At 57.5% G+C, this 57,671-nt stretch carries 45 protein-coding genes and 1 tRNA gene (2 of these 46 cut by a window edge); 21 read left to right on the top strand and 25 right to left on the bottom strand.

The annotated features are described in order from the left end of the window. The 4 genes from WCA10_RS11325 to WCA10_RS11310 form a co-directional block, all read left to right on the top strand. Positions 1–2,018, top strand: partial view of a sensor histidine kinase gene (locus WCA10_RS11325; protein ID WP_472822629.1) — the 3' portion only. Its footprint begins 946 nt before the window's first position; only the last 2,018 of its 2,964 coding nucleotides appear in the window; its start codon lies beyond the left edge, outside the window; it ends in the stop codon at positions 2,016–2,018. Then, positions 2,018–2,671, top strand: a complete 654-nt coding sequence (locus tag WCA10_RS11320; RefSeq protein ID WP_472822628.1) for a response regulator — start codon at positions 2,018–2,020, stop codon at positions 2,669–2,671. Before WCA10_RS11325 ends, WCA10_RS11320 begins: the two co-directional genes overlap by 1 nt. A 107-nt stretch (positions 2,672–2,778) precedes the next feature. Continuing rightward, complete coding sequence (locus WCA10_RS11315) at positions 2,779–3,195, top strand: hypothetical protein (protein WP_472822627.1); 417 nt, start codon at positions 2,779–2,781, stop codon at positions 3,193–3,195. A gap of 44 nt (positions 3,196–3,239) precedes the next feature. Next, the gene (locus tag WCA10_RS11310; protein WP_472822626.1) at positions 3,240–3,638 is read left to right on the top strand and encodes a DUF805 domain-containing protein; all 399 of its coding nucleotides are present in this window, start codon (positions 3,240–3,242) and stop codon (positions 3,636–3,638) included. A 97-nt stretch (positions 3,639–3,735) separates the two neighbouring features. Here WCA10_RS11310 and WCA10_RS11305 read toward each other — a convergent pair whose 3' ends face one another. From WCA10_RS11305 to WCA10_RS11285, 5 genes are all read right to left on the bottom strand, one after another. Further along, positions 3,736–5,142, bottom strand: a complete 1,407-nt coding sequence (locus WCA10_RS11305; protein ID WP_472822625.1) for a cytochrome ubiquinol oxidase subunit I — start codon at positions 5,140–5,142, stop codon at positions 3,736–3,738. Positions 5,143–5,201: 59 nt separating this feature from the next. Next, positions 5,202–5,579: a four helix bundle protein gene (locus WCA10_RS11300; RefSeq protein WP_472822624.1), complete on the bottom strand. Its 378-nt coding sequence runs from the start codon at positions 5,577–5,579 to the stop codon at positions 5,202–5,204. 95 nt (positions 5,580–5,674) lie between these two features. Continuing rightward, on the bottom strand, positions 5,675–6,763 hold the full coding sequence (locus tag WCA10_RS11295; RefSeq protein WP_472822623.1) for a cytochrome b: 1,089 nt from the start codon (positions 6,761–6,763) through the stop codon (positions 5,675–5,677). Positions 6,764–6,781: 18 nt separating this feature from the next. After that, a complete protein-coding gene (locus WCA10_RS11290; protein ID WP_472822622.1) occupies positions 6,782–7,273 on the bottom strand; it encodes a QcrA and Rieske domain-containing protein in 492 nt (163 codons plus the stop codon). Next, a complete protein-coding gene (locus tag WCA10_RS11285) occupies positions 7,270–8,385 on the bottom strand; it encodes a hypothetical protein (protein ID WP_472822621.1) in 1,116 nt (371 codons plus the stop codon). The genes WCA10_RS11290 and WCA10_RS11285 overlap by 4 nt, the downstream gene beginning before the upstream one ends. A 327-nt stretch (positions 8,386–8,712) precedes the next feature. Between WCA10_RS11285 and WCA10_RS11280 the strand changes: the two genes are divergently transcribed. The 13 genes from WCA10_RS11280 (at position 8,713) to WCA10_RS11220 (ending at position 23,461) form a co-directional block, all read left to right on the top strand. Then, the gene (locus tag WCA10_RS11280) at positions 8,713–9,177 is read left to right on the top strand and encodes an RrF2 family transcriptional regulator (protein WP_472822620.1); all 465 of its coding nucleotides are present in this window, start codon (positions 8,713–8,715) and stop codon (positions 9,175–9,177) included. A gap of 105 nt (positions 9,178–9,282) precedes the next feature. Next, positions 9,283–9,885 carry a hypothetical protein gene (locus tag WCA10_RS11275; RefSeq protein WP_472822619.1) on the top strand — a complete coding sequence of 201 codons (603 nt, stop codon included), beginning with the start codon at positions 9,283–9,285 and terminating at the stop codon, positions 9,883–9,885. A gap of 131 nt (positions 9,886–10,016) precedes the next feature. Then, positions 10,017–11,900 (top strand): CRTAC1 family protein, encoded by a 1,884-nt coding sequence (locus tag WCA10_RS11270; protein ID WP_472822618.1) that lies wholly within the window; start codon positions 10,017–10,019, stop codon positions 11,898–11,900. Positions 11,901–12,080: 180 nt separating this feature from the next. Next, positions 12,081–12,725: a L,D-transpeptidase gene (locus WCA10_RS11265; protein WP_472822617.1), complete on the top strand. Its 645-nt coding sequence runs from the start codon at positions 12,081–12,083 to the stop codon at positions 12,723–12,725. Positions 12,726–12,737: 12 nt separating this feature from the next. Continuing rightward, positions 12,738–12,950: a hypothetical protein gene (locus WCA10_RS11260; RefSeq protein ID WP_472822616.1), complete on the top strand. Its 213-nt coding sequence runs from the start codon at positions 12,738–12,740 to the stop codon at positions 12,948–12,950. Further along, positions 12,947–14,290 (top strand): prohibitin family protein, encoded by a 1,344-nt coding sequence (locus tag WCA10_RS11255; RefSeq protein ID WP_472822615.1) that lies wholly within the window; start codon positions 12,947–12,949, stop codon positions 14,288–14,290. Before WCA10_RS11260 ends, WCA10_RS11255 begins: the two co-directional genes overlap by 4 nt. A gap of 88 nt (positions 14,291–14,378) precedes the next feature. Continuing rightward, positions 14,379–15,419, top strand: a complete 1,041-nt coding sequence (locus tag WCA10_RS11250; protein ID WP_472822614.1) for a hypothetical protein — start codon at positions 14,379–14,381, stop codon at positions 15,417–15,419. An 82-nt stretch (positions 15,420–15,501) separates the two neighbouring features. Further along, on the top strand, positions 15,502–16,767 hold the full coding sequence (locus WCA10_RS11245; RefSeq protein WP_472822613.1) for a hypothetical protein: 1,266 nt from the start codon (positions 15,502–15,504) through the stop codon (positions 16,765–16,767). A gap of 31 nt (positions 16,768–16,798) precedes the next feature. Further along, a complete protein-coding gene (locus tag WCA10_RS11240) occupies positions 16,799–18,088 on the top strand; it encodes an ABC transporter substrate-binding protein (protein ID WP_472822612.1) in 1,290 nt (429 codons plus the stop codon). After that, complete coding sequence (locus WCA10_RS11235; RefSeq protein WP_472822611.1) at positions 18,085–19,893, top strand: sensor histidine kinase; 1,809 nt, start codon at positions 18,085–18,087, stop codon at positions 19,891–19,893. Before WCA10_RS11240 ends, WCA10_RS11235 begins: the two co-directional genes overlap by 4 nt. Then, positions 19,890–21,266 carry a sigma-54-dependent transcriptional regulator gene (locus WCA10_RS11230; protein ID WP_472822610.1) on the top strand — a complete coding sequence of 459 codons (1,377 nt, stop codon included), beginning with the start codon at positions 19,890–19,892 and terminating at the stop codon, positions 21,264–21,266. The genes WCA10_RS11235 and WCA10_RS11230 overlap by 4 nt, the downstream gene beginning before the upstream one ends. Positions 21,267–21,404: 138 nt before the next feature. Further along, entirely contained in the window at positions 21,405–22,712 is a 1,308-nt protein-coding gene (locus WCA10_RS11225) for a phospholipase D-like domain-containing protein (RefSeq protein WP_472822609.1), read from the top strand. Beyond that, on the top strand, positions 22,709–23,461 hold the full coding sequence (locus WCA10_RS11220) for an endonuclease/exonuclease/phosphatase family protein (protein ID WP_472822608.1): 753 nt from the start codon (positions 22,709–22,711) through the stop codon (positions 23,459–23,461). Before WCA10_RS11225 ends, WCA10_RS11220 begins: the two co-directional genes overlap by 4 nt. 198 nt (positions 23,462–23,659) lie before the next feature. Here the strand turns inward: WCA10_RS11220 and WCA10_RS11215 are convergent, their stop codons facing one another. The 6 genes from WCA10_RS11215 to WCA10_RS11190 form a co-directional block, all read right to left on the bottom strand. Beyond that, positions 23,660–26,545: a hypothetical protein gene (locus WCA10_RS11215; protein WP_472822607.1), complete on the bottom strand. Its 2,886-nt coding sequence runs from the start codon at positions 26,543–26,545 to the stop codon at positions 23,660–23,662. 207 nt (positions 26,546–26,752) lie between these two features. Further along, positions 26,753–27,811 carry a DUF2235 domain-containing protein gene (locus WCA10_RS11210; RefSeq protein ID WP_472822606.1) on the bottom strand — a complete coding sequence of 353 codons (1,059 nt, stop codon included), beginning with the start codon at positions 27,809–27,811 and terminating at the stop codon, positions 26,753–26,755. 40 nt (positions 27,812–27,851) lie between these two features. Beyond that, positions 27,852–28,934: a tetratricopeptide repeat protein gene (locus WCA10_RS11205; protein ID WP_472822605.1), complete on the bottom strand. Its 1,083-nt coding sequence runs from the start codon at positions 28,932–28,934 to the stop codon at positions 27,852–27,854. A 221-nt stretch (positions 28,935–29,155) separates the two neighbouring features. Then, the gene (locus WCA10_RS11200; RefSeq protein ID WP_472822604.1) at positions 29,156–30,523 is read right to left on the bottom strand and encodes a hypothetical protein; all 1,368 of its coding nucleotides are present in this window, start codon (positions 30,521–30,523) and stop codon (positions 29,156–29,158) included. Positions 30,524–30,741: 218 nt separating this feature from the next. Beyond that, entirely contained in the window at positions 30,742–31,569 is an 828-nt protein-coding gene (locus tag WCA10_RS11195; protein ID WP_472822603.1) for a hypothetical protein, read from the bottom strand. Positions 31,570–31,591: 22 nt separating this feature from the next. Then, complete coding sequence (locus tag WCA10_RS11190; protein ID WP_472822602.1) at positions 31,592–32,944, bottom strand: FAD-binding oxidoreductase; 1,353 nt, start codon at positions 32,942–32,944, stop codon at positions 31,592–31,594. 612 nt (positions 32,945–33,556) lie between these two features. On the opposite strand from WCA10_RS11190, the gene WCA10_RS11185 reads away from it, so the two are divergent. Beyond that, positions 33,557–36,424, top strand: coding sequence for a peroxidase family protein (locus tag WCA10_RS11185; protein WP_472822601.1), 2,868 nt, complete (start codon positions 33,557–33,559; stop codon positions 36,422–36,424). A gap of 26 nt (positions 36,425–36,450) precedes the next feature. Further along, positions 36,451–37,425 (top strand): hypothetical protein, encoded by a 975-nt coding sequence (locus WCA10_RS11180; RefSeq protein WP_472822600.1) that lies wholly within the window; start codon positions 36,451–36,453, stop codon positions 37,423–37,425. A 194-nt stretch (positions 37,426–37,619) separates the two neighbouring features. Here the strand turns inward: WCA10_RS11180 and WCA10_RS11175 are convergent, their stop codons facing one another. The 6 genes from WCA10_RS11175 to WCA10_RS11150 all read right to left on the bottom strand — a co-directional run bounded on the left by WCA10_RS11175 (position 37,620) and on the right by WCA10_RS11150 (position 47,770). Next, positions 37,620–39,053 (bottom strand): DUF1501 domain-containing protein, encoded by a 1,434-nt coding sequence (locus WCA10_RS11175; RefSeq protein WP_472822599.1) that lies wholly within the window; start codon positions 39,051–39,053, stop codon positions 37,620–37,622. A 12-nt stretch (positions 39,054–39,065) separates the two neighbouring features. Next, complete coding sequence (locus WCA10_RS11170; RefSeq protein ID WP_472822598.1) at positions 39,066–41,912, bottom strand: DUF1800 family protein; 2,847 nt, start codon at positions 41,910–41,912, stop codon at positions 39,066–39,068. Between the two features lie 646 nt (positions 41,913–42,558). Beyond that, positions 42,559–43,416, bottom strand: a complete 858-nt coding sequence (locus WCA10_RS11165) for a hypothetical protein (protein ID WP_472822597.1) — start codon at positions 43,414–43,416, stop codon at positions 42,559–42,561. 774 nt (positions 43,417–44,190) lie between these two features. Then, positions 44,191–46,863: an ADOP family duplicated permease gene (locus tag WCA10_RS11160; RefSeq protein ID WP_472822596.1), complete on the bottom strand. Its 2,673-nt coding sequence runs from the start codon at positions 46,861–46,863 to the stop codon at positions 44,191–44,193. Between the two features lie 3 nt (positions 46,864–46,866). Further along, positions 46,867–47,202, bottom strand: a complete 336-nt coding sequence (locus WCA10_RS11155) for a PadR family transcriptional regulator (protein WP_472822595.1) — start codon at positions 47,200–47,202, stop codon at positions 46,867–46,869. Positions 47,203–47,683: 481 nt separating this feature from the next. Next, positions 47,684–47,770: transfer RNA gene (locus tag WCA10_RS11150), tRNA-Leu, on the bottom strand. 158 nt (positions 47,771–47,928) lie between these two features. Between WCA10_RS11150 and WCA10_RS11145 the strand changes: the two genes are divergently transcribed. Further along, a complete protein-coding gene (locus WCA10_RS11145; RefSeq protein ID WP_472822594.1) occupies positions 47,929–48,666 on the top strand; it encodes a hypothetical protein in 738 nt (245 codons plus the stop codon). A gap of 61 nt (positions 48,667–48,727) precedes the next feature. Here WCA10_RS11145 and WCA10_RS11140 read toward each other — a convergent pair whose 3' ends face one another. From WCA10_RS11140 to WCA10_RS11110, 7 genes are all read right to left on the bottom strand, one after another. Further along, entirely contained in the window at positions 48,728–49,072 is a 345-nt protein-coding gene (locus tag WCA10_RS11140; protein ID WP_472822593.1) for a hypothetical protein, read from the bottom strand. A gap of 173 nt (positions 49,073–49,245) precedes the next feature. Next, positions 49,246–51,993, bottom strand: a complete 2,748-nt coding sequence (mobF, locus tag WCA10_RS11135; RefSeq protein WP_472822592.1) for a MobF family relaxase — start codon at positions 51,991–51,993, stop codon at positions 49,246–49,248. Further along, entirely contained in the window at positions 51,990–52,196 is a 207-nt protein-coding gene (locus tag WCA10_RS11130; protein ID WP_472822591.1) for a hypothetical protein, read from the bottom strand. Before WCA10_RS11130 ends, mobF begins: the two co-directional genes overlap by 4 nt. A gap of 91 nt (positions 52,197–52,287) precedes the next feature. Beyond that, on the bottom strand, positions 52,288–54,279 hold the full coding sequence (locus WCA10_RS11125; protein WP_472822590.1) for a type IV secretion system DNA-binding domain-containing protein: 1,992 nt from the start codon (positions 54,277–54,279) through the stop codon (positions 52,288–52,290). A gap of 2 nt (positions 54,280–54,281) precedes the next feature. Next, entirely contained in the window at positions 54,282–54,716 is a 435-nt protein-coding gene (locus WCA10_RS11120; protein ID WP_472822589.1) for a plasmid mobilization protein, read from the bottom strand. Between the two features lie 320 nt (positions 54,717–55,036). Further along, positions 55,037–55,564, bottom strand: coding sequence for a DUF6650 family protein (locus WCA10_RS11115; protein WP_472822588.1), 528 nt, complete (start codon positions 55,562–55,564; stop codon positions 55,037–55,039). A gap of 165 nt (positions 55,565–55,729) precedes the next feature. Beyond that, the gene (locus tag WCA10_RS11110; RefSeq protein WP_472822587.1) at positions 55,730–56,662 is read right to left on the bottom strand and encodes a hypothetical protein; all 933 of its coding nucleotides are present in this window, start codon (positions 56,660–56,662) and stop codon (positions 55,730–55,732) included. 77 nt (positions 56,663–56,739) lie between these two features. Between WCA10_RS11110 and WCA10_RS11105 the strand changes: the two genes are divergently transcribed. Beyond that, complete coding sequence (locus tag WCA10_RS11105) at positions 56,740–57,513, top strand: hypothetical protein (RefSeq protein ID WP_472822586.1); 774 nt, start codon at positions 56,740–56,742, stop codon at positions 57,511–57,513. Positions 57,514–57,538: 25 nt separating this feature from the next. Here the strand turns inward: WCA10_RS11105 and WCA10_RS11100 are convergent, their stop codons facing one another. Further along, positions 57,539–57,671, bottom strand: the 3' portion of a protein-coding gene (locus WCA10_RS11100) for a helix-turn-helix domain-containing protein (protein ID WP_472822585.1). 86 nt of this gene lie beyond the right edge of the window; the window shows 133 of its 219 coding nt (coding positions 87–219); the start codon falls outside the window, past its right edge; it ends in the stop codon at positions 57,539–57,541.

The raw sequence follows: 57,671 nt of genomic DNA, 5'->3' as shown, positions 1-57,671 counted from the left end.
TCGGGACGCGCGACGGGCTCTCCTCTGACGCCACCACGACCGTCGTTGAGGGCAATGCCGGAACGCTTTGGGTGGGAACGAGCGGAAATGGACTGGACGCGGTCTCCCGCAATGGAGCTTTCATCACGAAAGTGAAAACACTGGAAGTGAAGGACGGACTATCGAGCGATGTGATTCTTTCTCTCGCAGCGGCGCCGAATGGAGATCTTTGGGTGGGGACCCCCGACGGGCTGAATCGCATTCGCAAGGAAACCATCACCACCTATACGAGCGCCGATGGATTGCCTGACGACTTCGTGCGTTCCCTGCTGGTAGATGCGGATGGCTCGCTGTGGATCGGCACACGGCGTGGCCTCGCACACTGGATGGCAAATGGCGCGCACATTGACACCTTCACCCACGCGACCGGTCTGGGCAGTGATCTTGTTGGAGCCATGGCGCGCGATATCCATGGCAACCTGTGGGTGTCGACGCTCGCAGGCCTTTCGCGGTTCCAGGGTGGTTCCCAACCCAGCATCTCAAATTTCACATCGGCGAACGGCCTCTCAAGCAACGTGATCACCGCACTGTTGCCGCGCAGCGACGGGACACTGCTGATCGGCACGCAAGGCCACGGATGGAATATCTGGGACGGCCATGGCTTTTCGCCCGTTCAAAAGTCCGGATTGAATCGCACGACCATTCACGCAATTCTGGATGATGAACGCGGCCACCTATGGTTCGCCACCGAAAATGGCATCGCGCGCTGCGACTGCGACATGGCCGGCGGCTCGCATTGGATGGAGTTTGGCCCTGCCGATGGCTTGCGCGGACGCGAGATGGCAACGAACAGCCACCCTTCCGCCTGGCGCTCACACGATGGCTGGCTCTGGTTTGCGACGCCGAAAGGCCTGGTTGCCGCCGATCCTGCACATTTCCCTGTAAATGCGGTGCCGCCCCCGGTGGCCCTGGTGCGTTTTGCCGTTGACGACGTGGACCAGCCGTTGCATGGAGCAGATCCTTTGAAGGTCCAGGCAGGACATAATCACTTCCAGCTCGATTATGCCGGCCTCAGTTTTACCGCTCCGCAAAAAGTGCGCTATCGGTACATGCTGGAGGGATTCGATCATGAGTGGACAGAAGCCGGCGCGCGGCGCTCTGCCTACTACACCAACATTCCGCCCGGCAATTACACCTTTCGCGTGCAGGCGTCGAATAACGACGGCGTCTGGAATACGCAGGGCGCTGCGTTCCCATTTACGCTGCGGCCGCATTTCTACCAGACCATCTGGTTCTACATTCTGCTGACGGCGCTGGCTGCGGGAGTCGTCCTGCTGTTATTGCGTCTCCGGTTGCTGCGCGCCGAGCGGGAATTCCGCGCAGTCCTTGCCGAACGCAACCGCATTGCCCGCGAGGTTCACGACACGCTGGCGCAGGGTTATGTCGGTGTATCGGTTCAGCTCGAGGTGCTTTCGGAGCTGCTTCGCACAAACAACACTGAAAACGCCATCAAGCAGCTTGACGGCACCCGCCAACACGTCCGTGAAGGGCTTGCCGAAGCACGGCAGTCCATCTGGGCCCTGCGTTCGCAAGACAGCGGTGAAAATACGCTCCCGGTAAAGCTTCGCCGCGCCACGGAACTGGCCAACGGTCACGGTGTGGAGGCGACGTTCAGCCTGTTTGGCGCCTTCCGGCCCATGCCGCCGGGAATGGAGAGGGAATTCCTGCGTGTGGGCCAGGAAGCCATCCATAATGTGAAGAAGCACGCCGGCGCGACCCATCTCTCTGTCCAGCTCGAATACGGACCGGCCGAAGTTGCACTCGTGGTGCGCGACGATGGCCGGGGATTTGAAATGAGTGACGGTTTTCAGCCTCCGCCAGGCCACTTCGGGCTGACTGGCATGCGGGAGCGCGCAGATGCCATCGGGGGCATGCTGGAAGTGACAAGTGAACCGGGCATCGGTACAACGGTGCGCCTGCAGGTAATGACGCCGAAAGAGGCACGGGCCAAAGAAATGAGAGAAGAATCGGGGGAGTGATGGCGACGCAGGAAACCATACGCGTTCTCGTGGTGGAAGACCATCACGTGGTGAGGCAGGGTCTGGTGGCCCTTCTGAATGTGGTGAACGGAATCGAAGTGGTAGGCGAGGCGGCCGACGGCGTCGAGGCTATCGCACAATTCAGAAAATGCCAGCCCAATGTCACCCTGATCGACCTGCGCATGCCACGACTCTCGGGCGTCGAGGTCATCCAGCGCATCCGCATGGAGACGCCGCAGGCCCGCTTCATTGTGCTCACCACCTACGATGGCGACGAAGACATCTTCCGTGCGCTGCAGGCGGGCGCCCGCGCTTATCTGCTGAAGGGGATGACTACCGACGACTTAGTCTCGACCATTCGTACCGTGCATGCGGGCCGCTCACACATTCCACCCGCGATTGCGCAGAGGCTGGCCGAACGCGTCGGCACGGAAGAGTTGACTCCCCGCGAATTCGATGTCCTGGAGCAAATCGTGCACGGTCGAAGCAACAAGGAGATCGCCACGGAACTCCAGATTTCCGAAGCCACGGTGAAGACCCACATCAACAGCCTGCTGGGCAAACTGGGGGTGACCGATCGAACCCAGGCCGCGACTGCCGCAATCCAGCGCGGCATCGTTCCGCTGGAGTCTCTGCGAAAGCCAAAACCATGAACAGGGTGACCATGAAACGAACTCTTCTTCTTGCATTTTTTGTCGCGTCCGCTTTTAACTTTGCACACGCACAGAAATCCGCATGGCGACAGGCTACGGATTCGGAATTGGCAACACTACTGCCAGCGCGCGCTCCTGTCATCAAAGAGCACATTGAAACCGAGATGCGCACTGCCAGTGGCATCGTGGATGGCCGCGGACGCTATATTGCGGGAGTGGTATTGATTACCGCGGGCTACAGCGCCGAGGGCAAGTACTCGCACTTCCTCGTGGTGCAATCACCCATCCGGCTCGGCGGCGTGGATCTGAAGCCCGGCGAGTACGTGTTTGGCTACACGCACGAGGGCGAGGTTCTGAGAGTGCATTTCAACGAGGCTGCAACCGGGGCGCTGGTCGGAACGACCGATGCCCACCTGGCGCCAACGATTAGGGGAGTGACTGAGATTCATATATGGCCGCCAGCAACCAGGGCCATCGTCCAGATCGGCCGCTTCGGTATTCCCTATGAGCTAGGCGAAAAGTAACGCGGAATCAGGAACCCTGCTGTACGGCTCCAATGGAGGAAGACATGGCGTGGTATCTTCTGGCGTGGCAAAGGGCAACCGATTTCAGCGGCAGATCGCGGCGCACGGAATACTGGATGTTTCAGTTGTTCAATTTTTTGGTGGGGGTCTTCCTCGGGCTCGTAGCTCTTGCAACCGGCGCACTTTTTGGCGAGCAGGACGGTTACAACACGTTTGCCATATGCATAGGTGTCTTCGGCTTTGTGAGCTTTATTCCGGGATTATCGGTTACAGTGCGCCGGCTGCATGACATTGGGAAAAGCGGCTGGTGGTACTTCATTGCCTTTATTCCTTTAATCGGCGGACTGATTCTGTTTGTGTTTACGCTGCTCGACAGCGATCCCGATCGAAATGAATACGGGCCGAATCCCAAGGTGCCCGGCCATGCCAACGTTGTAATCTGATCGGCTCGGGAACACGAAGAAGTCGCAAGTGGTCAATAAGTCCAACAACAAAGGCCCGCGCTATGCGGGCCTTAGCTGTCAGCGGAGAGGGAAGCAATTATTTTCGCGCCGTAAGTACTGGCTTAAGCGCTGTGGGCACTTGTGGGTTCACCTGCGCGTTCAGAAAGTCGGCAAGGTCATTTACATCCTGATCGGTTCCAACCATGGGTGGCATGAATTTGCGATAGGGTGAGTCGTGCCTGGGGTCAGTATCGTGCAGCATCACGATGAAGTTGCGGATGTTGGCGCGATCTCGGCCTTCGAGCAGATGAGCGAGCGGCCGATAGCCTTGGAGCGTATGGCACGATCCGCACTCGCCGCGGAAGATGGCCTCGCCACGGGAGTAGCTGGATGCGGAGCCATTCCATACCCATTCGGAGCTGGCGAGATACCCCTGCGCGTCGATCCTGTTCACATAGGGGACGCGCACACCGTTTGAGTACATCCACTGGCCGATGACGTAAGGCTTGCGGAGCATCTCGCGTGAATACTCGCCGGCGCCGGTTGCCATTAGCGCCAACAACAGCACGGCAATGGCGTGGGCAAGATTGAACTCCTTCGGATTGCGATAGGCGAGAAAGTATGCGACCCAGATAATCGTCGCCGAGGTGACGATGATGATCAGCGCCATGCGCGTCACGGTGGAGAATGTGCCGGAGTTGATGGTGTCGATGCCAAGGGTGAGCAGGGCGCGCTGGGAAGCCGGAACCATCATGTAGTACCAGATCATGAGGAACGGCATGGCGACGAACGACGGCATCAGCCACTTCACGCTCCATTGCACCTTGCTGATCTTGAGCGCGGGATGCTTGTCGCCATCGATGCGGCTGGCGGTGATCAGCGCCCAGATGCCGGCCAGGGAAGCGCAGACGCAGGTGCGCAGCAGGAGACTCGGCCAGTAAGTCGGATTGAAGAAAGCATTCCAGAATTTGCTGGCCTCGTGGCCCGTTCCGGCAACAGCGATCCAGGTGTCGCCGGGCGTGAGCATGAACGACAGAATACCGTTGATGATGATGAGCGTGGCAGCAGAGGCGCCCGCATACACCCAGCCCACTTTCAGGTGCAGCTTCTCAGGAATGCGATTCCACGTGTAGTAGTACACCGCGATCGTGGTCAGCTCGACCATGAAGAAGACCCACTCCATCGCCCATCCGAAGACGAAGTTGTGAATAAGCGTGCTGGTCCCCTCGGGGTGCGTCAGTCCAATTGCGAACCAGATGCCTACCCCCGAAACAGTGCCGAACACCGCCGTGAGAACGAGGAAAAACTTTGAATGGCTTGCAAGCTGCTTCAACCAGTCAGCGCGCAATGCAGGATCGGTCATGCGCAGCGCTTTGTGCTCGGCCATCGGCAAATAGAATCCGCCACCTACGGCAAACTGCGAAATCATGACGTGGAAGATGGCGATCAGTCCGATCACCCAACCCGAGCCTAAATGCGGAATGTCCCAAAACGGATAGTTCATTGATAACTCCAGAGTAAACAGTGGACAGTGGACAGTGGACAGTGAGCAGTGGTTCCTGTTCAAGCCCTGAGCTTTCCTAAAATCGTGAAGATCATTCTTCCGACCTCGTGTGCGAGACCTTCGGCATCGTTGATAAGGCTGGTATCTCCGAAGCCGAGTTTCCGGGCAATCTCTAACTGAGTTTGCAACTCACAATTCGATCCTCGGGCGATGCCGAGGAATTGTTTGAACTCACGCGTATTCAGTCTGCCTTGTTCCTCAGGGATGTTGCTGGGAATGGAGACAGCACATCGTCTCAGCTGGCTCGTGAGCCCATAAACTTCTTCACGCGGAAACTTTTGAGTAAGTCTGTAAACGACGAGCGTCAGTTCCATCGATCTTTGCCAAACCTGCAGATCGCGGAAGGACCTCACTCTCGTAGTGGGTAGTTCACTCATTCTTCGTTGCTCCCTGTTCACTGTCCACTGTTCACTTCATCACTCATTCACTTGTTCACTTCTTCACTCGTTCACTTGTTCGCTCGTTCACTTCTTTACCGAATTGTCCAATAGCCGATTGCTGTCGTGGCCAGGAGCGCGAAGACGGCGATCAGGCCGAAGTAGTGTGCGGCGCGTCCGCGTTTTCCGGAGTCGCGGCTGGTGTCGTAAAACGGGATCATTACCCACAAGGCAATGCCGATGGTGAACAGCAGAATGCCTGCAATTTCTCCTGGCTCGCCCTGCAGCCACTTGACCATGCCGAGCAGTTTGAGCATCTCGAAGGGGCTCATGAAATACCATTCCGGATGAATGCCCATCGGGGCAGGCGCGAGCGAATCAAACTGCTTGCCGAGCTGCCATGGGAAAACCGAAGCCAGCAGCGCAAGAATGTTCAGCGAGATCAGCCACATGGCCAGATCTTTGCGCAGGAAGTTCGGCATGAACGGCATGGTCTTGCGATCGCGCAGCGGCCTGGCTTCTTCGCTGGGCGGCGCGGCGTTGCCGTGCTTCTGGACCAGCCATAGATGGAAGGCAAGCAGGGGCAGGAACAATGCTGGAAGCACGACCACGTGAAGTGCGAAGAAGCGCTGCACCGTGAATTCGCTCACATCGGGTCCGCCGCGCAACATGCTTGCAATCGCCGGACCAATAAACGGAATCGCGGCTGGAATCTGCAGACCGACCTTTGTGGCGAAGTAACTTAGCTCATCCATGGGCAACAGGTAGCCGGAGAAACCGAACACGGATGCGATCCCCAGCAGACCCATGCCGCTTAGCCAGCCAAATTCGCGCGGCTTGCGATAGGCCTTCATAAAGTAGACCGAGAACATATGCACGAGAATCGAAAACATCATCAGGTTGGCCGACCATGCGTGTGCCGAGCGGATGAGCCATCCGAAATGCATCACATAGGTGATCTGCCTGACAGATTCAAACGATTCCGCGCCGGGGCGGTAATACACCAGCAGCAGAACGCCGGTGAAGCACTGAACAAGAAACAAGAAGAGCGAAATCCCGCCCCAGTAGTACCAGAACGATTGCGCGTGGACGGGAACGGTCTTTTTGCGCGCAAACGCGGCGAGATCTGAAAGGCCGAGGCGCTCATCAACCCAGTCATAGATAAAAGCTGTCTTGGTAGTCATGCCCTATGTCCTTTTGCTTTATGTCCGCGACACTTCAACGGAGTTCGCACCGACGACCACATTGAATTTTTTCAGTGGCTTCGGCGGAGGTCCGCTCACATTGGCACCGGTATAGGCGTTATAAACGCCGCCGTGGCAGGCGCAATGAATGCGATCGGCCTGCGGTTCGTACTGCACTGTGCAGCCCAAATGCGTACACACCGCGGTGAGAGATGCCCACGTACCATCGGCATGGTGGATCAGCATTGCCGGCGCCGTACCGAACTTGAACATCAGCACCGATCCAGCCGGGAGCTTCTGCGCATCCTTGAGCGAAACTTCCTTGACGGCGGTCGCGCTTGAGGCCATTTCCTCCGGCGAAGCCAGGTAACGATAAATCGGATACCCAAGTGCAGCCGTGTAGCATAGCCCCGCGGCTCCTGCGGCAACAAGAAACGCCCGGCGCGTCGATTTCTCGGCTTCTTCTGAAGGCTTAGTTGCCGGCGTTTCGAGAACAATATGAGAGCTCATAGCATCGCTCCTTCCATCGGCTTTTGTGCGCGTGCCACCACCGAGATCAGCCACCCAACTACGCCGAGCCCACCCACAAACAAAACCAGGAATAAGCCGACGACACCCCAGTTGGTGACGACCGTCCGGTTCCAGACGTCAAAGCCCTTCGCGAGCAGCGAGAGATCGCGCACCGCATCGCGGAAGATTACCAGCGTGAGTTCAATCAGCAACGCGAGCGTGGCGGCAACCCAGCCGAGCCAGTTCGCCGAGATTTTTGCGAAGCCGGCAAACGCAGCGGCGAGCACAGCGACCACCACCAGCGCCATCCAGCCATATCCTGCAAAAGCGGCGAAGTGATAGAGGGGATGACTCGCCAGGCCTTCTTTCACGGCATCGGGCTGGACACGGGCCGCCCAGATGCCGGCAGCGAGGTAAGCGAGCCCGAACGCAGCGGCCACCTTTCCACCGAGCCCCGCGACAAAGAGCTTTTCGTCCGCCGTAAACGTACTGCGACCGGCGAGGTAGACGAGCCACAATCCTCCGATGAATAAACCGCCCGCCATCATCATCAGCCACCTCGGCGTCAGCGTGGGGTCGCTCGGCGGCAAATAGGCGCCAAGGGCTGAGGCCGAATACATGTCGCGCCACACCTCGGGCCGTAACATCAGCGTCATATTTGTCGAGAGCATGCGCGCGATGTAGCCGGCCAGCAGCCACGCCGAGAGCCCAACCCACCAAGCCGATTTCCCGGCCTCGAGCCGCGCCGAGAATTGATAAAGCAGCCAGTAGGTCAGCGTAAGCACCGCAACGATCGAGATCCAGTAAACGCCGATCAAGACGCTGGACGTGTAGAGTGCGCGCCCATAAAGCACCTGCGCAAACAAGAGCGGCGGGACGCCGAGATTGATCACATAGGTCATCACCACGGTCAGCCGCTTCGCAAGTGCGCGCGCGGTAACGTGGGAATGCGGCGAATTGCGGAAAAGGCTGAGCACGACTGCAATTAGCAGTCCACCCAATAACATCTCCACCGCAACAAAGTGCAGCCCCAGCGTGACGATGTGCAGCAGCTTGATCAGCCAGATCGGCGCAGGCAGAGGAATGGGATCTACAGCAGGAAACGATTGCATGAGGTCGTTAAGACGCCCCTTTCATGGTTCAGGCCCTTATCGGCGGAAGGAATCCGAACACGATCGCTGTTCAAGCCGACGGCCTCCGCGCAGGCAGAAAGCATTTTGGACTGTTTCTCTCCAATTGATTTGAAAAGACAGGATTAGCCGAGTGGCTACCCAAGGTCTGTGACGGCGGATACATTCGACGGTGATTCGCTCGGCTAGTCTGCCTTCATCTCGCTCCGAAACTGGACCTTCAAGGTCCGAATTAGATTTCCAGGGACGTAGCCACACATGGAACCGATTCCTCAGAACGACCCGACTGTCGAGAAATGCAACTCATCGATGCAACTGACCCGGGCCGCCGACTACGCGGTGCGCGTCATGATTCACCTGGCGACTCTGCCGCCGGAGAACCGGGCTTTTCTGCCCGATCTGGCCGAAGCGACCGCCGCTCCCGAAAGTTTTCTTTCCAAAGTGATGCAGGCTCTTGCACGTAAACAGATGATCACTTCGCGGCGTGGGAAGCGGGGCGGATTTGCCATTCTGCCGCGCGGCCGTGAGGCCAACATGCGCGAAGTCATCGAAGCCATCGATGGTCCCATCTGCCTCAACGTCTGCCTCAACGGTGGGAAGGACTGCGAGCGCAAATCCTGGTGCCCGGCACATCCCGTATGGGCCCGCGCACAACGCGCCATGATTGACGTCCTGATGAGCGTTACGGTGTCAGCAATGGCGGCAAAGACACCAATGAGCGATCCATCCGATGGAGCATCATCGATCAGCCGACCGAGCAGCCGACCGAGCTGATCGCTCGCGCAGCGGGCCTCACCTTCAAACATTTCCTCAAAGCCTGCTGGAACCTGGCTCGATTTGCATCCGTTTTCAGCATCAAAGTGTTTGAGGTGACTTGAGATGCGTGGAAGAATCGCTGTGGGGATTACGCTGATTGTGCTCTCTGCATGGGCAACCGGTTGCAAGAAGCAGATCGACACTGCGGAGTTCAAATCCGCGATCAACAACTCTTTTGCAGGCCGCCACGAGTGTGTCTGGCCCGAACCAGTCAAACTGCCTGCCGAGGTCGACACCTCGAAGGACGAAAAGACCCGCTACTACGACGCGCTACTTGACGCCGGCCTCCTCGTGCGCGGAACGGCCGAGAAGAAGCGCTTTCTGGTCGGTTCTAAACAGGTCAATCAATACGACCTCTCCGACAAAGGGCACAGCGCGTGGACTCCGGACCCCAATCAGCCGGGTTACGGCAACTTCTGCTTTGGTCATTTCAACGTGACTGCCGTCGACAGCGCTGTCCCCAATGACCCTTCGAACCCCACGCAATATACCGTCACTTACCGCTACGAGGTGGAAGGAATTCCCACCTGGGCCAGCACTCCTGAAACGATGAGGACCTTCCCCAAGATCGCTGCTGACACGTCGATCCAGACAGCTACCGCAACCCTGATCAAAGGCACGAACGAAGGATGGGCAGTGGTACCTCCCGCCCAACCGGCGCCATAGCCAAACCGGAAATTGTGAATCCGGGGAACCATGAACCGGCTGAAGAATGACTGCGCTCCTGATCCCTGATCCCTGATCCCTGTTCCCTGATCCCTGATCTCTGCCTCTCTCCTCCCTACGGTTGAGAGACTATGCTTTGCGCAGCCCCGTATACTTGGCCCATGTTTCCGGTGAAGCGCGCGTTAAGTGTCTCGGTTCTCGTAGCAAGTCTGTCTGCAACGATCTACGCACAAACTGCAAACCAGCCTAATCCACCGGCAGCGCCGCAGACACCCGCCGACGTCGTACCCGCAGGGGACACGAGTTCGCCGCACCAGATCCAGCTTGACAGCCAGCACCGCGTCATCACGGAGGGCGGCTTCGTAAAGTCCGGCCCGGTGATTTTCGAGGACATCTCAGAAAAAGCCGGCCTAGCCAAGTGGACCCACAAGATGGGGATGCCCGCCAAGGACTACATCATCGAGACCAAGGGCTCAGGTGTATGCCTGCTCGACTACGACAATGATGGCTGGCTCGACATTTATGTTGTCAATGGCTCAACGGTCGACGCACTCAGCGGTAAAGAAGCGCCGCCGCATGCCGCTCTCTTTCACAATAATCATGACGGCACTTTCACAGACGTGAGCGAAAAGGCCGGTATCACCAACGGGCGCTGGGGGTTCGGCTGCGGTGTGGCCGACTACGACAACGACGGGTGGCCCGATCTCTATGTCTCCAACTTCGGGAAGAATCGCCTGTACCACAACAACCATGACGGCACCTTCACCGACGTGGCCGAAAAAGCCGGCGTTACACTCGGCAACTGGTCCACGGGCGTTACGTGGGGCGACTACGACGGCGACGGCAGACTCGATCTCTTTGTCGCGGGCTACCTGCATTGGGACTGGAACAATCCTCCGGCCAAGGGCGGCGAAGGCGGATCCAGCAACTCGTTTTGCACGTTCCGGGGTGAACCCACCGCGTGCGGTCCGCGCGGCCTGAAGGGCGAGCCGGACCACCTCTTCCACAACAACGGCGACGGTACTTTCACCGATGTAAGCGACAAGGCTGGCGTAGCCGACAAGCCAGGCTACTACGGCCTCGGTGCGGTCTTCGTTGACATTAACAATGATGGAAAGCCGGATCTGCTGGTTGGGAATGACTCGACGCCGAACTATCTTTATCTGAATAAGGGCGACGGGACTTTTGAAGACGTGAGTTATGCCTCAGGCTATGCGCTCAACGAGGCGGGGCGCGAGACCGCATCGATGGGCATTGCAGTTGGCGACATTGAGAATAAGGGCATGCTGGACGTCTTCAACACCACATTTTCTGACGACTACAAGCCGCTCTATCGCAATGAAGGCGATGCCAACTTCACCGACATCAGCTACCACATCGGGCTCGGTGAGGTGACGGTTCCTTTCCTGAGCTGGGGCGATGCGTTCATGGACTATGACAACGACGGCTGGAAGGACCTGCTGATGTCCGACGGCCACGTCTATCCGCAGGCCGACAAATACAACTGGGGCACGAGCTGGAAGCAGCGACCGATGCTCTTCCACAATCTCCTGGGTAAAGGTTTTGAGAATGTTCCCGCAGTGGAAGGAACCGGCCTTGCCGATGTGATCGCGGGCCGCGGGATGGCGGTGGGCGACTTGTTCAACGATGGCAAACTCGACGCCGTGATCAACGTGATGGATGGCCACCCGGTGCTGCTGCGCGACGTGAGCGCCGATCATAATCACTGGCTGGAGTTGAGACTGGTCACCGGCAGAGCCGCGCCAAATCCCAAGACCGTTCATGACGCCGTCGGCGCAACAGTCTATGTGACCGCCAACGGAATGAAGCAGCGCCAGGATGTGATCAGCGGCGGAAGCTATCTGTCGTCGAATGATCCTCGCCCCCACTTTGGACTTGGACAGGCTACCAAGATCGACGAGATCGAGATTCATTGGCCTGATGGCGAAGTTGAGCACGTCACTGCGCCCGGCATCGACCGCATCGTGACCTTCACCGAAGGCAGCGGCAAGTAAGGCTAACCCTTATGCCCGGTTGCCGTTCAGCACCCTGCTGAACGTGTCAGCCGGGACACAGTCGTGTTTCCTTAGACACGCACTTCCAGCCTCCATTCCTGCTTAAATCCTTTGCTTTCTGCATGGTGCGTTTGGCATGCGCCCTGCAATCCGTCATGGCGTTGGCAAATGAGAGATCCGATGGGGGACGCGATGAACGGAATGGGCAGATGGGCGATGGCAGCAAGCATGGCGGCGGTTCTGGGAGTGCAGGCGATGGGACAGCAGGCGGCAGAAGTTCAGACGGCTCCAATTGTGAAGCGCGTCATCGTGGTCAGCCTGGAGGACAAAAAGCTGGCGCTGGTGGAAGACGGTCAGGTGAAGAAGGTTTATGCCGTCGCGATTGGAAAACCTTCGACGCCGAGCCCGACGGGGACCTTCATGATCGCGCGCCGCGTCAAGAATCCGACCTATTCGCACAATGGCAAGACCGTTCTGCCGGGGCCTGGAAATCCGGTGGGGACGCGCTGGATGGGGTTGAGCATCAAGGGCTACGGGATTCACGGGACGAATGAACCGAAGTCGATCGGCAAAGCTGCTTCGCATGGGTGCATCCGGATGGCGAAAAAAGATGTGGAAGAGATGTACGCGATGGTCAGCGTGGGCGACACGGTGGAACTGGTCGGACAACACGACGAAGAGACCGCAGAGTTGTTTGGCGGCGATCAGAAGCCGGTGGTTGCCGGTGCGCAGGAGCCTGTGGTGACGGCGAGCGTTACATCGGCCCCGACGACATTAACGACCGAAGCTGCCACGGAGGGCGTGGCAGTCACCGCGAATCGGTAAGGAAGGTCGACGATGAGTCTGCTGGGGGAGGCCATGAGCGGGTTGGGAGCAGCGTTGCTGCCGGTGGCAGCCGCGCTGCTGTTTGAGGAGCTGACGTTTGGGGGGCTGGTCCGGCTATTGCTTGCTCCATGGCCGGGAGCCGGGAAAGACGGGGCGCCCAGGGGCGGATTGTCGCCACGGTGCGGACGGAAAGAGCACAACCACATAAGTGGAGGCGGGAAATGATTGCGTTGAAGATGTTGCTGACGGTTGCGGGAGTGCTGTTGATGGTTGCCGCCGTGGCGATTCCGCTGTATGGACTCTGGCTGCGGATTCGTTACGCGCAGAAGAGGAAGGCTGGCGATGGCGAGTTGTTCCTTGAATCTGGCGTGGTGGAACCCGAGCCAGGTCCGATTGCATGGCGCGTGCCTGTTGCGCTGGCGCTGGTTGGGTGCCTGCCGCTGCTGATTGCAAACAGCATGGTGGTGGTGCCGAGTGGGATGGGAGGTGTGCGCATCAGCCAGATCGGCGGAACGGAGCCGGGAACGCTGTATCCGGGGTTGCACTTTGTTACGCCGCTGGTGGAGAGCGTGCAGATGTTTGACTTGCGCGATCACCTCTTCACGGCGGGAATTGTGGATGCTGGAAAGCCTGGTATCAAGAACGAAATGACCGTGCAATCGCGGGAAGGGCTGATCATCGGGCTGGCGGTAACGGTGCGGTACCGGCTCGATCCGAACAAGCTGGCGAGCGTGCAGGCACATCTGGAGCAGCCGGCGGACAAGCAACTGGTGCCTCCCGTGGTTGCGAGTGCGTGGCGCCAGCTGGCACCTTCGTACACGGTGCGCGAAATCTTCTCGACGAAGCGCGAAGAAGTGCGGAATGCGGCGGCGGGGATGATCACAAAGAAGCTGGCAGCGGACGGCATCGTGGTGGAAGAAGTGATGCTCGCCGACATCCAGTTACCGGAGCAATATGCCAAAGGGTTGGAGGGTCTTCTGTTGAAGGAACAAGAGGACGACCAGATGGCGGTGGATACCGATATCCAGCAGAAGCACGTGCGGATCGCCGAGCTGGAAGCCGAGGCAGAGGCGAAGCAGAAGGAGAAGCAAGCCGAGGGCGATGCGCAGTCAAAGGTGATCGAGGCCAAAGGGGAGGCGGATGCGATGCAATACACGCTGCCGCTGAAACAGAAGCAGATTGAGCAAAGCAAACTGGAGGCGGAAGCTCGCAAGGAAGCAACGATCCAGAATGCGCAGGCAGACGCAGAGGCCAAGGTGATCGACAGCAAAGCTGAGCTGCAGCGCCGCAACCTGCTGGCCGATGCAGAGGCGAGCCGCATCAAGCTGATTGCGGCAGCCAATGCGGAGCGAATGACGAGTGAGGCAGCGTTGCTGAACAAGTCTCCACTGCTAATCAACAAGATCGTGGCCGAGCGCCTGTCAGACAAGATCCAGGTGGTGATGGTGCCGTCTGACGGGAAGTTCTTCTTCGCGAACGATGTGTTCAAGAACATGGCAAATGCTCCGATGGTGAAGCAGGAGATGGATTCGGAATCGGAGCCAGAGCCAAAGAGCGGGCATTGAGCGCTGCGGGCCAAACGGGGGCGGCACTGACGCCCAGGTCTGAGAAGTGGGCCTGGGCGTCCGGAATCGAGTGAAAGGGGAGATACGCATGAACTCGAGATTGATGCGGGACGTTTTGCTGATCGGGCTTTGCCTTTCGGCCACGGAGGGGTGGGCGAGTGCTGAGACCAAGAGATCGCAAGAATGGCAGACCTATCGGAGTCCTGACTACGGTTTCACCATTGCATACCCTGTGAGCATGGCGTTTTCTTCAGGCCATCCGGTGAAGGCACCCGAGCTCTCGATGTTTCCCATCTATGAAGGACCAACGATCGCGTGTTTTCAGTACGACGGCAACGAATTCGAGAAGACAGCGGTTCAGGCTGCGGGCATCTCGGTGAAGGTGCTGCGAGGCTTCAAGAGCGAGAAGGACTGCAACACGATGGAATTTGGATCAGGTCCAACCGGAACGATCAAGATTCACGGAGTCTTGTTTCATTACGGCGATATGGATGAAGCCGGCGGGGGCAGTTCAATCGGTGCGACCGAGTACCGGACTTTTTATCAGCATGTTTGCTTTGACGTATCTGTCGCTATGGCGATGACGGATATTGCAGCTGAACACGAGGAGGATGAGGGTTATCGGCCAGTGAACAAGCGCGCGTGGCGAAGACTCTGGAAGAATATGGACAGAATGTTGCACTCCTTCAGATTTGTTGGACCCGTTCAGGATGGACCGGATTGGAACGTCTATTTTGACCAGGGTTGCGGATACGGATTCGAGTACCCTTCTGCATCAACGCTGCGACAATTGAAGGACTATTCGAATCAGGCGCAGGACTCGAAGGGGATCGCGTGCGAGCAGGCATTCACCTACAACGACCGCGAGTACACGATCGCAGCGAAGGTGAATGTGAGGAATGAAGTCGCGTTGGACGAGTGGTTGTCCGCCGCGGGATATCCAGCCCGGAATCGGATGAAGGCTATAGCGATGAACAACGATTTCACCGAGTACAGCGATCAGACCTACACTTATCTCCGGCATAACCTTTACTTCTTCATCTTCACTGTCTCGGGAGAGAGCCATCGTCCAATCTCGTCAGAGGGAGACCGTGTGTTCGCACACCTGTTGGGAAGTTTTGAAATCTGACAGGAGCGCGCCGCGTGAGAGGCCTCGCAAAGCAAAGACGATATAATCCGCCCAACGAACACGCAGAGAAAACATGAGAGCAATGAGGTTGATCTGGGCAGTGGCACTGGGGTTATGGGGACTGGCCGGCTGCGCGGCATGCGGGGCACAGGCGGTGCAGACGCCAAGCCAATGGTCCCAGCCAGCAGCAGAACTGGCAGCACAGATCGCCGACATCGTTGGTCCCGGCCAGGCCCAGGTGAGTTTTCGCAATCTGTCCACGATACAGACGAGCGAGATTCCATCAATTCGAAAGCTGATCGAACAGGATTTGAAAGCGCACGGCGTGCTTGCCTCGGACGCGGAGAGCGCGAATTCGATCCGCATAACCTTCAGCGAGAATGCTCATGAGCGTTTGTGGGTGGCCGAAGTGGTGGAGGGCAGCGAAACACACGTCGCGATGGTTCATGTGGATGCCTCGACGGCTTCTGTATCGATGGCCACTGCGCGCATGGTGCTTCGCAGTGAGAAGATTGCCGGGCTCATCAGTCGAATTGGCGGGGTTGTCAGAGACGACCCTATCCTTGCAGCCGCTGAGATCAATGGGCACTTCCTAATGATCTATCCGGATCGGATATCGATCTTTTCGTCGACCGCCGGCGCCTGGACAGAAGCGAACACAATCATGATGGAAAAGAAGGATTCGCGCGATCCGCGCGCGGTATTGGTGGCAACTGCGGATGGCGGAGGATTCACAGCCTACACACCGGGCGCGCAGTGCACCGGGAGCTATGCGCTTCCCCTGGCCGGCTCATCTACAGATAGTGGGTGGTCTGTTCGTTGTCGCGCGAGCGACGATCCATGGCCGGTGTATCAGAGCGGCGATGCGAGCGGCGCAGCGCCGTTAAAGGCGTTTTACAATTCCGCGCGCAATTACTTTACCGGTGTGGTTACGCCGGGCATTGGGGTCGATCTGCCGCCGTTTTATACGGCGGGAATGATTCCGCGTGCGGCGGGTGGAGCGGCGCTGCTGATATCCGGTATCGACGGCAATGTGCAATTGATCGAGAACGGGGCGATGCGCTCCGTCGCGGGAACTCGCGACTGGGGAAGCGACTTTGCCGTGATGCGCTCGGGTTGCGGAGCGGGCACGCAGATAATTGCTTCAAGTTCCGGGGAAGCGGTTAGCGACAGCCTCCGCGCATTTGAGATTCCAGCTCTTGAAGCGATTGCCGCGAGCGGCCCGCTGTCGATGGGTGGAACCGTGACCGCACTGTGGACAGCTCAGGATGGAAAAAGCGCGTTTGCGGTGGTCCGCACTGCGGCGGGCGAATACGAGGTGGACCGTGTTACGGCGCTTTGCAATTAGTGCATTGCTTCTTGCAGGAGCCTTGACGGCGATGGCGCGCACGCGTCCGCATTACGGCGGCGCGCTTCGGGTGGAGATAGCGGGCGACCCCTGGCAGCAGCCGGGTGGAATCGCACGGAGGCTCGTATACGACGGTCTGACGCACCTGGATCCAGACGGCGCATTGCGACCGGCCCTGGCCTTGACGTGGGAATCGGACAGCAACAATCATCGCTGGCAGTTTCGGATTCGGTCTGGCGTCCATTTCCACGATGGTTCACCGTTGACGTCGGCCGCAGTCGTGACGTCTTTGACGGCTTCCTGCGCTTCGGATTGTCCGTGGGGCGCCGTAAAGGCTGTTGGCCCGCTGGTGGTATTCACAAGCGACTCGCCGATGCCGAATTTACCAGCGCTACTGGCAGGCGATGCTTTCCTAATTAGATTTGCGACGACGGGAGATGGCAACCTGCCGGTGAACCAAGGCACGGGGCCTTTCCAGGTAACAGGATTCAACAATGGCGTACTGACATTGACTGCCAATGAGAACGGCTGGGAAGGGCGCCCGTTTGTGGATGCGATGGAGATTCGCGCTCACCGGCCGGTGCGGGAGCAGTGGCTGGACCTTGGCGTGGGCCGCGCGGATGTGGTGGAAGTTCCAGCCGAGCAGTTGCGCCAAGCGCAACAGCAACGGCTCAACGTATTGACTTCGCCGCCGTTGGTCCTCATTGCACTGCAGGTTGCCGAGACCGGTGCTTTGGCGAATGTAAAATTGCGCGAAGCAGTTGCGGCTGCGGTCGATCGCAGCGCGCTTTACAACGTCATCTTCCAAAAGCAGGGCGAAATAACCGCGAGCCTTCTGCCGCAGCGTCTCACCGGCTATTCTTTCCTATTTCCTACCGGCAGGGATATGAACAAGGCCCGGGAACTCCGCGGAGGGCTGACGAGCGGCCAACTGACCCTGGCCACAGAAAGCGATAGCGCAATGCAACTGGCGGCACAGCGCATCGCGTTGAACCTGCGCGAAGCGGGATTCAACGTGCAGATGGCGCCTGCAGGTGCAAATTATGCTGACTTGATTCTGCGCAAGCTGCCCCTCGCCGGCACAGATCCTGCCGCGGCGCTTGAGCAAGTCATGCGTAGCGCGGGCAACCCAATTCCGGTAACGGATGCTACGCCCATGAATCTCTTCAAGGTTGAACAGACCTACCTGGGCGAGAGGAAACTCATTCCGCTTTTTGATTTGCCGTTAGCGTATGCGAGGGGGCCTCGAGTGCGCGATCTGCATCTGCGCGCGGATGGCACGCCCGACCTTGCCGATGCTTCTCTGGAGGATGCGCAGTGAGCCTGCGTCAGAAGCTACTCTTGCTGTTTTCGCTCACGGTGGCCGCAGCGGTTGCGGCCGTGGCATGGACGGTGCTTGTACGCATCCGGCAAGTGTTCGAGAAACGCGACCAGGAGGAAACTGCTCTCTTCGTCAGCCAGTTTCAACGCGAATTTCAGCATCGGTCGGCAGATGTTGCGGCAGCCGTGGATCGCATCGCAGGACAGGAACACGTGCGCAGCATGGCATTTGAGCTGGTGCAGTCAAACGACCCCTCTCCGTATCTGAATGAGGCGCAAATACTGGCGCAGGATGCGCAATTGGACTTTCTCGAAGTTGTTGGCCCCGACGGCAACATCGTGAGTTCCGCGCAATGGCCAGCGCGCTTTGGATATCCGGAGCCTGCGGCGACTGAAGCCTCGCAGACCCCGTTCTTGAAACGCGAGGATATGCAGGATGGCACCTCGGTGCTCGGCTTGTTTGCGGTGCGTGCGATTCGCGGTGCGGAGCCTGCGGTAAAGCTGCTAGGCGGCAAGCGGCTCGATCAGAGCTTTCTTGCCGACTTGGCGGTTGCACCGGGAATGCAGTTGGGACTCTACAGCGACGCAGGCGCAGCGAAAGAAACCAGTTCAACGGCGAGCGGTGGAAGGACGACAGGTTTTGATCCGAAGCGGATGGTAAGTGCGACCGGAGATGTTCCCGGTGCTGCTCATTATGCCTCGCTGGTCGATCAGGCACGCAAAAGCGGCGTACAGACGAGCGGAATTCTGTACCTGACGCCTCGCCGTGAAGATAGTGTCAGCGCAACAGCAATTCCACTGAAAGATTCGGCTGGAAATGTCCTGGCTGTGCTCATGGTAGCGATCTCGCGCGGCGGCCTGGTAGCAGAGCAGCAACAGATTCGTGCGATCGCCTACGGCGTGGCAAGCGGCGGCATCCTGCTCGCAATCATCTTCAGCCTCTGGATTGCAGCGCGTGTGTCGAGGCCGGTGGAAGAACTGGCGCGTGCAGCAGAAGAAGTTGCGAGCGGGAGCTGGGATACGCAAGTGCCGGTACGCGGGCGCGATGAGGTTTCAGTGTTGGCGCGCAGTTTCAATCACATGACGGAGGAGTTAACGAATCAGCGCGAGAAACTTGTGCAGAGCGAGCGAGTTGCTGCCTGGCGCGAACTGGCACGACGGTTGGCGCACGAACTGAAGAATCCGCTGTTCCCGCTGCAACTGACGGTGGAGAACCTCGTACGGGCACGCCAGTTGCCAGCGGCAGAGTTCGATGAAGTGTTCAGCGAGAGCACGCAGACGTTGAGCATGGAGATCGCAAATCTAAAAAAGATCATCGGCCGCTTTAGCGATTTCAGTAAGATGCCGAAACCGGAGCTTGAACGGATCGACGCACGGGATGTGGTTGAGCGCGTGCGAGCGCTCTATGCAACCACGAGCGAGAACGGACCGATGATCCGCCTCGAAACCGCCGTTGACGATCGGCCGATGATTCTGATGGCTGACCCGGAGTTGCTGCATCGCGCGCTTTCAAATCTTGTGCTGAACGCGAAAGATGCGATGCCGGATGGCGGCACTGTAACCCTCTCAGCTCATCCGAGGGGTGAATCCGTTGAAATTCGCGTGGGCGACACGGGCGAGGGGCTTACGCAGGAAGAGTGCCAGCGGCTTTTCACGCCGTATTACACGACCAAGCAGCATGGAACAGGACTGGGATTGGCAATCGTGCAATCGGTGATTTCTGACCATGCAGGTACCATATCGGTGGAGAGTTGCGAAGGAAAGGGTGCGATATTTGTAATCACACTGCCGAGGGCTGAGAGATGAGCGCTAAGATCCTGATCGTCGACGACGAAGCTAACACCCTTGCATCGCTCTCCCGCGCTTTCCGGCTGGCGGGACACGAGGCCGTGGTGTGTGACAATGCCGCGCGGGCACTGGAGTTGGCGCAGGCTCAGCCCTTCGATCTGATCCTGAGCGACGTCGTGATGCCAAAGCGCGATGGGCTTTCACTGCTCGAAGATCTTAGAAACGCCGGGATCGGAACCCCCGTCGTCATGATGAGCGGGCAAGCGCATATCGAGATGGCGGTTCGTGCTACGCGGCTGGGCGCGCTCGATTTTCTGGAGAAGCCGCTGACGACCGAGAAGCTGCTTGTCACCGTCGAAAACGCCATGAAGCTCACGCGCCTTGAGGCGGAAAATCGCGATCTCCGCACCCGCGTTGGCAAACACACGATGGTGTGGTCCGGCGAAACGATGCGACGCGTGATGGCGCAGATTGAACGGGTAGCCGCGAGCGAATCAAGAGTGTGCATCTATGGCGAAACCGGCACAGGCAAGGAACTGGTGGCGCGTACATTGCACGAGAAGAGCCAGCGGGCAGCCGGACCTTTCGTGACACTGAATTGCGCCGCGGTGCCGGCAGAACTTATCGAGAGCGAGTTGTTTGGCCATGAAAAGGGATCCTTCACGGGCGCTGCGCAGCGGCACAACGGGAAGTTCGAGCAGGCACATCGGGGAACCCTGTTTCTCGATGAGATTGGCGATATGCCGGTAGCGATGCAGGCAAAACTGCTGCGTGTGCTGGAAGAGGGCGAGATCGAGCGCATCGGCTCTGACAAGCCCACGAAGGTTGACGTGCGTGTCGTTGTCGCTACACATCGCAATCTTGAGCAGCTTGTGGAGAGCGGCGGATTCCGGCGGGATTTGTATCATCGGGTCGTGGTGTTTCCTCTGACGCTGCCACCATTGCGCGCAAGATCCGAGGACTTGCCGGCGCTGGTTGAACATTTTGCACGCCAGGTGAGCACACAGAACGGATGGAGGCCGGTGCCGTTCAGTGCTGACGCAATTGAAAGTTTGAAGCAATACACATGGCCGGGAAATATTCGCGAACTACGGAACGTAGTGGAGCGGCTGCTTCTGCTGGCCGACGGCGAAGTGAATGCGGAGGATGTAAGGATGGCGCTGCCTGAAACGCACGGCAGCGGGCCGGAGCGGACGAGCGCAGATGGAGGGATGGGAACGCTGGCGCAGCGCGTACTTGCTTTCGAGCGAGAGGCCGTGCTTGCGGAGCTTGAACGACACGGCCGGCATATCACCCAGACCGCCAAGGCTTTGGGCCTGGAGCGCAGTCACCTTTACAAGAAATGTGCGCAGCTGGGTATCGTTTTGCAGAACTTGCCGGAACGAGGTTAACCTCAGTCCACTTGGCGTCTCCAGATCAATTCCCTTCAACAGCTTTCATTCCTCCGGCATCTAATGTGAAATGACAGATGCAACCTGGCAGAATTCGGCTATTCCGCGGAATTGTCAGCCCCCTTTAAGCGGAGGACGATGATCGTGATCCTTATGCTAGCCATTATCGTGCCGACATGGGTGGCGGTGCTCGCGTTGGTCGCGCTGGTGTTCTTCGCGTCCTCTCTGTTCGGTGGCCTCCTCGGGCCGATGCCCCGTTACAGAATGATGAATGCCGATGAGATGCCGCCGAACGATTCAGATAGATTTCTGGAAGTTGTGGAAGCCCTTGCAGATGCAGGGTTGAACCGCGCCGGCGATTTGACGGTGCTCACCAATGGTCCCTCCTTCTACCCGGCAGAGCTGGAGGCGATTCGCAGCGCGACGCAGAGCGTGAATCTGGAAGCCTACATTTTCGCAAAGGGTGAGATTGCGCGGCAGTACGTTGAGGCGCTGACGGATCGTGCAAAGGCTGGCGTGAATGTGAATGTGGTGATTGATGCGTTTGGCAGTGCGGGGACCGGGAAGTCATTTTTCGCGCCTCTGGTGAACGCGGGAGGTAAGGTTAGATGGTACAACGGGCCCCGATGGTACTCATTGATGCACCTCGACAACCGCACCCATCGGGAACTGATGATCGTAGATGGCAAAATCGGCTTCATTGGCGGAGCCGGGATCGCGGACCAGTGGTACAGCGGAACGAAGGGTCAGCCGCGATGGCGCGATTCAGCAGTGCGAATCATGGGCGAAGCGGTGTACAACCTGCAGGCGACCTTCGCGGAAAACTGGCTGGCCGCTTCGGGCGAGTTGCTAGTGGGGGATGAGTACTTTCCGCATATCCAGAATGAACATCGACTGATTTCGTTGGTGGTCAACAGCACGCCGACAGTAGGAGGTTCAACGCGGGCGCGCATCCTTTTTCAATTGCTGCTTGCGTCGGCCAAGCGGAGCATTTCCGTCACCACTCCCTATTTTCTGCCTGACAGAGGCCTCACGGAGGAATTGTGCCGCGCCGTCGAACGCGGGTTGCGGGTGCGCATCCTCGTCCCGGGCCGAAAGAGCGACCATATGGTTACGCGGAGCACGAGCCGGGCAGGATATGGGCGCTTGTTGAAAGCGGGAGCAGAGGTATACGAGTACCAAGCTGCAATGATTCATGCCAAGGTGCTTTGCGTGGATGATTTGTGGGTGGTCGTGGGATCGACTAATTTTGATAACAGGTCATTCGGGATCAATGATGAAGTGAACCTCGCGATCAGAGACCATGCTGTGGCTGCGCGTTTTGAAAATGATATGGCACACGACCTGGAACTGAGCCGGCGGGTTTCGCTGCAGGAGTGGAGGCATCGGCCGCTCACGGAGCGCGCGACAGAGCTGATGGGTTTAGTATTCGAGCGACAACAATGAGCGAAGCATTGCACTTCCGAATTGCCTCTTACAACACGCACAAGTGCCGAGGCATTCATGGAACTATTTCGCCGGAGCGCGTGATTCGCGTGATCGAAGAACTCGATGCGGACATTCTTTGCCTGCAGGAGATCGTCGACGCTGCCGGCGGCACCGGAAAATATGACCAGGCACGTCGGATTGCCGAGGCTCTTCCTGAATTGAATATGGCGTTCGGGGAGACGCGGCCACTGCATGGTGGGCGTTACGGCAATATGCTCATTACCCGCTTCCCCATTCGAGAAACGCGATCGCACGACATCACAAAATCAACGCGTGAACAGCGTGGCGTATTGCAGTGCGCAATCGAGGTTGGACGCTCACTGTACGTAAATGTCTTCAACGTGCATCTTGGAACGGGCTACCTGGAACGGCGGCGCCAACTCGAGGTCCTCATCGGGCCGGAGATCCTCGCACAGCCAATGTTGAAAGGGCCTCGCATTGTAATCGGCGACTTCAACGAATGGACGCGCGGGATTACGACAAGACTCCTGCAGCAGAACTTTCAAAGCGATCGCCCGATACGAAATCGGCGGTCAGCGCGGACGTTTCCTGGGGTACTGCCGATTCTGAGCCTGGATCATTGCTACTTCGAACCGCCACTCAAGATGGAAGGCACCAAGATCTGGCGCAGTCGCCGAGCGATGATTGCATCGGATCATCTGCCGCTGATCGCCGACTTCAGCCTTCCCGCACGTCAAAACTGCTGAGGTTCGTTTCGAACCTCAGCAGTCGCGGCCAAATCGCTTGTCAACGTCAGACGCCAGGACTCGAGTGAATGTGAACCCTGCTCGATCGGTAAAACAACGTGCAGGGGGTTCGGGTCGCCTTCGGTATCTATCCGACGAGGAATATGACCGGCTCCACAAAGTGATTGCGGCGCGCTTCCCAGAGCGTGTTTTTTTCCACTACTGGCCTTGCCGCGGACCTGGGCAGTGGAGAGCGTCGTAGACCTTTTTTGCGTCAGTTGAGTCTCGAATTGTGCGCCATTGATCCCCGATTTCGTGAAGTTGTTCAGGGCGGAGGTGCCACGACAACGGAGTGGTCGAGTTCTCCTGAAATCTGAAATAGACCGGAACAAGGGGCTCAGGCGAGTTGCCAAGTTCTTGAACGAGCAAATCGTGCAAGATGTCCTGCTCATAGCGTGCACGAAGTTGCTGGGAACTGGTGCGTACGCCAAGGAGCGTATTGATTGGAGCGACGGATTGACGCTGCCATGTCCAGTCTTCGCCCAGCTGCGCCGAGCTGGGCGTAGAGTCGATGATTAGCAGGATGACCTGGTGGTCCTGAAGAGTCTGGTTTGCGCCGCGAAGCCACTGAGTTGCACTTAGCAATCCGGAGTTGTCGTAGTATCCACCATCACCGACGTGCATGTCTCCGTGCATGCGGTCGGTGTCAGCACGTGCCATCGGCGAGACGAAGGGGAACGTGGCTGAGAGGCGAGCCGCGGTACTCACAGGAAGGTCGGCGCCCTTAAACCGGTGAAAGAATTGGACAGTTCCACGATACTGATCCAGTTTCTGCTCGTAGAGGTCCGTGGTAGCAGCTATGAACCGCTCACCGCTTTCTGCGACGGTAGCGTTGAAGATCACGGCAGGCCGCGTGCCGTTCGCGACATCGGCGTTCCACTGGCTGAGTGTGGGCGGGGTCTTGTGGTCCACCCAATGCATATCCCACTGCTTTTCGAGTGCCCAGCCACGATCAATGTGCTGACGAGGAGGCCACAGCAGGTTCAGTACACCTGAACCGGGGATGGTGCGAAGCAGGTCAGGGTAAAGAAGGCCCCAGCCGACGGCGCCAAGGTCGCTCTCGGCCGACTCGTCCCGGATGCTCTTGGATTGCGCGAGATCGGTGTTGCCATTCTTGTCGTACCAGCCGGCGAAGTACATCGCCCCTTCGCTGCCGCCGGAGACGGAGCTGATTAGAACAACCGAGGAGGTGAAATTATTTCTGCCAGCAACCTGGCAATTCTCGGCAAGACCGGTGAGGACCTGCGTGGTCCAGGCGGAAGCGCGGATGCCACCGCCGGCAGTAGCAACCACCACAATGGGTGCGCCTGGATCGGCACGATGCGCGGCCCATCTTCCGAGCACGTCGGTGGGGCTGAGCAGCGTCACCGGTTGCGATGGTGCGGTGAGTTCGTACACATGATCGGTCCCGCCGGTAAGCGAGATCAGCATGGAGGCGGCGATTACCGTCGTTAAGACGGGCACGCGCAAGCGATCAAGGAAGAAGGCCACCCCGGCGAAGAACCATGTGAGCAAGCTAAGCAAGAACAGAACGTAGAACATGGCCGCGGGACCATGTTCCCACCAGCGCGGCGCGGTCGCGATGCCGATGGCAAGGTAGAGAACAAGATTCACTCCGAACGATGTCGAAGCGAGTCGGTGGCCCGAGTGCAGCACCAGGACGGGCACTCCGTCGACGTACTGTTTTCTGAGAATCCCAGCTTGCAGTTTTGTGGGGAGCAGACGCTCCGCGGCTCTGGCAACAGCAAGATAGATCGAGCTTGGGGCGCCACCGCGCGGATGAATTACGCGAAACGGCGGATATATGAAGCACACGGTTGAGGAACCGCCAGGATCTTCGAGTGAGGCATGCAGTTCAGCTGTGGCCACGAGAAAGAGGAACGCGGCAACGGCGGCGAGGAGGACTTCGCCAAGCCTCTCCCACCAGAGAAACATGTAATCTTGAGTGCCGATCCAGGTGAACGCAATCATTGGAACGGCCAGGAGAGAAAAAAGGATCGTCGGACTCCAGGAAGATCGCATCCAAGGCGCGATTCCACTCAAGTCTGGAAAACGCGCGGGAGCGTAAGCAAGCGTCAGGCGCGAGGTAATCATGATGACGAGCGCGAGAAGCAGCGCCGCGAAGCAGATGAGGAAAAAGGAAACAGGAGCGATCGCGTCGAAAAGCCCATAGAAGATGGATGGCGCAAGGAAATAGCCCGCCGGAAGAACGATGGCGAGCAGTAACGTACTGATGATCTGGAAACGTAGCAGATAAGCGGAGACTAGCCAGCTCACAATCGCGTTCGACGGGATCTTCCAAGGGAAATAGGTGAAGAGAGCAAGCAGTAGCGCCACCGACAACCCGAGAACACCCAGAGCCGGGTTCGAAAAGGCCAGGGTTCCGGTGATGATAGTTAGGCCGGAGAGCAGGAGAATTACGGCAAACAATTTGCGCAGACGCTGCGCATCTCGGATCGGCAGCAAGCCAAGAAGAACGGTTGCGAATCCGAGAAGACACCACTTTATTTTCGAAACCGAATAAGGGGTCGTGAAATCGAGATGGCCCAGAGCAACTGCGGGAAGTGCGTGGAAAAGCAGGAGATCTTCGCGGATATCGTATAGCGCAGCGATGGTGATGACGCTTGCGACGGCGCATGACAGAAGCCTTAATAATGCCGGATTGGAGGACTGCGCGGCACCAGGGACAGTTCTCGGCCAATGGAGGCAGGCGAATGCGAGAAACGCCAGCTCGTAGAGTGCAATGAATGCGAGATCTAACTGAGTGTTCACTTTGATGAGCTTGAGATTCGTGTTCCGATCGATACTTACAATGACGGTCCAATCTCCCACCGGAGCGATCAAGCTCGAGAAGCACCGAGGATCTTTAGCCAACTCGAGATCGCCAATCACTGGCGCTTGTGCATGGCGGCAATCTGCCGGTAGTGCCGGAGATCCGAAGAGGCCCGGCTGGGGCACATACCCGCTCATCTTTATCTGCATGACCGCACCCCACACCACGGTCAACAGCAAAAGAACCCAAAGTAGTTGTTTACGCAATAGCATTTCATCCTCCGGCGACATGCTGAGCGGTGTTCAATAGTGGCAAGTCGGGAATGTAACTACATCTGGTTTTGCCAACAACAAAAACCTAATGGTTTTCTGCGAGCGCGCCACAGCAGGATGCTCGCCATAACCTGTGCCCCAGTTATGTTCGCCTTCATTTGACCCTCAACTCCTTATCTGTAGTGAGCAGAGCGAAGGGTGACGACTTCAACATGACAAATCGATCTCATTTTCCGGGATGACAAGGGCTTGCTTATACGAGTCAATCGGCAGATTGAGGGCCGAAGTTTGATATCCCAAGCCGCTAATCAAACGCAGTTTCACAGTATTCGACATTACCGCTTTCGAAGGGGCGACACGACTCTTTGGTAATCCCCATGGAATGAGCTTCCATTCATCATGTGCTGCGCCGAGCGGCTTATAGCTTTCGGGAAGACATTTTTGTACCACGGCATTATCGAAAACCAGCCCACATGTCTTCGCGTTGTCGATCATCCATCGCAGGGTGATGTTTGAAAGATCGCACTGCGCATAGCTCCCTCCCACGTCACAGTGCACACCCGGGAACCACACTTGCTGGACTTGCTCGTCATTGTCTCTTGAACTGCCATCGGGGTTAGTCCACAGTGTTGGTGAGAATGAGGCCCGCCTCTCATCGAGCGAGATGGCGTGATATGCGTTCTGGATACATGGGTTCAATGCGGTATCGAGAAACCCATACTTTGCCTGGTCGAAATCGTCGAATAGGTGCCCCGGAATTCCCAGCGACCCCACAGTGTCCCAGACCCCCACCATTCGTACCTTTACGTCTGCCAATCCGTATTCTGCAGAAAGCTCGGCCTTCGCTTTCAGGCGCTCGCCGTGGTCACTGATGCGGTAGGCATCAAAAACGCGCTTGACCGTCCGATTATCAAGATTCTTCGTGGGCACTCCGAATGCCGCGAGCATTCCGGCGAGACTTCGCGCCGTGTAAGCGCCTCGACTGAAACCAAAAATGTAAATATCGTCTCCGGGGTCCCAGACATACGAGACGAATCCGTAACCGTCCTGAACTTTTTCGAACAGGCCCTCACCCATCGCCCCACCAAAGAAGTGCTCAAATGGAGTTCCGTCCGTTCCCACGCCACTGTCGTAGTACTTCAATTGCGTCGCGTCGTCAACCAACATCAGATAGAGTTTGCGTACATTCGTATCATCTGGCAGGCCGGTGGGCCCATGGGGCGTGTTCCAGGTTCCGTCTGCGCAAATGATAACTTTCTTGGCCATGTTGAAAAGTCTCCTTGGGTGCATTGCGCTTGTCTTGACGTCAGGCGTGGTGAAGTCTTTGGATTGCAACCTCGACTTCATCCCGGAGAGATCCGGGCTGATTGCGAAGCTTCTGTTGAATCTCTCGGTACTGGCTCAACGCCCCATCGTGGTTTCCCGCCAGCTCGAGCAGATTCGCGTGGATGAAGCTCTGATTCAGATCCTGTATTCCCTGGGAATCATGAACAGCATTGCCATTAAGCCAGATGTAGGTCTTCCAGGCATCATCTGACGAAACCGCCGTCAGCGCTTCAAGCAGTTCCTGATGATTTGTCACTGGCGGGCCAAACAACCAACCGGAGATACGGTGACGCCTTCGCGGATCAAGCGGCTCAGCGTGATTTCTCATCTCATTGGCAACTTTCATGATCTCGGCCCTGGCGCCCGGTTTCTCAAGATACAGGAGTCCTCCGACCTCAAGCTCTCTGACGAACGGCAGCGCTCGCCCGGTCGTTACCGCCGTATTAAAGTGCCGCTCACTCTCTGCGAGATCTCCGCCCGTTTGGAGCATCCAGTTCCCCAACATGGCATTGGCGTATGCGTTGGTCGGATCAGCAGACAAAGCGGCGTGCCAGTCGTCCACCGCCTTAGAATCATCTTCGCGATAAGCCATCTTCTGGTTCAGGAAGTGCGCCCACCCAAGGTGCGCCTGCACGTCTGCGGCACGCGATCCCATAACTCTTGTGAGCCCTGAGGTGAGAACACGAAGGATATCATCGAGAGCCGGAGCAGATAGGTCACCTTCGTCTTTTCCTTCACGCACGAACACTGAGAAGTTTTCAACCCACAACATCGCTGTATCGAGTTGAGCATCCAGAGCCGGTCGATCCAGCGGATCCTCTTTTAGGATCTCTCCATACGTCATCAAGGCAGCCTGATACTGCCTTTGGTTGGTCTGGCTCTGGGCAAGTTCCATTTTTGCCTTGTATTCCGAAGCTTCGCGATGGTGATTTCTGATCCAATTGACGCCGCCGCCGATTGTTGCGATGAAGCCGATCAAAGCAGTGATCCCGCCGATCCAGGCCATGATCACACCCCAAGACCGTTTTGCGGCAACCTCTATCTTTTGTACTTGCTCATCCATTCAGTCACTCTTTCTTCCAGGTCTGAGAGTCACTGTCAACGCGGAGGTTCCAGAAATCTGCCCTTCTGAAGATCAACGCCCTTCCTCCAGGACAGAGAACTGCCAAGCAGGATGCCATTGAATCAGTGTCTCCGCAAGTTCATTCTTGACTCGCTGGTTCAGGTCTTCCAGGTGCAGATGCGGTCGAGGCAATCCATTCTCCAAAATCTCCTCACAATGAATCAATGACCGCTAGAGGCTGGACCTTTTGTGCCGGCGGTCGAGTCGCTCATTAGCTGGGGACGCAAGCGTTGAAGAGGTTTTCCGCCTGGCGTTCGAAAGAACGTGTCAATGAGAAACGAGATAAATCGTCCGGTAAAGATTGTTCCATGATCGGGCACCACGTCGGGATCAATCTCCATGAGCCAATAGGGCGTCCCGTTGCAACGATTGGGCCTCTCCTGCACTGCGAAGCAGGTTCCGCTGTCGACAAGTCTGAAGGTGCTGATAACGTTCAGGTGCTGTTTGTTGAGCAGTTCCCGGCTGCATTCCGCAATCGCATTTGGATCTTCAATCTGCAACTTCTGGCCCGTTGATGACACAATCATCTGGCTAGCGCCGACCGCTTTGAGCATCAGATGGCTTTGCAGCACCTGCATATGCGGCGCAGTGCTCATGAAGTAGGCGCCCTGTGACTGCGCACCCTCCTCCTTTGTTTTTAGTTCCCAACTGGGCGCTGACCTGTGCGGATCGAAGCACGCGAGCTCATATTTTTGGCCTGGAACCTGGTTGAGATCGCGGAAGCTTCCATTCATTTTGAAACCCAGAAAAGGCAGACCGTGCCCAATGGGCATCGCGAGCTTTGTCGCCATATCGGCGGTCGACGTCAGAGACACGAACAAAGGGCGATCAAGATCTGGACTTCCAGTCGCTGCATCCTGGCCGGCGTTGGGCTGATACCTGTACCTGTTGGAGGTCAGGAAATCCAGCATCTGCTTCGCCTCTGTTGCGGCACCTGCCGGATTGATAAAGATGACAAGGTCAGCCCGCGAATCCACCGCAAGATCAGCTGCCAAAGTGTCTCTTTTCGCTTCGGACTCAGACTGAGCAGTCGCAGCCTCCTGGCTGCTAATCGTAGCCTGCGCAATCTGACTGGCGGTTGCTTCGCTCAGGGCTCGCTCAAGCAGAAGTCCGCCAAATGAATGTCCGATAAAAACAGCGAGCGCGCGGCTGTTTTCGTGAGTCCGCGCTGCGATCTGGGTCAGCGCGCTTGCCAGCGTTGCGCCAGGGACTCGAACAGCAGTCGCTTCGCGGTTGAAATAGGAGAATTGGCGCGCGACTGGCAAGTACGAGCGGACCAGATCGCCCCGCCAACCAATGTAAATTCCAATCACGTGATGGGTCTTCCCGAATCGCCGGTACACTTCCTGCAAGGCGACGCTGAATCCTTTGACATTGTCGTTCGTCAAACTCGCATTGTTCTTCCAACCGTGAACGAAAGTGATGACAATAGGATCGGTCTCCCCGGGTTCAGATTGCGCGAGCCGGTTGGTCTGGCGAATCAGACTGAGCGCGGTATCCAGTTCGACCTTGTCAAAGAGTTCGCCCATGTCGTCCACCTCAATAAAGCCAAGGCAGATTGGAGAGCTTGCATTGACACAGTCCTTTACTGGAGATGGGCCAGAAGGAAGCCCAACTGAATCGTCTGTTGGTGTGGGCACTTGGATAACTGGATGGAATGGACTCAGGCGGTAGGACCGAAGCGGCACGTGGCAGCCTCCAAGTAAGACGAGGAACAGCGTGGCCGACGCAAATGCATTCATCGTCTTCATCGTTCCGCTCCAAGACTAGACTTCGGTTGGCCGCCACGGCGAAAGATCGCGCCGAGCAGATTTGTGATTTCGGGATGGTATTCGGTGTAGAAACTTGAGAGGATCGCAGTGCCAAAAGCGCCCGCCGCCCTCTGGCCTACTTGTGCAATGGTGTTCTCAGACCCCGGGTACCATGGATAGCCTGCATAAGCTCCCGCGGCATCGCCTGCAAACCGCGAAATGGCCGGAATGCGATGGCCATTGCCATGAATCGACGATCGCCGCACGGTGACGACGTCATACCACGCGTGTCCGAAGCGCCGCCAGCCGTCGTGAGTAAGGGAATCCAGGCTCTGTGATTCTGAGTTGGGACACGCTTGGGTCAAAGCATTCGGCGCGCGCGCCGTCATTGTACAGACGGCTGCTCTACGTCGAGCAATAACGCCTGGATCGTTTCGAAGAGCGAGGAATCTCGGATCGTCATTCAGCATCAGACCGATTAGATACTGCGCAGTACCTTTGCCAAGGGCTTGTGTGTAACGCGAACCTACGCGGCGCCCATATCCGTCCCATGTCCGCTTCCACTCTGAGGGAGACTGGATAATCTGTGCTCCAAATCCAAAAACTGCTGCACCGAGTATTGCCTGATCGGATACAGAGCCACCGGCAAAGTCGAGGGTTCTTTGTGTCAATTTGTATCTGCAGTCCGTTGCCGTCAAGTCGGTGGGAAAGGCGCCGGGACAGACTTGTATCGAAGCCCACGGCGCTGCCACGAGTGCCTGCGAATGCCCGGTCACAGGACAAATCGCCGCCAGGAATACCACGAGTCTCCATCGCTTCTTCATTCGATCGTTCCCATTTCGTCGACTACGACAGCAGTTCCCGAAAATAAGTGTTGAGCAACCGGTCCTGAGGATCGTATTGCTTTCGTGCCGCCGCGAGTCCGGTCAGCTTTTCTCCGTACGCCTTCTTGAGAATCGCGGGGCTGAGGAGCGGAGTCTGATTCAGCAGTGGTACTCCATTGCGATCGCTACAGAATTGGTTGTAGGCAGCCAGAAAGTCCTCCCACCCCGGATTCGCAGTGGAAACAGGATCAATGGTCATCACCGTTCCGCCGTAAGCGTAGGAAAGGAATGCCTTCTGATCCTGCGCAATCCGATATCCCACGTAGAGAAGATTTGAGCGATATCCGTGCTGAGTGTAGTAGTCGTTGCAGAACTTGAAGAAATCGGTAAGAGTTTTGGGGAACTCGTCTTCGGGAAACGCGAAAAGGCTGAATGTATACCGACTATCGTTTGATACTGGCGGGTATTCGATGATTTGGTCCGGGGGCAAAGTGTAATCGCCTACGACGATGTTCTCGAGCTGCAACCGCCATGCGGCGTTGAAAGCGTCGATAATGCTGTAGCGGATTGCGGGTACTGACACATTCTCCTCGGCGCTGTGGCCGAACTGTGGACCGGAAGTACCCCAGATATGATTTCTCAGCGCCCACGCAGCGCGGTTGGGTTCGCCCGAAGCGCCAGGATTGTATTTCCTAAACTCAACCGTGATCTTGTTAGCAAAGGGGAACAGATAGTACATGATCGAATACTTAAGTGCCCTGAGTTCCGGCAAGGCGGCGATGAATTCTTCCAGGCTGAACGTCTTGTGATGGACATGCATCGGAGTCAGAGGACGAATCTTATAAGTTACCTCGTAAATAATTCCAAAAAGACCGTAGCTTGATCGCACCTTCTGCATCAGCTCGGGCTGTCCGGCCTCAAAGATTCCCAACGGTTCTCCGTTGGGCAGTACCATCTTGACACCAGTGATGTAAGAGCCGACCTGTCCATATTCCCCATCGAACGACGCGTCTTTGGTCCCCGCGCAAGCTGCGCTGCCCGCCGACAGGCTGCCGATTTCAGTGTTGACGTAGAATTGCAGGTTCTTTGCCTCGAGGGCCTTTGCCATCTGCAGATGCGTCGCACCTGCCTGTACCGTAAGACTGTCCCCGTCAACGCTGAGAATCTGATTCATCTTCATTCGAATCAGCGTGCCGCCCTCGGCAACGCCGCACGGCGTGGTCGAATGATTCGAGCCAACCGCACGAACAGGCGAGGGATATTTCACCGGATCCTTCATGACCGCGACGATATCGTCGACAGAGTTGGCATCGACGATGACACCTGGATGGGAAACGATGTTGCCAAACCAGTTGGTTACAGCATTTGTCGGCATAGATCACCTCAGGTTGGCCTTCGACAGACCAAAGGGGAAAAGGATGAGTCCAAGATATGGTGTTCCACGAAAGACCAGCGTTTCAAGAATGTCGCCGGTTCAATTAACGGGAATTTCCATGCGCAGATCGTCCAACGGAGGAAGTGATTCGTTGAAGCATTTTTCCTTCATTCGTTGAAACTGTCAAGATCGAACTTGGGCATAAAGACGCAATGTTGCGCTCTATCCTAATGGTTCCCAAAATCCCCGGATCATTCACGCTGGATATTGCAAAGCGATTCTCAGGAGTGCTACTATCCTCGTCTCTTCGGCCTTCTCCTTGAGAACCGTTTGGAGATTTCGGCCGGCGGCGCACTTTTTCGGTGCATGAAAAACCGTTGAAACCTCCCCAGTTCTCGGTCATTTGTGGACTCTCTCGCAAACTCGATACGCTCTGGGCGTTCGTTGCACTATCGAAAGCAAGCAGTTTGGAGAAGTAGCCTTTCGATCAAGAACAGCATTGTACTTTCGTAAGAGCGCCCGAAGAGCCTACATCTCCCAAACTGACGCTGGGCAGCCGCAAATATGGGGTACCCGAGGTCCACCGCCGGCAATTCAAAGTTGGAGGGAAGAATGATGCTTCGGAGGTTCGCGCCGCTAGTTGTTTCCACGCTTTGGATGATCGATGTGCTCGCGATTCCCGCGTCCGCTCAGAATACTGCTCCCGTGCAATCCGCGAAGGAAGAAGAATCGAAAGCACTACTCGCGTGCGCCCAAATGGTTGTCGATCAATTAAGCGTGCTCAAGATTCCTGCCGGCCGGGAGAAGCGCTTTCAGGGGAAACTCTCCGATGCAACCGACCTGTGCCGCGGTGGGTACAAGGCGACAGAATTTCGCGGAACTCCCTGGGTGGATTGGTCCAACTATTGGGGCACAGGAGACTTGTCGTCGCTGCCGAAAGGATTTATCTCTTCGAAACTGCCCGCAACGCGCGGTGTCGCAGGCGCGCTTGTTGATTTGGAGCTTCAAAGAGTGTCCTTGATCAAATTCAACCTCTTCGACAACTCTGGTACTTACGAGGCATACGTCCGCGGCCAGAGCGGGGTCGGCGGCCCGGCGATTAAGGTCTGGCCTCAAATGCGACTCCAGCCCACGAACCCGGTTTACAAAGAAGTCGGTGGAGACGGGACGCAGGTTTGCAAGGGAGACCTGATTCGCTGGCGGACGGTCACGGGCATCTGCAATGACATTTTGAATCCTGCAATGGGATCCTCTGGAATGCTGTTTGCTCGCAATGTGGAATTCGAAGCGTCGTTTCCAGAATTGGGACTGAATGACCTGGCAAGGAATCGGCACGGAAATCGTCTTTCGCTGCTCAGGCCCGATCCACAGGTGATCAGCCGCGAACTATTTACGCGAATTCAGTCGAGCCCCGAAAAATGCATGGCGGGATATGGTTTGCCTGGCTCCTCCAAGGATGCCAGCTGCGATTACAAGAAAGCGCCCTTTTTCAATGTGCTGGCCGCGTATTGGATTCAGTTCATGACGCACGACTGGTTCTCCCACCTCGAGGAAGGCCACAATCAACCGGAATACATGAAGGTAGGCTGCGAGACGAAGTTGGTAAATAATGTGGTTCAGCCCCTTTCACCGGAAGACATTGAGAGGTTGAATTGTCGGCCCGATGACCTGATCGACAAGGGATATGTCGCAGATGATTCCGCACCGGGCACTTTCTCCGCCGGAGGTCGAACTCATCTTGAACGCGCACCAAAGACGATGCGTAATACAAACACTGCCTGGTGGGATGCTTCGCAATTGTATGGTTACGACGATACTTCCCGGTTGCGCGTGAAGCGCGATCCTTCCGATCGGGCAAAGCTGCTTTTAATCCCGGTTGAAAATCAAAACGGCACAGGTTACTTACCTGTATTCGAGCCGAACGATCCAATCAATCCTGAGTGGGCCGGGCAGGAAGCAGCCGCCTTCCCGGATAACTGGACGGTCGGACTGAGCTTCTTGCACAACCTATTTGCTCGCGAGCACAATTCTTTTGTGGCGGAGTTCAGGCGGGTGGCTGCGGAGAAGCCCGACGCAGACTGCGGGTTGAGAGATCCGTCGCAGCCCGAGAAGGTTATCCGTTACCGTGACGTAAGTCCGGATCAGCTATTTGAAATAGCCCGCCTGGTCGTTGCTGCTGAAATTGCCAAAATCCATACGATTGAATGGACGCCACAACTTCTGTACAACGAGCCCTTGAATCTGGGGATGAATGGTAACTGGAACGGTCTGCTTGGTGCGAACGGAGGGCTTCTGTCCAAGGCCCTGAGCAACGTCGTAACCCAGAATTTTGGCAAGTCCAAGGACGTCGATAAAGCTTCAGCCTGGTATTCGGTCTTCGCTTCGGGTCCGGGGATCTTCGGCCTCGGCAGCAAAGTGCATGGGTACGACATATCAGATCCAAAGTTCACAAATGGAGGTGTCAATCACTTTGGTTCACCGTTCAATTTCCCAGAAGAATTTGTATCGGTGTATCGGTTGCACCCACTTGTTCCAGACCTCTTGGAATACAGAGAATTGAACGGAGACCCGAACAAGATTGTGGAACGAATTCCAGTGGTTGATACGTTTCAGGGGAAGGCGACCTCGTTCACTCATTCCATGGGCCTCGCAAACTGGGCGCTCACATTAGGCCGTCAGAGGCTTGGATTGCTTACCCTTCGCAATTCGCCGCTCTTTCTCCAGAACCTCAAAATGGGAAGGCTGGAAAGCAAGACGCAACAGATCGATGTTGTAGCACTCGACATTATTCGTGATCGCGAGCGCGGGGTGCCGCGGTTCAATGAGTTTCGTCGTCAGTATGGGTTGCGACAGCTCACCAGCTTCGATGATTTCATGGACCCCGCTACTGCGCCCGGGTCTTCCGAGCGGCTGGAACAAGAGGATGTGGTACGGACGATGAGAGAGGTCTACGGCCAGCACGTTTGCGACGCGACAAAGGTTATCACGGACGCTCAAGTCAACGACGATGGGACACCGATCAATGATTGCCTTGGCCATCCTAACGGGACACTCGTTGATAACATTGAAGACGTGGACACCGCCGTTGGCTATTTAGCGGAGTATCGGCGCCCGCACGGATTCGCTATCTCCGAGACCCAATTTGTTGTCTTCATCCTGAATGCCTCGCGCAGACTCTTCAGCGACCGGTTCTTCACATCCTGCTTCCGTCCGGAGTTCTACACAACGCTTGGCGTCGCTTGGGTTAACCACAATGGCCCCGGTCCAGAAATGATCGAGAAGGGAAAACCTAACGGGCATGTGCAGCCTGTTTCGCCGATGAAGCGAGTCCTCTTGCGAAACATCCCGGCGTTGGCTCCCGAGCTGGAAAATGTGGTGAATGCATTTGATCCTTGGGCGCGCGATCGCGGCGAATATTACAGTGTGGGTTGGAAGCCACGTCCTGGCGCCGAATCTGATGAATCTTTCAAGGAACAATAATCCGTCAAGATGCGGAGTCTTGTTCGATGCCTGTGAAATCCCCTGACTCGCGGACAAGCGCATGGCTCGTGATGGCCATGCTCGCGATCGTCGCGTTTCCCGCTGGCGTCACGCTGCACATGGTGCGCGTTCCAGCGGTATTCCAGATCGTCGGTGAGAATCCCACTCCCTACGGCTATACCTGGAGTTTGCTCCTATTTGTAGTTCCTATCGTGGTGATCGGAGGATGGTTTCTGCCGAGCGAAGAGGTGCGAATTCCGAAACGCGCCTTTTGGCGGACGATCGGGATTCTCGTACCTATCGGATGCGGGCTAGATTTCTTCTTCGCCCACAAGTTCTTCGTCTTCACCAACTCTGCTGCCACACTTGGGATTGCAGCACCCGCACTAGGTGGTACCGTTCCGAGTGAAGAATACGTGTTCTATTTCACGGGTTTTCTGGCTGTCCTTCTTATTTACATCTGGCTGAGTGAATACTGGCTATCGGCTTACAATGTCCCTGACTTTGCCAACGAGGCGAGGCGAGCCAGCCGGTTGCTGAAATTCCATCTTGAGTCTTTGCTGGTTGCGGTCCTATTGATTGGGGTTGCGTTCCTGTATAAGAAAATGCGATCACCCTTTCCCGAGGGGTTCCCGGGCTACTTCACTGTTCTGGTACTTGGTGGGTTGGCCCCTTCAATGAGCTTTTTCCCGATTGCTCGACGGTTCATTAACTGGCGGGCTTTTAGTTTGACCATCTTCATGATTCTCCTTATCAGCATGTTCTGGGAAGCAACCCTGGCAGTGCCGTACGGCTGGTGGGGATATCAGAAGAGAGCAATGATGGGTCTTTTCATTGGAGCGTGGTCAGGATTACCTATCGAGGCGGTTGCAGTCTGGATCGCCGTCTCGTATGGCGCGGTAATCATCTACGAAACCGTCAAGATCTGGCAGGCCTCGGGCAAGGGAGCCAGGCACGCATTCCTGGGGGATCGTTCCGAGCCAGCGAGCAGGATTCAATAAGAGCGAGCCCAAGGGCAACAATGCAATGTCGGATCTGGTGACCAGTTCGATTTGTTCATCTCGCCGGTGGCCTGAGATTTAGCGAACCTTGAAGTCATAAGCGCCAATGCAGAGAGGGAAAAAGCGGAGACTGGTGCGGGAGTGACGCGGAATCGAGGTGGATCTTCGATCGCCCCGCGCGCGGTTGTGCGCTCCTAACCGAGGAAGCCGAGATATGGGCTGGAGCCGAAGTTCGCGAAGTTCGGGAACACGGTTTTGATCTGTCCGTCGGATAGGCCGAACCAACGTGCCATGGTCCCTGCATACTGATCCACGGCGGTGGTGGGAATCAGACGGCCCGCGCCAAGGTCGTTGGCCTGATTGACACCAATCACCGGATATTGGCCGTACATGTCGCCACCCACCACGGAGCCGCCAACGACGAAGTGATGGCTTCCCCATCCGTGGTCGGTGCCGTCGCTGTTGGAAGTGAGGGTGCGGCCAAAATCCGAAGCGGTGAAGGTGGTCACCTGGTTGCCCAGTCCGGCGGCAACCATCTGCGCGTCAAAGTACTCGAACGCCTGACCAAGCTGCGTGAGCAAGCGCGCATGCTGCTGGGCTTGGCCGTCATGGGTATCGAAGCTGCCGAGTTGCACGTAGAAAATCTGGCGGTTCACCCCGAGAGTCGCGCGGCCGGCGATAATGCGCGCAACGGTTTGCAGCGAGATGGCCAGCTGATTGTCGGTGAGCATGTTGGTGACCGGATCAAGATACTGCGGCGGATTCGGAATGCCACCTACGCCGGCCGGCGCCATTGCGGTGGCGAGGAGTTGTTGCGCCTGCTGGGAGCGGTTGACAACGACTTCGTATTCCTTGGCGAAGAGATTGGTTTCATCGGCCGTCAGGATCGATTGCAGCGCGCTCGATCCGGCAGAATTGCCAAACAGTGGTTGCGCGGTGCCGTAGATCGGAATCGGCCCGGCGGAGGTCACGTTGAGTTGGAACGAAGATTGTCCGGCGAGAAAGAGGGCAATGCCCGCAGTCGAGATGCAGGTGAACATCGAGTTCGAATTCACGTTCATACTCTCGATGAGGTCGGCGACCGAGCCGCCCCAACCGACATGCTCCGCACTTCCACCATTCGAAGCGATTGCCTGCCAGGCCGCGGTCTGATCGAAATGCGAGAACAGCGAAGCCGGCAGCGGAATGGAATTGGCATTGATCTGGGCTTTGGTGGCGGGTGCAATCAGCGTTCCTGTGTTGGCAACAATGGCGGCGCGGCCTGCATTGAAGAGATTCTGTAGGCCCGTAAGGTTAGGGTTCAACGCGAAGGTTCTGCTGTTCTGCGATGTCTTCGGTACGATGGGCAAGAGTTCGCTCAGAGGATAGGCCAGCCCAGGCGCGCCTGAGCGAGCCTGTGTGAATGCGCTGAATGACGTTGGATCGGTCGCGATGACCGTGCCGTGGCCGTCGTTGCCGCCCTGCAGGAAGACACAGACGAGCGCACGGTAGTCGCTCATACTGCTTCCCTGGGCCATAGCCGCGAGTGAATTCAGTCCCAGTAAAAACGGGCTGGCGTAGAACCCCGACATCGAGGTCAGAGATGCGGTGCGCAGAAACTGGCGCCGTGCGTGGTTGAACTTGCACATAAAATCGTCTCCCTAGAACTGAGCACAGTAGGACGGCGAAGCCATGGTGAGGAAGATGGCCGTTCTCACGCGGGCCACCAAAGCAGCATTGATTGCGTTCTGATCGCCGGATGGAATCGGGATGGAATTGACGGCACTCAGAATCTGGTTATATAGATTGCTGTTCATCTCGCCGGCCATGAGCAGCAGATTGACTCGATCGACCAATGCACCGGCGTTGGCGGCAAGGTTCATCTCGGCCCCGTAGTTCGAGAAGATGTCGAAGCCATTCGTCGCGTCTGAGGCGATTGCGGTCTGAAGGAAATTAAGATAGCCGACGACCGAGGTCACGTTGGTCATCTGCATCTCCGGTGCAACCATCCCAGCCTGCTCAATACTTGTTCCCGGTGGAACATAGCCAGGAGCAAACCAGTTGAAAACGGTTGGCGATCGAAGAGTCATCTGCCCGAGGCCCCAGATGGGATCTTCGGTGCTGCCGATCCAGTAGCCACCTGTGCGCGACTGCGCTGTGAAGGCGCGGCCCCAGTGGGTGTAACGAAGGAGAGCCTCACGCACTTTTCCGAACTTCGGATTGCCGATGTCGGTCGCCGTGTCGCGCGCTTCGGGATCGAGGAGGATCGCGGTGATGACCGCTTTCAAGTCACCGCGGACACCCTGGCCGTTGTCCTTGAAGACAGCGGCAACGCGACTTACATAGGCTGGGCTGGGACTGCTTGTCACGAGGTGCTGGATCATCTGCCTGGAGAAGAACGCGGGCAGATTGGGATGATTGAACAGCGTGTCGAGCGCGATCTTCAAGTCGCCGGTTGGATTTGAAGAGCCTTGCGGAATGGTTACGCCGAGGAAGTCCTTCTCTGTCGTGGAGTGGTGAGTGGGATAGCTCTGCATCTGCAACAGGTCTTCGCCATGACCCGGTCCGACGTAGATGCAGCAATTCGACCAGGCATTGTCGGAGGTGTCGCCGGGCACGTTCCAGCTAAATCCCGTAAAGACCTTCGCCAATCCCTGGACATCGGCGTTGGAGTAGGTCGGAATCGGCTGACCAACTCCGTCCAGTTTCTGCGAGCCATCGTCGTTCAGCTGATAAAGGCCGATGGTGAACAGCTGCATCACCTCGCGGGCATAGTTCTCGTCAGGATCTGTATTGGCACTGCCTTTGTCGTTGCCCAGCACTGCAAGCCACTCACCCATCATCGGATTGAGGGTCACGTCTTCGAGCAACTGGCGGAAGTTCCCGAAAGAATCGGCGGCGAGCAAGTCGTAGTATTGCGCCGCTCCACGCGGCATGTTCTGGACATCGGTGGAAGCCATGGAGATGACCAGCATCTCGTGGAGCGAATAAGCAACGCGCTGACGGAGCTGATCCGGCGCCGTCAGACTCTGCTGCCAGAAAGCATCCTCGACATACTGCTGCCCCTGGCTGTTTTGTTCGAATAGCATGCTGTTGCACTTGACGTCGCCCGAGGCGCAGGAAGGCTGTGCGTTCACGATCAACGCCTGCTCGACGCCGGGTTCCATGGTGGTTTGCGGGAGCGCGAACTGTTCGTCCAACCAGGATTGGTATCCGATCAGCGAAAGGTGATGAATGTCGGCATCGGACGCGCCAAAGGTGGCTTCGTCGAGGAAGCGCGAGGCATCTTCAGGCGAAATAATCGGCACCGGCGGAGTGCCGTTCACAGTGGCAATGAGATCCGCGGATGTGGCTGGGCCGGGGCTGGGATTGAGCACCTGCAGATCGAGATTGCCTGGCTCCGTGGGACTCACGCTTGCGGTCAGTTGCGTCCCGCTGCCGAAAGTCGTCGCAACCGCGACACCATTCATCAGCACTTGCGCGCCGTTGATGAAATCCTTTCCGGTGAGAACGACCGTAGTCGCGGGAGGTCCCGGGTTCATTGTCATCGGCGATGCCGAGGTCAGGATCGGGATCGGGTTCAGTACCGAGATGTTCTGGTTGATGGAGACGGCTGGATTGTCGACGCTGGTAATGGTCAGCGTCACTACATTGTTTGGACTAGGCACCACTGCCGGCGCGTGATAGGTGATGCTTCCATCCGAATTGGAAACTGCCGTGCCCACCACGGTGTTGCCCCCGCCAATACCGTTGACCTGGATCGTCACTCCGGTGTTGTTTGTTCCGGTCACCGTCAGAGGAAGATTCAGCGTGTTGCTCACGCGGACATCGGTTCCGTTGTATGGCTGCACTAAAAGCTTTACTTTTCCGGGGGCGACGAGCACGGAAAGCGTCTTCGAATTGGCCGAACCGGGATCGGGATTGCTGACGAGCAATGGATAGGTTCCGGGATTCGGCGCCGGAATGATGGCAGCCAGTTGGGTGCTGGAGACGTAGGTCGTCTCTACTGCCTTGCCGTTCCACATGACCTGTGCGCCGTAGACAAACTGCGACCCAGTCACGGCGACCTGCGTGGTGCCTTCAGAAAACCCGGACGGGTTGACGCTGGTAATGACCGGAATCGGGTTCCAAATGGGCAGGGAGACTGATCCTGGAGGGAAATCCGGATGCGCCGAGGCAACGCTGGTGATCGTGACCGAGTTGGGAATAGGCACGATAGCCGGAGCGGTGTACAAACCGGTACCGCTGATGGTGCCCACCTGGGCGTTTCCACCTTGAATGCCGTTCACATAGAAGGTAAGCGCGGTTCCATCGAACTGGGTGTGGGTGGCCAACTGGGTTGTCTGGTTCACGCGCAGTTCACTGACCGAGACGGAGATGGCGGTGAAACTGCTTCCGTTGCCAATCGTGATACTGGCGCAACCCGTCATCAGCGCGGCGGCGCCTAAAGACGCTAACAGGTCGAGCAGATGCCTGAAGACAAAATGACGTTCGGGTCGTGCCGGCAAGGAATCTCCTTTGGGGGATAACAAGATTCAATGCGTCTCTGGAAGGTCAGCATTTTTGTATGGTTGTCTTCGAGGAGAATACCGGGGCGATCGGCTGAGTCCAACATCTTTCTGGATTTGGCCATCCGATCGAGTGGTACGAAAGTCCGGGGGGGCGCTGTCCGTTCAGGGCTTCTTTTCTTCCGAAAACCGAGGACATCCTGAACTTCGCTCAAATCCGAAGCCCAGATTGGGCCTCGCGTGCCCGAATGATCAGCATTTCGAATTCCTTGTTGGCGTGCCGAGCTAGCGCAAATCCAAGAAGCGCGCCCCGAGATTTGAGTATTCGAATTGTGATCCGATGTCGTGGGTAGGAGGCATCAGGGAAGCGCGAACGAAAACACGTCGCTTCCAGCGGCGATGGCAAAATATTGTTTTCCTTTGATTGCGTAGCTCATAGGAGAGGAACGACGGGAGCCGACCGATTGAGGTCGACCGCAGACTCTCCCTGCAGCGGGGCGTCGCCGCGCTCATTAAATCCAGGCGATCGCCTTCAGACAGCTTTATCCGCCGGGCCGACATGACAACGCATCACGGCCGAAGAGACCTTTGCCGTCAAGTTCTCATCACTGATGCTTCGCGCATCTCATTTCCCGCTGCGTTCCGATCAACTCTGAGAGCCATCGGAGATCGAGGCGACCGTCGTGTCATCCGGCGTAACGGAAAGTGTAAAGTCAGCGGGTGCAGATGGTAGCGAAGGTGCAAACGGCGGCGAGACCCTCGGCTGAAGCTCGAAAAGTGCAGCAACGTTTGAGTGCGGATTCCGCGCGATATTGAGGGCTGCCGTTGCTGTGTCTGCAGGAACGGCCCCGGACTCGCCGTTGCCCCGGGAATAGCGGAAGAGAGTAATACACGCACCCGAGGTCGGCGACTCAGAATTTACACACGCCGCAAGGATGTTGGCGATGGTATAGATCTTGCTTTGGTTAATCCTCTTACCCGTGTTGGGCATAGTCGAGTTGGCGAATCCCGTTGCCACGCTCGCGAGATCAGAGGCGTCTACCGAGCCAGACGCAACATTGAAAACAGAAGGCCCAGAGATGTGAGTCGCATCGATCGCATCATCAGCCGTAGCATAGGCAGCTGCGACCGTTGTCACTTCGTTGACAAAGATAAACGGCTTTATGGAGTCAAAGTTACCCGCTTCCGGACATACGCCGAGAGATGCCATCAGCCCAATCGCATCGTTCGGGCCGTTACCACCGCTGTTTCCACCTTTGGCGTACACATAGACCTGGTGACCAGCGGTACAGGTATAGTCACCCGCGATCGAGAATCCACCTTGTTCATTCGTGAGGACATAGTTGCCGATGGAATCGCGTGGATTTCCGGTCGCCGCGGTCAGTAGTGAAATGGATGATCTGTTGTTGGGACTTGAACTGGCCTGGAACACATACACCAGAGCGCCGACAACGGCACGGGATTGACCTCCGTTCACGAGCCCCTGCAGCGGCTTGACAGGCAAGCCAGCCGACTCCGTCCCCCCGGAGCCCGGCACGTGATTGCCGTGGCCCGGCACAGAGTTTCCCGAACCCCCTGACCCGCCCGAACCTCCTGACCCACCTGATCCACCTCCCGAAGTTCCTCCGGAAGTACCCCCGGAAGTTCCTCCTGAGGTCCCGCCTGAAGTCCCCCCCGACGTGCCACCAGAAGTTCCTCCCGACGTTCCTCCCGAGGTTCCACCCGAGGTTCCACCCGATCCGCCTGAGCCACCGCTCCCAACCGTGACTCCGCCTTCATTGACACCCTTCCCGCCGCAACCGCTCAGGACAAAGCTTGCAAGGGCAAACGTGGATAGGCAACAGCAACAGACAAGAGAGCGCATTGGATACTCCAGCCAGAACTGCTACTCCGTATTTAGACAGGTTTTCGAACGGGAAGGTTCTTTGCAGATGCAGAAACGGTTCGTCACTGCATCCGGAGCCCACCCACAAAAGACGAGCGCAATTTCGACGATCAGGCTCCGAGTACCGGCCAAAAAACGCACGTGGGAATGTTCTCAACAAAGGCGGAAGATCAGCTGAGAGCAAGGCAGACAGAACGCAATTGAGATCCGCCTGGTAGTAATCAATTTTTGGGCAGTCGTCTTTGCTTGTTCGGTAGATGCCCCGTGGCCGCAAGCTCATAATCGCATTCTGCAGCTTCGCGCGGTCCCGCGTTAGGCCGCTGTCGATCTTTCCAGAAATGGAGACTACGATGCCGCGACAAGTGAGAGATCCCCGCATGATCGAATCTCACGCTATTCCGTTCGCAATGCCCGCATCGGATCAAGACGCGAGGCGTACCATGCCGGGACGAGGCAGGCCGCAATCGCCACGAACAAAAGCAGTCCAGCGACGGAGCCAAATACCACGGGATCGAGCGGTTCTGTTTCGTAGAGTATGCTGCGGATGAGGCGCACTAAAGCCGCGCTCGCCGGCAAGCCGATCAAGAGTCCCGCCATTGCCGGCTTGAGGCCGTCTAACAACACATGACTTAGCAGGGCGTTGCGTTGCGCGCCGAGTGCCAAGCGGATGCCAAACTCGACCCGCCGTTGGGCCACCAGATAAGCGAGCACACCATAGAGCCCTGCGGCGGCGAGAACCAGCGCGATCATGGCAAAGGCCAGAACCAGAATCGAATCAAATTCCGAGTCGATCGTGCTCTTGCCTATAGCCTCTCGCAACGTCATCACATTCGAGACCGGTAAGTCTGGGTCGAGTTGGGCTACGATCTTCTGAACCGGAACTGCCATCGAGTCCGCGTCATGGGAGCTTCGTACCACAATGGTGCCATAGCTGTAGCCGTTCCCGTAGATCGGCCAATACAAGGTGGGAATGGACGGTTTTGCCACATTCCATCGCACATCCCCAACCACTCCGATGATTGTCCATACGCCGCCTTCATCGATGGTCTTGAGATGCTTGCCGATGGGGTCTTCACCGGGAAAGTACTGCTGGGCAGCGCCGCGGCTGATGAGCACAACGTTCGCCCGCTTCCCTCGCTCATCCTCATTGAAGGTGCGTCCTTTGAGAACGGGAAGCCCGATTGCCGAAAAATATCCGGGATCTGCGCCGCGCAGCATGAAGTCGAGCCCCTGGCCCTTCGGGAGGGGCGGATGCTCCACGACGCTCATCAGGTCGTCGCCGGCCCATCCTTCGCCCGGCGCAGCGGTCACCAGGCCGGCGGACGAGACACCGGGGAGAGCGCGAACCCGTGCGATGAGTTGCTCGAAAAATGCAATCTTCCGTTCGTCCTGCCTGTAACGAGCATCCGGCAATCCCAAATGCAGCGTGAGAACGTTGTCGACCGGCACGCCGAGATCGGAGGAGCGTAGATGCTCGAAGCTTTTGAGCAGGAGTCCTGCCCCGACCAGGAGCACAACTGTCAGTCCTACTTCCGCCGATAGTAGAAGGCGCCGCAGCAGCGCGCGGGACCAGCCGCCGCTGTGCGAGCGAGAACCCTCCTGCAGTCCGGCCAGTATATTGTCCCGGCCTGCGCTGTGAGCGGAGATCAGTCCGGAAAAGAGGGTGCAGAGGAAGACAACAGCCAACGTAAAGGCCGCGGCCATACCATCGAAATGAATAGCCTCTACACGATTCATGTCATGGCGCGTATGAACCAGCCACGCGAGCGCGGCCCAGGCGAGCAAAAGGCCGAGTGCGCCGCCTGCCGCTGAGAGCAGCAGGCTCTCGATCAGCCGTTCACGGATGAGGCGCATGCGCCAGCCTCCCAGCGCGGCGCGAATCGCAAACTCCTTGCTGCGCGATGCTGCACGCGCCACCAGAAGGCCCGCGACATTCATACAGGCGATAAGTAGTACACATCCGGTTGCGCCCAGTAGCGCATAAAGCGGAGTCTTGTAATTATGCACAGCATCGTCGAGCATGGTTCTGCCGATGGCGCCGGGATGCACGGCGGGTTCGGGATGAGCCGACTTGATCTGCTTCTGCAACGCGTCGACACGCTCCACAAGCGTGGCGAGCGAAACACCCGGAGCGAGCCGCGCTATGGCCAGAAACTCGTGATCTCCGTAGGTGTGCAGCAGAGAAGCCGGCGCCTCATGTCTCACCGGCGTCCAGATGTGGTCGGCACTACCGCCAAACGCCCCAGAATATACAAACGTTGAGGGCAGGACGCCGATAATCGTATAGGGCTTGGCATCGAGCCATATTGTCTTACCGATGATAGCGGGATCAGACGCATAACGGCGCTTCCAAAAACTGGCGGTAATCATCGTTGTAGCCGGCGCGCCCGGTCTATCGTCGTCCGATGTAAAAGATCTGCCCAGCATCGGCTGCACGCCAAGCAACGAAAAGAAATTGTCGGTGCACCATGCCGCTTCTACTACTTCAGGCAGTTTTCCCCCTTCGCCGGATACGTTGTATCCCTGAAAGGGAGAGACGAGGGCCATCTGTGCGAGGGACTGAATTGAACGCTGCCACTCCCAGAAACTCCCCGCATCCACAGGAAGCCAGGGGTGGGGATGCGGTTGGCTTTTATCCGCTTCATAGATCAATGCCAGCCGTTCTGGGTCGCTATACGGAAGCGGCTTGAGCAATACGCTGCGGACAACCGTGAACAAAGCAACATTAGCTCCGATGCCCAGCGCCATGACCAGAAGGGCAACGAGCGTGAATCCTGGCGTGCGGCTCAGGGTCCGAATTCCGATGCAAAGGTCGTGAATGAACTGCTCCAGTCTGTTCCAGTTCCACGTTGCTCTTGTTTGGTCGCGCAGTAGTGCCGCATTGCCCAATTTGCGCAAAGCGACAAGTCGAGCCTCATCTGGACTCATCCCGCCTGCCAGATTGAATTCAATCTGCCGGTCTAAGTGATCGCGGATCTCTTCGTCGAGCTCCGAGTCCAGGCGGTTGCGATGAAACAGCGCGCGCAGCCGCAGCGGAATTGTGTAGATCCACTGTTCAAGTCGCATCGCTCAGACCTCCGTAAGCCGCAATACGCCGGAAATGGCTGTCGAGATACGCTCCCAGTTTGCCGCTTCTTTCTCGAGGTATCGGCGTCCGAGTCGCGTTAGAGAGTAAAACTTCGCCCTCCGGTTGTTCTCGGTCGGCTTCCATTCGGCATGAATCCAGCCCTGCTGTTCAAGCTTGTGCAGAGCCGGGTAAAGCGACCCGTCGCTCACCTGTAGCACGTCGCCAGACACCTGCTTCAGCCGTTGGCTGAGAGCCCATCCGTGCAGCGGCTCAAGAGCGAGAATCTTGAGAACCAACAGATCTAGGGTGCCCTGGACGAGGTCAGAGGGTTTGCTCATGCGTTCTCCTCTCGGTTACCGAGCGATAATAGCGCACCTCCCCTCGGTAAGCAAGAGGAGCATCCTCCAATCCCCAAAGATCTGCGTTGTCAACTTCAGGCCAATGCACCGGCGAGATCCGATTTTCCTTGGCTTCTTGTTCGCGGTTTGCTCACGGTCGCAACCAACAGCCATCAGAACAGCCACCAAACGATTTTGGCCTCTCTGATTTCGGGAGGCTAATTCAATCTAAATTCTTTTTTTTGTTGGTGCCGGGAGGGGGGGTCGAACCCCCATGACCGCAAGGGTCGGCGGATTTTGAGTCCGCTGCGTCTGCCAGTAACTATATTATTTTCAGCGCGATAAATACGAGACGCTAGAAACTGTGAAAGAAAATGTGTAAATCTCGACTTTTTTTACAAGAATCAGTCTCGGACCCTGACTGATCACCCTGGGAATCTTTGCATTAGTTTTTGGGGAAAGGCAGAGGGCTGGAGTGATCTGGTGGCTTGAGTGGGACTTGAACCCACACGGGATTGCTCCCAATGGTTTTTGAGACCACCGCGTATGCCGATTCCGCCATCAAGCCAACATCTTTATTAGACCACAAAAGAAGCTTGACCGAAGACCCGCCATTTCCATTGCAGTTCCGGGAATCAGCTCACCTTGAGTCAAACAGCTGTCAACGAGTGCGCTAGACTGCCCCTAGAGCCAAGATGCCGTCGATGGAGATTGTGAAACGAAGCGATGATGAAAAAACTCGCTGTGGTGTTGTTGGTAATGATGGCCGGAACTGCTTGGGGCCAAAGCGACCTTCCCTTGACGTACAAGGGGACTTGCACCGGAAACCAGACAGACATTCATGATTTGTCGGCTATTCAGGACACGCCAGCAATCAAATGTGACGCTCTCACTGTGATGCAAAAGGGCAACGAGACCATAGCGTCATTTTCAAATGGCGATCCCACAAAACCCGTTCTCGCGTTCACCGGAGAGCTTTTTACCGTGCGTGCAAATCAGCTCAGTGTCGATCCTTACCAAGGACCGATAGGTTTAGCGTTTCCTATCGATCACGTTCTATGGGGAGACGGAACCCCAGCGGTGTCGATCCACTCGGCAGAGAATGTGGACAAAATGGGAGACAGAGGGTGCTATTTCCACTTCCTAGCCCAAGGGTGGACACAACTAACCACGGTGGAATGTGAGCTGGCTGTGGACACTCCGAACCATAGGCCTCGGCGTGTACAGGTGACGTTTAGAATCGCTCGACAATTCACGGTCGATGGAAAGCTAATTTCGGTGGAGTACGGTGCGCACGGTGCCAACAGCTTCTACGTCTTATTTGACGGCCTAAAGATTGCTGGAACTTGCGGCGCTGACCTTTATCAGGCTGAGGATGGAGTTTTGAGGCATACGCAGCCGGGCACCCCTATTGCACGTTTGTTCAAAGCGGTTTGCTACAAGGATGCCGCCGACTCTCAGTGACCTTCAGATACCTGCTCCCGTCTCGAAGAGGGCCGCTGGCCGAGAAATCGCTGTCATTTGCTCAGAGGGTAGATGCAGGAATTGGGACACCTCTGCGACCTGCCGAGACTTTTGCTTCAAGTGCTGCCAGCGCCTCTTGTACTTTGTCAAAAATAGAGCGTTCGTAGCCGGTGCCGGACTTAAATTTTCGGACCGCCGCCTTTGCTTGAGCATCGGTTAGCTGAAATTGAGTCTGGTGCGTTTCCCAACTGAGCGCGATGTCAAACAGATCTTCCGAGTGGCAAGAGACGGTTATCTGCGGGAAACCAGAATAGTTGAACAGGTTCACACGCAAGTCTTCAATCGCAGCCTCGGCTACCGCTCCGGCGACGTAACGACACAGTGAGTTTCGAGATGAACGCGTCATATAATCTTCGCTCCGATTGTACCTCTGAGTCGTCCCATGACCCGCACTGTCTGTATGACCATTCGAGCCAACATCGTAGCCGCTTGCGACCACTAGCAGCCGCAAAACAGCGTCGCGTCCAGCGGAATTCTTCGCCTGATGGTGAATGCCTGCGAAGCAGCAGACGACATTCATCAGCCCACGCTCAAGCCTTGCGTGGCTTGTATGCTCTCCGCCTGCGGCTCGATTTTCTGTGCCGCTCCTTGCTCTTGCTGGAGCGCCGTCGGATGTGACACGTCACGGCTCAGTTCGTATCCCAGCGCCTTCGCGTCGTTCGTGTACATCTGCACGTCAAACTGAGCGCGCGACACCGAAACATAAGCCATGCGACTGTTGACGAGTTCGCCGGGAGCCTGTTCCGTGTCCACGTGGATCAGCACGCGGTCGGCGGTCTGGCCCTGGCTGCTGTGGCTCGTCACCGCATAACCGTAATCGAGATGCGGATGCTGTCTCGCGTTGAACTCGACCTCGCGCCCCGATTCCGTGCGGAGTTTCAGATTGCCGTCGCCCTCGATCCGCTCAATGGTCGCCAGTTCGCGGTTAGCGAGTTTCTGTTCATGGTACGGGGCTGTGAGTTGCACGCGGTCGCCCTGCGCGAACTTACGCTCGCTGTCGCGGTATACCGTCACACCCTGCAAGCGGCGCGGATCGTAACTTAGCTCTTCTCCGCCGTGCCGCTTCACTGTAAGCGTGTTGCTTTCGCGGTCCACGCGCGACACACGCGCGTACTCTCCCGGCTCGATGCCGAGAGGCTTGCTGCCTTTCGAGTAGCGCAGTACGTCGCCCTTCTCGTAGTTCTGCGCGTGCTGCCGGTCCGCGCCGGTCACATCCTGCCGCGCGTAGAGCACGTGTACGCGCTGCTCATCGTGCGACACCTTGCCCTCGCTCTGCATCGTGCGATGGATGGCTTCATTGATCTCGCGGCGGGATGCGTTATCAGGCGACACAACCAAGGTCCGCTCCGGCGAGCGCACGTACTCGCGGGCGATTTCGCTGATGCGTTCCTGCCGGTCGCCGATTTCGTGTACGCGGCCCTGATTGTTCAGATTGCCGATGGCTTCGCGCACTTCGCCGCGCGCAAGCTGCTCCACGGCCTCTTTGAGCATCGGGTCTTTCTGCCGAATGATTTCATCCAGTCTGGCTGTGCGCAGTCCCGCTTCCTGCAACTGCGCATAGGGCCGTCCTGCTTCGACCGCCTCATGCTGGCGCACGTCGCCCACGAACAGTACGCGGTCGTTCTCTTTCAGCCGCTCAACGAACGTGTGCAACTGCTTCGTGCTCGCCATGCTCGATTCATCGACCACGTAAAGCCGTTTCTGTCCGTCGTCTTGCTGCTCACCCCGTGCAAGATGCCTTTGCAAAGTTTGCGTCTCGATGCCCGCTTCCGCGAGTTTCTGCGCGGCCCTCGATGTTGGCGCGAGTCCTTCCACTTGATAGCCCGCACGCTCGGCCCCTTCACGGACAGCCGCTAAGGAAGTCGTTTTTCCGCCCCCGGCTACGCCTTCAAGCGCCATCATGCGGTCACGGCTCGTCAGCACATCCTCTACCGCGTTCCGCTGGCTCGCACTCAAGTGCGGATGCTGCTCCATCGTCCGCTGCCGTACTTGGCCGTCTGCCAATACCTCGCGCGTGCCCTGGCCCAGCTTCATCCGCTCGATCAACTCGCGTTCGTAACCCTGCATTTCGCCGGTCGTGAACGCGCGGCCTGCGAGTCCCGGCCTGCGCTCCACTTCGATCAGTTCTTGGCGTTCTGCACGCCGCTCGAACTCGGCGCGCACCTCCGGCAACCTTGCCTCGCCCATTGTGTGCTTGAGGGCATCGCGCATCAGCGTTCTTTCATCGGCCACGGCCTCGCGCTCCATGCCGCGCTCGCGCGCATAGCTCACACCCTCGTGCGCGGCAACTCCCGCTTGCTCCGGCTTCAGTTCCACACCGGGCCGCTGCGCCGCTTCTTTGACAACGTGTTGCGGCTGGTGGCCGTGTTCGGCTGCGAGTCGCTGATGCTGCGCTCGCACGTCTTCATGCGAGAGCGGTTGCTTGGCATCGCGCGTCTGATGAGCCGCGATCTGCGCAGCGCCAGCCCCGCGCACACCCGCCGCCTCCATGTGCTTCTCGATCTGTTGCCGCCGCGGACTCGAGGCCTCCAGATACTCGCGTGTGTAGCCCCTGATCTCCGGCTGCCCATGCTCGCCGCGCTCGATCTCGTAGCCGATTTGCTGCAACCTGGCCGCAAGCTCCGAGCGATACACCGCCGTGGCGTACTGCTGCGTCTTATAAAGCTCCTGCGGTTGAAGAGCGCGCGTCTGGCCGTCCGCCGTTTCGGTCATATTGAAGATCACCGCGTGCGTGTGCAACTGCGGCGCTGCATAACCGTCAACAGGTCGGCTGCTGTCATGCTCGAACTTGGCGAAGGCCCACTGGCCCGTCGTCTGCGCCGGGACGTTGCCGCCCATCCGTGCCTGCGCGTATTTCTCCATCTCGTCGAGCGCAACCTTCACGCTCTCTCTGTGCGCGTCTCTCACGCGGTCGTCGCCGCCGACAAGCGCTGTCAGCGAGACGGATTTCGGTGCGCTGAAAGTCGCATCCCATCCCGCCCGGTGCTCCATCGTGCGCACCGTGTCGCCCTGCGCGTTCACATACTCGCGCGCCGTCTGATGCCGTACCAACTGCTCGCCTGTCTCCGGGTGCTGCCCCTCGGCCAAGCGCGCGAACTGCTGTTCCTGAACTTCACCCTGCAAGCCCCAACGAGTGGCAAGCTGACCCTGCCACTCGCCGCGCACGCGCTCGCCTTCTGTGTAGTAGTTCTCACGTGCACTCGAGAACTCCTCCCGGTGGTAAGCCCGAGCCTGGCCTGCACTGATAGGTTTCGACAGCGTAATCACTCGACAGCCTCGTAACCCAAAACGGACGGGAGAACCGCCGTCCACTGGGCATTGCAGGTTGTATTCGTGCAAGTCAACGTCTGCTTGATTTTCAGGTCATCGACCTTCTGACCCTGGCTCAGATGCCCATTCGGACAACGAATCACGATGTATTCCAGAGCGCCCTTGCGCTCGATGCGATATTGCTGTGCGTTGCTAGTCATAAGGACTTACCTCTTGGATGATTTCAGGGAGCTTTTTGTACCCCCTCATCTATAGGGGGCCATAGCGAGTTTTTCATCCACTTGCGATTTTTCACTCGAAGAACGGCGTCTGCTCGTTCACCGCCGCTGGCTGCTGCGCTTGCTCCTGCTTCTTTTGGACGGAACGTACCGGCTTTCGTGGCGGCGCTGCAACCGGCTCCGGCTCTGTCGTCGGCATCGCCGGCGTCGTCAGCTTCCGCTCGATGAACTTCTCCGCTGGCTCCTCCAGTTTGAGATACGGTATCCGCATCCGCACAACCAGGTTGCCGTGTTTCAAATACCCGTGCAGCGGTTCAAGCCCGCCGATCTCCGAAGCCATGACCAGCGGCTCGCGCGTAATTTCCCGCTGCTCATTTTCCCGTTGATGCGGGAACACGCCCCGCGTCCGGCTATCTCGGAACCGTTCTACCTCCACTTCGCCGATGGATTTCGAGATCCACTCCGACGCATGAGGCTCGCTCGTTTTGAAGAAGAACTTCGTCGCGGGCTGCGACAGCATGGCCTCGGCGATGTGCCCGTACAGCGCCTCCACTTGTGCTTTGCCCTGGAAGCCGAGGACCATCGGGTTATTCGATTTCCGGCCCTCCGTGATTGCCGTCGTCAATTGCGGCAACCGTTGCAGCGTCGCCATCTCGTCCAGCACGAACCACGTCTTCCGCGCCCCGCTCCCGCCCTCGTTCATCAGCCGCAACACCAACAGGTCCAGCCACAGGCTCATCAGCGGACGCAGCCGCTCACGCATGGTCGGCTTCGACGTGAGGAACAGCCACCCGCGCCGCTCCCGGCTCCACGCACACGCGCTCCAGCGCCGCTCCGTTTCCCGTTCCGATGGAAGGAGCTTGAACGCATCCGCAACCATGTTGAGTGACCCCAGCACGCCCGACCGCTGCGGCGGAGCCGTCGCGTGGATCATCGCTGCAAGCTCCGTACCCCGCACCCGCTTTTCGATCTCCTCCTCGTGGCACATCCAGTACGTCAACTGCTCCGGCGTGGGTTTCAGATTGATCAGGTGCGCGAAGATTTTCCTTGGCGCATCGACGAAGAACTGGTTCTCGCGGCCTCGATCCGGGAACAGAGAAGCCGCTACCGTCAGCGCCTCCGCCTCATGCGGCACTTCGTCGCCCGGCGTCCAGAACGGACACCGCGCGTCCAGGGGATTCAACACCATGTCACCCCGCGATTCCGAGTAAAACTGCGGCAGGTATTCGAGCGCCGGATCGTACACGATGGCCGTCTCTCCCCGGTCGGCGATCTGCGCGAGCACTTGCCGGATGGCCGCGCTCTTGCCCGTCCCCGAGTCGCCCACGATCAGCACGTGCATTGCCTCGCGTTCCTTCGGGATGCGGACCCAACGGCCACGGTCCCGGCGCATCAGCCGGTCAACCCACGTCTGCTCTAAATTTATTAGCGCGATTCCGTCCGGGTAGTAAGTCGTCAGCCATTTCTTCCGGCCCAGCTTCTCGTTGAACTCCGCCGTCGTGACTAACTCTGGCCCCCGCAGCCGCCGCCCGAACTTCCAGACCATCCGCCGCGCACGGTCCTTCGGCACGGCCATGAACAGCAGCACGGCGAAGAACGCCAGCGTCCAGTACGTGGGCCGCTTCACGAAGTCCCACAGCGTTTGGTTCTGGAAGACGTAACTTCCCATCAGCTCATGCAGTCCACGGTCGTTGAACACCCCCGTCGTCCACTGCAACCGCGTCAGTCCATCCTTGATTCCCTGGTCGGTCAGCACGTACCCGTAGCGCCCGTCCTGGCCCTTCACTGCTTCGATCTCGTCGCCTGTCACGAGCACCGGCTCGCCCTTCGTCGTCATCCCTTCGAGCAGCGTGTAACGCGCCTTCGCTGCCGGGAGCTTCGACCGCGCTCCGCTCTTCAAGTAATCGGACAGGTACAGCCGCTCCGCCGCCGTCCAGTTCACCCGCCCATCCCGCCACGTCATGAACACGAAGAACAGGCAGCTAAGAAAAAATGCTCCCCACGTCCACACGTGCGCCCGGCTCGGCCACGGTTTCGCGTACTGCTTCCGGCCCCATTCCGCCATGCTCAAACCTCCTCCGCCTGTGTCTCTCCGGCCTCCGGCTTCTCAGCCTGGACACCGGCCTGCTTCCTGGTCTGACTCCGCGCCGCTTCGATCCGCTCCCGTGCTCGCTCTCCCTTCACCGCGTCGGCCCGCTCGATCAGCCCGCGCATCTCGGCCTCCGTCATCGGACCCTGCGCCTGCCGGAACTGAAGATTCAGGAACAGCGTCCGCAGCGCCAGAACCTCGGCCAGGATGACCTCGCCGGTCTCCCCAGCGCCGTCCATCGGAGCAGCCAGCAGCACCTCGCGCACCCACTCCGACAGCGTCAGCCCAGCTGTCTGCGCACGCTCTTCCAGCATGGCGAACTCCGCCTCGCTCACCTTCGTGCCAACGGATTTGGTGCGAAGCGGCGGCTTCAGAGAGCACCGCCTGGACTGGATTTTGGATCGGGGACACACGCCGGGCGCATGTTGCGGGCAGGCTTGCTTGAGGGGCCGCAGAAGGGGGAACGGAAGCGATTTCGAGCTAAGGGGGCCAGCACCATCGAGTTACCCCACAGCAACTTTCGCTTGCTGTTATAGTAACCCGATTTTCAGATTTTTTCTCTTAGCCGCCTGTTTTCAGCACGTTCCCCGACAGGAACCCCCGGTTACTGCGCAGCACCCAAGCTGGGGTGACGTGTCACCCCTCCTGCCGATGCCGAAGGCAGCGCCGGTCTTGGGATGCCCGTCCTGACACTGAACTCCGACCCTGATAATCGATCTGCCCCCGGCGAAGCTCAGAGATACAGTCTGCGAAACAGCCGGTCATCGTCGCCGGTGTCAGCGTCGGCATTCGCAGGCAGGATGGAGGCCAGCCGGTCCTCCACGTCCAGCTTGAACGCGGCGGCGATCTTCGCCACATGGATGCCGAACGTCCCCCGCAACTCCCCGAGTGCGCTCCCGAAGGTCCAACTATGGAAGCCCCAGCCGTTGGCGTGGTGGATGCCTTCCCGTCCGTCGGTCCCCACCCGCTCAAGGAACTTCCGGCAGGCCGCCCGCATCGCCCGCAGAGTTGCGGCCAGCTCAGAGTTCTTGCCGTCCAGCTTGCCCAGCTCATCGCTAAGGCAATGCCGGATTTCGATCACCGAGTGCACGCAGTGCGAAGGTACCTCCATCTCGGTCGGCTCGTACAGTACGCGTCGGTCTTCAAGGAAGGCGATTACCCGGCGGGCTGCGGCGATCTCCATCTCGGCAGGCTGCCAAGATGCCCCTCCAATTGGCGTTGAGATACCTGTCAGACGGTTAGCGATCTCCGAGAACTTCATCGGTTCTCCTTTCCGTAGGCTTTCAAAATTGACGTTCCTCGGATAGCACCAGCGTAGCCGAAGCTCGGCCGGAGTAAAGGCCGCGCGTTTGCGCGCCGCTTCGCGGTCAAGAGCCTTGACACCGGCCTCATCGCTCCGGCTTATCATTCAGCTATCCGGGGAAAATCAATATTCAAACCTCCCTTTATCTTGCTTCCGTTTTTCCCGAAGACGTTTCATTGCCGCTGCCGCTTGGCACTGAGTGGAACAGTAAAGTTGTCTCGTCCGCTTGCGGGCAAAATTCTCGCGACACCTCTGACAGATTGCCCAGCCTCCCGCAGTCCCACTGCTCCACATAGCCAACGCGTACAAGGCTGTCACGATGTCTGGGCAGAAGAGACCCGGTGCGAACTTCTTTGATGCCTCATGCCACCAAACCACAAATCGGGTCTTGCTCAATCCCGCCGTGAATGCCTCAGAGAGAGCAAATGCTGCCGTCTTGTAGGTTCCGCTGATGCCGATTTTCGTACTCCATATTTCATTCTTTTTGTCGGGTGGCCCTGAATCAGACCGAGTGCTCGGTCTCCGCTTTTGAACGGATGATCCGGCGACTGCAGCCGCCAACGGGAATATTCCAAGTTCCATTTCAAATGAGATACTGGCTCGCGCATTGCCGGAAACCGATCTGTACGTCCGCCTTCCAGAATTGTCTTCTTCGATAAGCCAACCCCCAGGACTGATCGTGTTGAGGAGTGCTGCCAACGGATTCAGCGCCTTGCTCAGTTCTGAAACTACATCTGGCGAAGTGACAGGGGACCAATCCCCGGAGTTCAAGCGGTCTTTCAATGCCAGCATTTCACGCAGCCGATTCCACTCTGCTGCTTTGATGGCTCCATGTTCCTTCTCAATTTCCCTACGCTTACCTGAATTTTCCAGTCCGTCCACAAACGACGGCTGCAAGCGCCGCACACTCGTCAATGGTTTGTCGCTCCAAGCAATTGAGGGCACGAATCCCTCTGCCTTCTCAGAAGGGGATTCGATTAGCACCGGAATCTGACGCTCGGGCATCGCCAGGTGCGTTATGGCATTGTTACGGTTATGGGTTCTCAGATTTGCCATCACTCTCAATTCTTTATACCGTGGAATGCAGGGGACCGGCAACAAGAGGCCGGTCTGACGAAGGAGTGTATGAGCCAATGAATCAATCAGAAGCGATTGCGAAGCGTGTTCTCGAAGCGATTTTCCCCGGCGCGAGACTGGACTACCGTTTGACCCAATCCCACGGAGAATATGATTTCGACTTGCGTTACAACAACGGAACCACTGCCGCCGTGGAGGTCACCGCCGCGATGGACGAAGCCTTAATGAAAACGGTAGGCGCAATCCACGGTAAAAGAGCGGGCGGATCAACCATTCTGGCAAAAGTCTGCAAAAGGACTTGGATCATCTTCCCGACCAAAGGAGCATCTATCCGCAGGATCAGAACCGATGCTGACTTCTACCTTGCGGCATTGGAGCAGGAAGGGATCGACAGGTTCTATTGCGTGAGCAGGTCTCCATCTGTTCAGAAAGCCTGCTGCCATCTAGAAATCACTGGCGGCGGAGTTGTTTCTTCAGACCGTGAACCAACTATATGCATCGCAGGCCCAATTGGCGGCGGCGCAGTTGGGCCGAGTCTTGCGATTGAGGCAGGGGAACGGGAGGCTTTGAAACAAGACAATCGCCGGAAACTGAGTGCAGCGCAAACCACTGAACGTCACCTTGTCGTCTGTATTGACGGGAGCAACGGCTTGGCCTGGACTGCCCTAACCAGCTTTGCACCACCGGCGATCCTGCCGAATATCCCAGACGAAATAACGAACCTTTGGCTGATTGGACAAGGTGATAACAGAAATGAGTTCGTTGTGTGGCGTGCGGGTGCGACGGAAACTTGGCGAAGCATGAAGGTGCAGTGCGCACCGGAAATCTGAATGATGACGGCTCCGTTAGCAGGTCTCAGATGCGGCGAAACAGGTCAGGCAAGGCGGTTTTCAGTCCCCTTGCAACCCTTTCGATGTTCACCAGTGAAACATTGCGCACACCGCGCTCGATGCCGCTGTAATACGTTCTGTGAAGTCCGCACCGCTCC

This window comes from Occallatibacter sp. (genome assembly GCF_049582745.1).
Taxonomy (GTDB): Bacteria; Acidobacteriota; Terriglobia; order Terriglobales; family Acidobacteriaceae; genus Telmatobacter.
The sequence above is the reverse complement of the archived record's forward strand: the minus strand, read 5'-3'. Positions and strand labels throughout refer to the sequence as shown.

What these genes read in the sequence shown, in the direction of transcription:
- WCA10_RS11320 (WP_472822628.1), top strand. Translation starts at nt 2,018, where the DNA reads ATGGCGACGCAGGAAACCATACGCGTTCTCGTGGTGGAAGACCATCAC.
- WCA10_RS11310 (WP_472822626.1), top strand. Translation starts at nt 3,240, where the DNA reads ATGGCGTGGTATCTTCTGGCGTGGCAAAGGGCAACCGATTTCAGCGGC.
- WCA10_RS11305 (WP_472822625.1), bottom strand. Translation starts at nt 5,142, where the DNA reads ATGAACTATCCGTTTTGGGACATTCCGCATTTAGGCTCGGGTTGGGTG.
- WCA10_RS11300 (WP_472822624.1), bottom strand. Translation starts at nt 5,579, where the DNA reads ATGAGTGAACTACCCACTACGAGAGTGAGGTCCTTCCGCGATCTGCAG.
- WCA10_RS11295 (WP_472822623.1), bottom strand. Translation starts at nt 6,763, where the DNA reads ATGACTACCAAGACAGCTTTTATCTATGACTGGGTTGATGAGCGCCTC.
- WCA10_RS11290 (WP_472822622.1), bottom strand. Translation starts at nt 7,273, where the DNA reads ATGAGCTCTCATATTGTTCTCGAAACGCCGGCAACTAAGCCTTCAGAA.
- WCA10_RS11285 (WP_472822621.1), bottom strand. Translation starts at nt 8,385, where the DNA reads ATGCAATCGTTTCCTGCTGTAGATCCCATTCCTCTGCCTGCGCCGATC.
- WCA10_RS11280 (WP_472822620.1), top strand. Translation starts at nt 8,713, where the DNA reads ATGCAACTGACCCGGGCCGCCGACTACGCGGTGCGCGTCATGATTCAC.
- WCA10_RS11275 (WP_472822619.1), top strand. Translation starts at nt 9,283, where the DNA reads ATGCGTGGAAGAATCGCTGTGGGGATTACGCTGATTGTGCTCTCTGCA.
- WCA10_RS11270 (WP_472822618.1), top strand. Translation starts at nt 10,017, where the DNA reads ATGCTTTGCGCAGCCCCGTATACTTGGCCCATGTTTCCGGTGAAGCGC.
- WCA10_RS11265 (WP_472822617.1), top strand. Translation starts at nt 12,081, where the DNA reads ATGGGGGACGCGATGAACGGAATGGGCAGATGGGCGATGGCAGCAAGC.
- WCA10_RS11260 (WP_472822616.1), top strand. Translation starts at nt 12,738, where the DNA reads ATGAGTCTGCTGGGGGAGGCCATGAGCGGGTTGGGAGCAGCGTTGCTG.
- WCA10_RS11255 (WP_472822615.1), top strand. Translation starts at nt 12,947, where the DNA reads ATGATTGCGTTGAAGATGTTGCTGACGGTTGCGGGAGTGCTGTTGATG.
- WCA10_RS11250 (WP_472822614.1), top strand. Translation starts at nt 14,379, where the DNA reads ATGAACTCGAGATTGATGCGGGACGTTTTGCTGATCGGGCTTTGCCTT.
- WCA10_RS11245 (WP_472822613.1), top strand. Translation starts at nt 15,502, where the DNA reads ATGAGGTTGATCTGGGCAGTGGCACTGGGGTTATGGGGACTGGCCGGC.
- WCA10_RS11240 (WP_472822612.1), top strand. Translation starts at nt 16,799, where the DNA reads ATGGCGCGCACGCGTCCGCATTACGGCGGCGCGCTTCGGGTGGAGATA.
- WCA10_RS11230 (WP_472822610.1), top strand. Translation starts at nt 19,890, where the DNA reads ATGAGCGCTAAGATCCTGATCGTCGACGACGAAGCTAACACCCTTGCA.
- WCA10_RS11225 (WP_472822609.1), top strand. Translation starts at nt 21,405, where the DNA reads ATGATCGTGATCCTTATGCTAGCCATTATCGTGCCGACATGGGTGGCG.
- WCA10_RS11220 (WP_472822608.1), top strand. Translation starts at nt 22,709, where the DNA reads ATGAGCGAAGCATTGCACTTCCGAATTGCCTCTTACAACACGCACAAG.
- WCA10_RS11215 (WP_472822607.1), bottom strand. Translation starts at nt 26,545, where the DNA reads ATGCTATTGCGTAAACAACTACTTTGGGTTCTTTTGCTGTTGACCGTG.
- WCA10_RS11210 (WP_472822606.1), bottom strand. Translation starts at nt 27,811, where the DNA reads ATGGCCAAGAAAGTTATCATTTGCGCAGACGGAACCTGGAACACGCCC.
- WCA10_RS11205 (WP_472822605.1), bottom strand. Translation starts at nt 28,934, where the DNA reads ATGGATGAGCAAGTACAAAAGATAGAGGTTGCCGCAAAACGGTCTTGG.
- WCA10_RS11200 (WP_472822604.1), bottom strand. Translation starts at nt 30,523, where the DNA reads ATGGGCGAACTCTTTGACAAGGTCGAACTGGATACCGCGCTCAGTCTG.
- WCA10_RS11195 (WP_472822603.1), bottom strand. Translation starts at nt 31,569, where the DNA reads ATGAAGAAGCGATGGAGACTCGTGGTATTCCTGGCGGCGATTTGTCCT.
- WCA10_RS11190 (WP_472822602.1), bottom strand. Translation starts at nt 32,944, where the DNA reads ATGCCGACAAATGCTGTAACCAACTGGTTTGGCAACATCGTTTCCCAT.
- WCA10_RS11185 (WP_472822601.1), top strand. Translation starts at nt 33,557, where the DNA reads ATGATGCTTCGGAGGTTCGCGCCGCTAGTTGTTTCCACGCTTTGGATG.
- WCA10_RS11180 (WP_472822600.1), top strand. Translation starts at nt 36,451, where the DNA reads ATGCCTGTGAAATCCCCTGACTCGCGGACAAGCGCATGGCTCGTGATG.
- WCA10_RS11175 (WP_472822599.1), bottom strand. Translation starts at nt 39,053, where the DNA reads ATGTGCAAGTTCAACCACGCACGGCGCCAGTTTCTGCGCACCGCATCT.
- WCA10_RS11160 (WP_472822596.1), bottom strand. Translation starts at nt 46,863, where the DNA reads ATGCGACTTGAACAGTGGATCTACACAATTCCGCTGCGGCTGCGCGCG.
- WCA10_RS11155 (WP_472822595.1), bottom strand. Translation starts at nt 47,202, where the DNA reads ATGAGCAAACCCTCTGACCTCGTCCAGGGCACCCTAGATCTGTTGGTT.
- WCA10_RS11145 (WP_472822594.1), top strand. Translation starts at nt 47,929, where the DNA reads ATGATGAAAAAACTCGCTGTGGTGTTGTTGGTAATGATGGCCGGAACT.
- WCA10_RS11140 (WP_472822593.1), bottom strand. Translation starts at nt 49,072, where the DNA reads ATGACGCGTTCATCTCGAAACTCACTGTGTCGTTACGTCGCCGGAGCG.
- WCA10_RS11130 (WP_472822591.1), bottom strand. Translation starts at nt 52,196, where the DNA reads ATGACTAGCAACGCACAGCAATATCGCATCGAGCGCAAGGGCGCTCTG.
- WCA10_RS11125 (WP_472822590.1), bottom strand. Translation starts at nt 54,279, where the DNA reads ATGGCGGAATGGGGCCGGAAGCAGTACGCGAAACCGTGGCCGAGCCGG.
- WCA10_RS11115 (WP_472822588.1), bottom strand. Translation starts at nt 55,564, where the DNA reads ATGAAGTTCTCGGAGATCGCTAACCGTCTGACAGGTATCTCAACGCCA.
- WCA10_RS11110 (WP_472822587.1), bottom strand. Translation starts at nt 56,662, where the DNA reads ATGGCAAATCTGAGAACCCATAACCGTAACAATGCCATAACGCACCTG.
- WCA10_RS11105 (WP_472822586.1), top strand. Translation starts at nt 56,740, where the DNA reads ATGAATCAATCAGAAGCGATTGCGAAGCGTGTTCTCGAAGCGATTTTC.